Origin of the sequence: Massilia niabensis, from assembly GCF_042655085.1 — a bacterium.
Lineage (GTDB): Bacteria > Pseudomonadota > Gammaproteobacteria > Burkholderiales > Burkholderiaceae_D > Telluria > Telluria niabensis.
On record NZ_JBHSMU010000004.1, the window covers coordinates 449,526 to 505,619 of the forward strand.

Annotated in this window: 50 protein-coding genes (1 of these 50 cut by a window edge); 27 read left to right on the forward strand and 23 right to left on the reverse strand. The window is 65.9% G+C overall.

All coding sequences use genetic code 11. From position 1 onward, the window contains the following. Positions 1-120: the end of a trimeric intracellular cation channel family protein gene (locus ACFPN5_RS04675; RefSeq protein WP_379780599.1), read on the forward strand. Its footprint begins 489 nt before the window's first position; 120 of the gene's 609 nt are visible here — the last part of the coding sequence; the start codon falls outside the window, past its left edge; the stop codon is at positions 118-120. 16 nt (positions 121-136) lie between these two features. Here ACFPN5_RS04675 and ACFPN5_RS04680 read toward each other — a convergent pair whose 3' ends face one another. Together ACFPN5_RS04680 and ACFPN5_RS04685 are read right to left on the reverse strand one after the other, a co-directional pair. After that, positions 137-475 (reverse strand): P-II family nitrogen regulator, encoded by a 339-nt coding sequence (locus ACFPN5_RS04680; protein ID WP_379780601.1) that lies wholly within the window; start codon positions 473-475, stop codon positions 137-139. Between the two features lie 22 nt (positions 476-497). Next, on the reverse strand, positions 498-2,546 hold the full coding sequence (locus tag ACFPN5_RS04685) for an NAD(+) synthase (protein ID WP_379780603.1): 2,049 nt from the start codon (positions 2,544-2,546) through the stop codon (positions 498-500). A 28-nt stretch (positions 2,547-2,574) separates the two neighbouring features. Here ACFPN5_RS04685 and ACFPN5_RS04690 point away from each other — a divergent pair, with 28 nt between their 5' ends. Next, positions 2,575-3,720: a GNAT family N-acetyltransferase gene (locus ACFPN5_RS04690; protein ID WP_379780605.1), complete on the forward strand. Its 1,146-nt coding sequence runs from the start codon at positions 2,575-2,577 to the stop codon at positions 3,718-3,720. Here the strand turns inward: ACFPN5_RS04690 and ACFPN5_RS04695 are convergent. Together ACFPN5_RS04695 and ACFPN5_RS04700 are read right to left on the reverse strand one after the other, a co-directional pair. After that, positions 3,710-4,237, reverse strand: a complete 528-nt coding sequence (locus ACFPN5_RS04695) for a GNAT family N-acetyltransferase (protein ID WP_379780607.1) — start codon at positions 4,235-4,237, stop codon at positions 3,710-3,712. The two genes, ACFPN5_RS04690 and ACFPN5_RS04695, sit on opposite strands and share 11 nt — an antisense overlap. 11 nt (positions 4,238-4,248) lie before the next feature. After that, on the reverse strand, positions 4,249-5,142 hold the full coding sequence (locus ACFPN5_RS04700; RefSeq protein WP_379780609.1) for a LysR family transcriptional regulator: 894 nt from the start codon (positions 5,140-5,142) through the stop codon (positions 4,249-4,251). Positions 5,143-5,412: 270 nt separating this feature from the next. On the opposite strand from ACFPN5_RS04700, the gene ACFPN5_RS04705 reads away from it, so the two are divergent. The 10 genes from ACFPN5_RS04705 (at position 5,413) to ACFPN5_RS04750 (ending at position 16,468) form a co-directional block, all read left to right on the forward strand. Further along, positions 5,413-7,707 (forward strand): TonB-dependent receptor, encoded by a 2,295-nt coding sequence (locus ACFPN5_RS04705; protein WP_379780611.1) that lies wholly within the window; start codon positions 5,413-5,415, stop codon positions 7,705-7,707. Between the two features lie 105 nt (positions 7,708-7,812). Next, positions 7,813-8,685, forward strand: a complete 873-nt coding sequence (locus ACFPN5_RS04710) for an alpha/beta fold hydrolase (RefSeq protein WP_379780613.1) — start codon at positions 7,813-7,815, stop codon at positions 8,683-8,685. Positions 8,686-8,706: 21 nt separating this feature from the next. Next, complete coding sequence (locus ACFPN5_RS04715) at positions 8,707-9,918, forward strand: substrate-binding domain-containing protein (protein ID WP_379780615.1); 1,212 nt, start codon at positions 8,707-8,709, stop codon at positions 9,916-9,918. Between the two features lies 1 nt (position 9,919). After that, positions 9,920-10,714, forward strand: coding sequence for an ABC transporter ATP-binding protein (locus ACFPN5_RS04720; RefSeq protein WP_379780617.1), 795 nt, complete (start codon positions 9,920-9,922; stop codon positions 10,712-10,714). Continuing rightward, positions 10,707-11,480 carry an ABC transporter ATP-binding protein gene (locus ACFPN5_RS04725; protein WP_379780619.1) on the forward strand — a complete coding sequence of 258 codons (774 nt, stop codon included), beginning with the start codon at positions 10,707-10,709 and terminating at the stop codon, positions 11,478-11,480. The genes ACFPN5_RS04720 and ACFPN5_RS04725 overlap by 8 nt, the downstream gene beginning before the upstream one ends. Before the next feature lie 8 nt (positions 11,481-11,488). Next, a complete protein-coding gene (locus ACFPN5_RS04730; RefSeq protein ID WP_379780621.1) occupies positions 11,489-12,553 on the forward strand; it encodes a branched-chain amino acid ABC transporter permease in 1,065 nt (354 codons plus the stop codon). 4 nt (positions 12,554-12,557) lie between these two features. After that, positions 12,558-13,634, forward strand: coding sequence for a branched-chain amino acid ABC transporter permease (locus ACFPN5_RS04735; RefSeq protein ID WP_379780623.1), 1,077 nt, complete (start codon positions 12,558-12,560; stop codon positions 13,632-13,634). A gap of 291 nt (positions 13,635-13,925) precedes the next feature. Beyond that, positions 13,926-14,597 carry a choice-of-anchor J domain-containing protein gene (locus ACFPN5_RS04740; protein WP_379780625.1) on the forward strand — a complete coding sequence of 224 codons (672 nt, stop codon included), beginning with the start codon at positions 13,926-13,928 and terminating at the stop codon, positions 14,595-14,597. A gap of 22 nt (positions 14,598-14,619) precedes the next feature. Then, entirely contained in the window at positions 14,620-15,057 is a 438-nt protein-coding gene (locus ACFPN5_RS04745) for a post-PEP-CTERM-1 domain-containing protein (RefSeq protein WP_379780627.1), read from the forward strand. Next, the gene (locus ACFPN5_RS04750; protein WP_379780629.1) at positions 15,050-16,468 is read left to right on the forward strand and encodes a PA domain-containing protein; all 1,419 of its coding nucleotides are present in this window, start codon (positions 15,050-15,052) and stop codon (positions 16,466-16,468) included. The genes ACFPN5_RS04745 and ACFPN5_RS04750 overlap by 8 nt, the downstream gene beginning before the upstream one ends. A gap of 171 nt (positions 16,469-16,639) precedes the next feature. On the opposite strand, the gene ppa is transcribed toward ACFPN5_RS04750, so the two are convergent. The 5 genes from ppa to hemC all read right to left on the reverse strand — a co-directional run bounded on the left by ppa (position 16,640) and on the right by hemC (position 21,452). Continuing rightward, positions 16,640-17,179, reverse strand: coding sequence for an inorganic diphosphatase (ppa, locus tag ACFPN5_RS04755; RefSeq protein WP_379780631.1), 540 nt, complete (start codon positions 17,177-17,179; stop codon positions 16,640-16,642). A 164-nt stretch (positions 17,180-17,343) separates the two neighbouring features. Further along, positions 17,344-18,540 carry a heme biosynthesis protein HemY gene (locus ACFPN5_RS04760; RefSeq protein WP_379780633.1) on the reverse strand — a complete coding sequence of 399 codons (1,197 nt, stop codon included), beginning with the start codon at positions 18,538-18,540 and terminating at the stop codon, positions 17,344-17,346. Positions 18,541-18,543: 3 nt separating this feature from the next. After that, a complete protein-coding gene (locus tag ACFPN5_RS04765; protein ID WP_379780635.1) occupies positions 18,544-19,710 on the reverse strand; it encodes a uroporphyrinogen-III C-methyltransferase in 1,167 nt (388 codons plus the stop codon). Then, on the reverse strand, positions 19,707-20,474 hold the full coding sequence (locus ACFPN5_RS04770; RefSeq protein WP_379780638.1) for a uroporphyrinogen-III synthase: 768 nt from the start codon (positions 20,472-20,474) through the stop codon (positions 19,707-19,709). The genes ACFPN5_RS04765 and ACFPN5_RS04770 overlap by 4 nt, the downstream gene beginning before the upstream one ends. A 9-nt stretch (positions 20,475-20,483) precedes the next feature. Then, positions 20,484-21,452 carry a hydroxymethylbilane synthase gene (hemC, locus tag ACFPN5_RS04775; RefSeq protein ID WP_379780640.1) on the reverse strand — a complete coding sequence of 323 codons (969 nt, stop codon included), beginning with the start codon at positions 21,450-21,452 and terminating at the stop codon, positions 20,484-20,486. Between the two features lie 168 nt (positions 21,453-21,620). Here hemC and ppc point away from each other — a divergent pair, with 168 nt between their 5' ends. Beyond that, positions 21,621-24,455: a phosphoenolpyruvate carboxylase gene (ppc, locus tag ACFPN5_RS04780; RefSeq protein ID WP_379780642.1), complete on the forward strand. Its 2,835-nt coding sequence runs from the start codon at positions 21,621-21,623 to the stop codon at positions 24,453-24,455. Positions 24,456-24,513: 58 nt separating this feature from the next. Here the strand turns inward: ppc and ACFPN5_RS04785 are convergent, their stop codons facing one another. The 4 genes from ACFPN5_RS04785 to rpoD form a co-directional block, all read right to left on the reverse strand. Continuing rightward, positions 24,514-26,736, reverse strand: coding sequence for a family 10 glycosylhydrolase (locus ACFPN5_RS04785; protein WP_379780644.1), 2,223 nt, complete (start codon positions 26,734-26,736; stop codon positions 24,514-24,516). 219 nt (positions 26,737-26,955) lie between these two features. Further along, positions 26,956-28,569: a methyl-accepting chemotaxis protein gene (locus ACFPN5_RS04790; protein ID WP_379780646.1), complete on the reverse strand. Its 1,614-nt coding sequence runs from the start codon at positions 28,567-28,569 to the stop codon at positions 26,956-26,958. 19 nt (positions 28,570-28,588) lie between these two features. Then, positions 28,589-29,407: a transporter gene (locus ACFPN5_RS04795; RefSeq protein ID WP_379780648.1), complete on the reverse strand. Its 819-nt coding sequence runs from the start codon at positions 29,405-29,407 to the stop codon at positions 28,589-28,591. Between the two features lie 244 nt (positions 29,408-29,651). Next, on the reverse strand, positions 29,652-32,345 hold the full coding sequence (gene rpoD / locus ACFPN5_RS04800; protein ID WP_379780650.1) for an RNA polymerase sigma factor RpoD: 2,694 nt from the start codon (positions 32,343-32,345) through the stop codon (positions 29,652-29,654). 567 nt (positions 32,346-32,912) lie between these two features. Between rpoD and ACFPN5_RS04805 the strand changes: the two genes are divergently transcribed. The 5 genes from ACFPN5_RS04805 (at position 32,913) to ACFPN5_RS04825 (ending at position 38,229) form a co-directional block, all read left to right on the forward strand. Next, complete coding sequence (locus ACFPN5_RS04805) at positions 32,913-33,485, forward strand: ProQ/FINO family protein (protein WP_379780652.1); 573 nt, start codon at positions 32,913-32,915, stop codon at positions 33,483-33,485. Between the two features lie 11 nt (positions 33,486-33,496). Further along, on the forward strand, positions 33,497-34,096 hold the full coding sequence (locus tag ACFPN5_RS04810) for a 3'-5' exonuclease (RefSeq protein WP_379780654.1): 600 nt from the start codon (positions 33,497-33,499) through the stop codon (positions 34,094-34,096). 223 nt (positions 34,097-34,319) lie between these two features. After that, positions 34,320-35,879 carry a hypothetical protein gene (locus ACFPN5_RS04815; protein ID WP_379780656.1) on the forward strand — a complete coding sequence of 520 codons (1,560 nt, stop codon included), beginning with the start codon at positions 34,320-34,322 and terminating at the stop codon, positions 35,877-35,879. A gap of 359 nt (positions 35,880-36,238) precedes the next feature. Next, positions 36,239-36,964, forward strand: coding sequence for a c-type cytochrome (locus tag ACFPN5_RS04820; protein WP_379780657.1), 726 nt, complete (start codon positions 36,239-36,241; stop codon positions 36,962-36,964). Next, a complete protein-coding gene (locus ACFPN5_RS04825) occupies positions 36,961-38,229 on the forward strand; it encodes a c-type cytochrome (RefSeq protein WP_379780659.1) in 1,269 nt (422 codons plus the stop codon). Before ACFPN5_RS04820 ends, ACFPN5_RS04825 begins: the two co-directional genes overlap by 4 nt. Here ACFPN5_RS04825 and ACFPN5_RS04830 read toward each other — a convergent pair whose 3' ends face one another. Both ACFPN5_RS04830 and ACFPN5_RS04835 read right to left on the reverse strand, forming a co-directional pair. Beyond that, a complete protein-coding gene (locus ACFPN5_RS04830) occupies positions 38,230-39,351 on the reverse strand; it encodes a type IV pilus twitching motility protein PilT (RefSeq protein WP_379780661.1) in 1,122 nt (373 codons plus the stop codon). 98 nt (positions 39,352-39,449) lie between these two features. After that, positions 39,450-39,923, reverse strand: a complete 474-nt coding sequence (locus tag ACFPN5_RS04835; protein WP_379780663.1) for a DMT family transporter — start codon at positions 39,921-39,923, stop codon at positions 39,450-39,452. A 200-nt stretch (positions 39,924-40,123) separates the two neighbouring features. On the opposite strand from ACFPN5_RS04835, the gene ACFPN5_RS04840 reads away from it, so the two are divergent. Further along, on the forward strand, positions 40,124-40,915 hold the full coding sequence (locus ACFPN5_RS04840; RefSeq protein ID WP_379780665.1) for a head GIN domain-containing protein: 792 nt from the start codon (positions 40,124-40,126) through the stop codon (positions 40,913-40,915). Positions 40,916-40,937: 22 nt separating this feature from the next. On the opposite strand, the gene ACFPN5_RS04845 is transcribed toward ACFPN5_RS04840, so the two are convergent. From ACFPN5_RS04845 to purU, 3 genes are all read right to left on the reverse strand, one after another. Then, positions 40,938-41,402, reverse strand: a complete 465-nt coding sequence (locus ACFPN5_RS04845) for a copper chaperone PCu(A)C (protein ID WP_379780667.1) — start codon at positions 41,400-41,402, stop codon at positions 40,938-40,940. A gap of 67 nt (positions 41,403-41,469) precedes the next feature. Further along, positions 41,470-42,012 carry a YaeQ family protein gene (locus ACFPN5_RS04850; protein ID WP_379780669.1) on the reverse strand — a complete coding sequence of 181 codons (543 nt, stop codon included), beginning with the start codon at positions 42,010-42,012 and terminating at the stop codon, positions 41,470-41,472. Positions 42,013-42,060: 48 nt separating this feature from the next. Continuing rightward, a complete protein-coding gene (purU, locus tag ACFPN5_RS04855) occupies positions 42,061-42,933 on the reverse strand; it encodes a formyltetrahydrofolate deformylase (protein ID WP_379780671.1) in 873 nt (290 codons plus the stop codon). Positions 42,934-43,063: 130 nt separating this feature from the next. On the opposite strand from purU, the gene ACFPN5_RS04860 reads away from it, so the two are divergent. The 8 genes from ACFPN5_RS04860 to ACFPN5_RS04895 all read left to right on the forward strand — a co-directional run bounded on the left by ACFPN5_RS04860 (position 43,064) and on the right by ACFPN5_RS04895 (position 51,095). After that, on the forward strand, positions 43,064-44,089 hold the full coding sequence (locus ACFPN5_RS04860; protein WP_379780673.1) for an NADP-dependent oxidoreductase: 1,026 nt from the start codon (positions 43,064-43,066) through the stop codon (positions 44,087-44,089). 153 nt (positions 44,090-44,242) lie between these two features. Continuing rightward, complete coding sequence (locus ACFPN5_RS04865; RefSeq protein WP_379780675.1) at positions 44,243-44,641, forward strand: phasin family protein; 399 nt, start codon at positions 44,243-44,245, stop codon at positions 44,639-44,641. 32 nt (positions 44,642-44,673) lie between these two features. Continuing rightward, positions 44,674-45,231 carry a hemerythrin domain-containing protein gene (locus tag ACFPN5_RS04870; protein WP_379780677.1) on the forward strand — a complete coding sequence of 186 codons (558 nt, stop codon included), beginning with the start codon at positions 44,674-44,676 and terminating at the stop codon, positions 45,229-45,231. A 138-nt stretch (positions 45,232-45,369) separates the two neighbouring features. Next, a complete protein-coding gene (locus tag ACFPN5_RS04875) occupies positions 45,370-45,753 on the forward strand; it encodes a KGG domain-containing protein (RefSeq protein WP_379780679.1) in 384 nt (127 codons plus the stop codon). A 159-nt stretch (positions 45,754-45,912) separates the two neighbouring features. Further along, positions 45,913-46,431 (forward strand): YgjP-like metallopeptidase domain-containing protein, encoded by a 519-nt coding sequence (locus ACFPN5_RS04880; RefSeq protein ID WP_379780681.1) that lies wholly within the window; start codon positions 45,913-45,915, stop codon positions 46,429-46,431. A gap of 158 nt (positions 46,432-46,589) precedes the next feature. Continuing rightward, positions 46,590-47,843 carry a porin gene (locus ACFPN5_RS04885; protein ID WP_379780683.1) on the forward strand — a complete coding sequence of 418 codons (1,254 nt, stop codon included), beginning with the start codon at positions 46,590-46,592 and terminating at the stop codon, positions 47,841-47,843. A gap of 8 nt (positions 47,844-47,851) precedes the next feature. Continuing rightward, positions 47,852-48,307, forward strand: a complete 456-nt coding sequence (locus ACFPN5_RS04890) for a phosphate ABC transporter substrate-binding protein (protein ID WP_379780685.1) — start codon at positions 47,852-47,854, stop codon at positions 48,305-48,307. 10 nt (positions 48,308-48,317) lie between these two features. Beyond that, entirely contained in the window at positions 48,318-51,095 is a 2,778-nt protein-coding gene (locus ACFPN5_RS04895; RefSeq protein ID WP_379780687.1) for a bifunctional diguanylate cyclase/phosphodiesterase, read from the forward strand. A 96-nt stretch (positions 51,096-51,191) separates the two neighbouring features. Here the strand turns inward: ACFPN5_RS04895 and pepA are convergent, their stop codons facing one another. The 5 genes from pepA to ACFPN5_RS04920 all read right to left on the reverse strand — a co-directional run bounded on the left by pepA (position 51,192) and on the right by ACFPN5_RS04920 (position 55,908). Beyond that, the gene (gene pepA, locus ACFPN5_RS04900) at positions 51,192-52,043 is read right to left on the reverse strand and encodes a flocculation-associated PEP-CTERM protein PepA (RefSeq protein WP_379780689.1); all 852 of its coding nucleotides are present in this window, start codon (positions 52,041-52,043) and stop codon (positions 51,192-51,194) included. 635 nt (positions 52,044-52,678) lie between these two features. Then, positions 52,679-53,230, reverse strand: a complete 552-nt coding sequence (locus tag ACFPN5_RS04905; RefSeq protein WP_379780691.1) for an LOG family protein — start codon at positions 53,228-53,230, stop codon at positions 52,679-52,681. A gap of 17 nt (positions 53,231-53,247) precedes the next feature. Continuing rightward, the gene (locus tag ACFPN5_RS04910; protein WP_379780693.1) at positions 53,248-53,934 is read right to left on the reverse strand and encodes a TetR/AcrR family transcriptional regulator; all 687 of its coding nucleotides are present in this window, start codon (positions 53,932-53,934) and stop codon (positions 53,248-53,250) included. A gap of 72 nt (positions 53,935-54,006) precedes the next feature. Continuing rightward, complete coding sequence (locus ACFPN5_RS04915; protein WP_379780694.1) at positions 54,007-54,486, reverse strand: phasin family protein; 480 nt, start codon at positions 54,484-54,486, stop codon at positions 54,007-54,009. Positions 54,487-54,552: 66 nt separating this feature from the next. Further along, positions 54,553-55,908: an alpha/beta fold hydrolase gene (locus ACFPN5_RS04920; RefSeq protein WP_379780696.1), complete on the reverse strand. Its 1,356-nt coding sequence runs from the start codon at positions 55,906-55,908 to the stop codon at positions 54,553-54,555. Positions 55,909-56,094: the final 186 nt, after the last annotated feature.

A 56,094-nucleotide genomic window follows, 5' to 3' on the forward strand; every position in this document is an offset into this window, starting at 1 on the left:
TTCCTGCTGATGGGCCTGTACACGAACGTGTCGCACGACTTTGCGCTGTGGAGCAGCGCCTTGTTCATCAGCGTGCTGCGGCTGGTGACCTGGAAATTCGATATTCAAATGGGACGCTGAGCGCCCCACCCAACAATCAAACCGCGTCCGGCCCGGTCTCGCCTGTACGGATACGAATCACCTGCTGCACGTCCTGCACGAAAATCTTGCCGTCGCCGATCTTGCCGGTGCGCGCGGCCTTGATGATCGCGTCGACCACCTGGTCGACGATGGCGTCGTCGACCACCACTTCGATCTTCACCTTCGGCAGGAAGTCGACCACGTATTCGGCGCCGCGATAGAGTTCCGTGTGGCCCTTCTGGCGTCCAAAACCCTTCACTTCCGTGACCGTCAGGCCGGTAATGTTGACGTCGGCGAGTGCTTCACGCACCTCGTCGAGTTTGAACGGTTTGATCACGCAGGTAATCTGCTTCATGTCTGCTCCTTGTTTGAATTCGTTAGTCCGGGATGTTCTTTAAATCGTCGAGCCAGACGGTCGCTTCCGAGTCGCTCGGTGCGCGCCAGTCGCCGCGCGGGGACAGCGAGCCGCCGTTGCCGACCTTCGGTCCGTTCGGCACGCAGCTGCGCTTGAACTGGCTGGTCTTGAAGAAGCGCCACAGGAAGATCTTCAGGTTGCGCTTGATGTCAGCCAGTTCATATTCGTTGCGCGACCCATGCTCGTCCGGCCAGCGGCCCTCGCCTTTCGCGTGCCAGGCCGAATACGAGAGGAAAGCGACCTTCGAGGGCGTCATGCCGTAGCGCAGGATGTAGTAGAGATTGAAGTCCTGCAGCTCGTAGGGGCCGATCACGTTTTCGGTGATCTGGGCCGGCTTGTCGTCGCCTTCCTTGCCGGGGACGAGTTCCGGGCTGATCTCGGTATTCAGGATGTTCAGCAGCACCTCCGCCCCGCCCTTCACGACGGACCCGGTTTCGGCCACCCAGCGCACCAGGTGCGTGATCAGCGTCTTCGGCACGCTGGCGTTGACGTTGTAGTGCGACATGTGGTCGCCCACGCCATAGGTGCACCAGCCCAGCGCCAGCTCGGACAGGTCGCCGGTGCCGATCACGATCGCGCCCAGGTGGTTCGCGAGCCTGAACAGGTGGTTGGTGCGCTCGCCCGCCTGCACGTTCTCGAACGTGACGTCGTACTGCTCCTTGCCTTCCGCGTAGGGGTGGTTCAGGTCGCGCAGCATCTGCAGGCAGCTCGGGCGGATGTCGATTTCCTGGGCCGTGCAGCCGACGACTTCCATCAGTGCGTGCGCCTGCTTCAGGGTTCGTCCGCTGGTGGCGAACCCCGGCATCGTGTAGGCCAGGATGTTCGTGCGCGGCAGGCCGAGGCGGTCCATGGCGGCGGCGCAGACCAGCAAGGCATGCGTCGAATCGAGCCCGCCCGACACGCCAATCACCACCTTCTGGATGCCGCTTGCGGACAGGCGCTGGATCAGCGCCTGGACCTGGATGTTGTAGACCTCGGTGCAGCGTTCGTCGCGCAGTGCGCGGTCGGCCGGCACATAGGGGAAGCGCTCGACTTCCCGGTTCAGGGGCAGCCTGCCTTCGACCGGCAGCGCCAGCGTGCAGCGCTGCACGCGGAACCTGGCCACTTCTTCCGCATGACGGCGCGCCGACTGCGCAAAGGTAGTGGCGCGCATGCGCTCCTGCGACATGCGCTCGAGGTCGACGTCGGCGAAGATGATATGCGACTCGTCGAGAAAACGTGCCGACTCGGCCAGCATGTCGCCCTTCTCGTAGATCAGCGCCTGGCCGTCCCAGGCCATGTCGGTAGTCGATTCGCCGCGCCCGGCCGAGGTGTACAGGTAGGCCGCCATGCAGCGCGCCGACTGCTGGCTCACCAGCTGGTGGCGATAGGTGCTTTTCCCGACCAGCACGTTCGAGGCCGACAGATTCACTAATACTGTCGCGCCGGCCATTGCCGCGAACGAGGACGGCGGCACCGGCACCCAGACGTCTTCGCAGATCTCGACGTGGAAACGCAGCAGCGGCAGGTTCTCGACTTGGAACACCTGGTGCGCACCAAACGGCACGTCCTCGCCGAACAGGCGCACGGCGTCGACCGCGGCGCAATCGGCCGCGCTAAACTGGCGCGATTCGTAGAATTCGCCGTAGTTGGGGAGAAAACTTTTCGGCACCAGGCCGAGCACACGCCCGCCGGCGACCACCGCCGCACAATTGAACAGCTGGTGATTGACCCGCAGGGGCAGGCCCACTACCATCGCCAGGGGCAGGTCGCGTGAGGCCTCGACCACGGCCAGCAGCGCGGCCTCGCAGGCGTCCAGCAGCGCGCGCTGGTGGAACAGGTCTTCGCAGCTGTAGGCGGACAAGCCCAGTTCCGGGAACGCAACCAGTGCCGCGCCTTGGCTCGCCGCCTGGCGCGCCAGGAGCAGGGTCTGCTCGACGTTATAGGCCGGGTCGGCGATACGGCAGCGCGGGATTGCCACGGCCACACGTGCAAAGCCATGAGAGTACAGGTTGAAAAATCGGTCGTTCATCTTGGCCTTTCGCACTTCTTTTCAAGGTATGAAAGCAATTTTGAATTATCGCACGCATATCGTTTCTTCCCTGTCCGAGATCGGCCAGCCCGCCTGGGATGGCCTGCTCGCGCTGCAGGGCGACATGAACCCTTTCCTCTCCTACGCCTTCCTGCACGCGCTGCACGAATCCGGCAGCGCCACGCCCGAGACGGGCTGGCAGCCGCAATACATCGCGCTGTACGACGGCGCGGAACTTGTTGCCGCGCTGCCGCTGTACGTCAAGGACCACTCCTACGGCGAGTACGTGTTCGACTGGGCCTGGGCGGATGCCTACCAGCGCCACGGGCTGGACTACTACCCGAAGCTGCTGGCGGCGGTGCCGTTCACGCCGGTGGCCGGCCCGCGCCTGCTGGCGCGCGATGCGCAGGCGCGTGCGGCCCTGATCGAGGTCCTGGTCGCGACGCAACAGGCCACCAAGGTCTCGTCGACCCACATCCTGTTCCCGCCCGAAGAGCATGCAAGGCAGTTGCGCGAGGCCGGCTTCATGCTGCGCAGTGGCGTGCAGTTCCACTGGCTGAACGCGGGCTATGCGAATTTCGACGAATTCCTGGCGACGCTCGAGCAAAAAAAGCGCAAGAACATCCGCGCCGAGCGGCGCAAGGTGGCGCAGGCCGGCGTGACCTTGCGGCGGGTGCGCGGGGTCGATGCAACGGACGCCGACTGGGTGCTCTTCAACCGCTGCTACCGGCACACCTATGCGGCGCACTATTCGACGCCCTACCTGAACCTGGACTTCTTCCGGCGCATCGGCGCGACCATGCCGGAGAATATCCTGCTCGTGATCGCCGAGCGCGCGGGCCGGGCGATCGCGTCCTCGCTCGTGATCCACACGGCCGACACGCTGTACGGCCGCTACTGGGGCGAACTGGAACACGTGCCCTGCCTGCATTTCGAAGCCGCCTACTACCAGCCGCTCGAGTTCTGCATCGAGCAAGGCATCAAGACCTTCGAGGGCGGCGCCCAGGGCGAACACAAGATGGCGCGCGGCTTCCTGCCGACCCGCACCTTTTCCGCCCACTGGCTGGCGCATCCCTCGTTCGCGGATGCGATCGAACGCTTCCTCGAGCGCGAGGCGGGCGGGATCGATGAGTACATGAGTGAGCTGAACGAGAGGACTCCGTTCAAGGGGTGAAGGCCATTCCAAGCCCGGCGATTGCAGCGTCCACGCGATTCGCCGGCAACACATACCGCCCATACGGCACGCCCCTGATCGGCGGCAGATCGGCGTCGCGGCGAAACCCGATTGCCGTGTACAGCCGCAGCGCCGACGCCATGATCGGGCTGGTATGCAGCCCGACCGCCGGTGCCCCATCGCGCCGCGCGCATGCCAGGCAGGCGGCAACGAGCTGCCGGCCGATGCCCAGGCCGCGCGCCCCGGGGGCAACGACCAGCATCCGGATCACCGACCACTCATCGGGAAAGATCGGGCTGCGCGGCTGGCCGGGGCCAACGTGCACCACCGCGCCCGCAATCTCGCCGCCGTATTCGGCAACGAGCAGATCGCCGCCCGCCGCGAGCTGAGCCATCCGCCCGATCCCGTCGATGAACGACGGCCAATCCTCGTAATGCCCCTCGTACTGGGCAAAAGCGGCGCGGGCCACCGCGTTGACCGCGCCCTCATCATGGGACGTGAAAGAGCGCACCGTCACCCCACCCTCCCCTACACGAACAAGGATGGCTGGCTGTCCGCATAATCGCGCAGCAGGTTCCACACCACCTTCACCCGCCGCAGCCGGTACAGGTCGGTCGGCGCGGCCAGCCAGAAAGAGCGCTCGGCGAAGAAGCCCGGCAGCACGGGCACCAGCCGGCCGTCGTCCGGCACCGCGTACGGCGGCGCCATCATCAGGCCCATGCCGAGCGAGGCCGCTTCGATCTGCGCCGTCATGCCCGAGCAGCACAGGCGCCGGCGCGGGGTGAAGCCGAGTTCGTCCAGGTAGGACAGCTCGCGGCTGGCCAGCCGGTCCTGCACGTAGTCGACAAAATAATGCTGCGCCAGGTCCGACTGCTGGCGGATCGGAGGATGCTTTGCCAGGTAGGAGGGCGAGGCGTACAGGTAGAAGCGGAACGAGGCCAGGCGCGTCACCATGTAGCGCCCGGTCGTGGGCGGATCGAGCATCACGCCGAGGTCCGCCTCCCGGTTGGCGAGGTTCGCAAAACGCGGCAGCGCCAGCAGGTCGATCGTCAGGTCCGGGTTGGCGTCGAGCAGCCCGACCAGCAGCGGCGCCACCACCTTGACCCCGAACACTTCCGGCACGCCGAGGCGCACCACGCCATGCGCCGCCACCTCCGCGCCGCTGAGCTGCTCGGCGGCCGCCAGCGCCGCCCCTTCCATCGCTTCCGCATGCGGCAGCAGCGCCAGCCCCATCTCGGTCAGCTCGTAGCCTTCGCGCGAACGGTCGAACAGGGTCGAGCCGAGTTCCTTTTCCAGCCGGTCGATGCGGCGCGCCACCGTCGTGTGCTCGACGTCGAGACGGCGCGAGGCCCCGGACAGGGTGCCGGCGCGCGCCAGCTCGAGGAAGAAACGGAGGTCGGTCCACTCAGGCAAGGTATTCATCGGCGCACTTGTTTGATATCAAGACGCCATATTGTGCACCAGTGCACATTCCCCCCGCAATCAATTCCCATATGCATGTTTGATCGCGCTTAAATTGTGCACGTGCACCATTTCCCCTATATGCATAACTCCCCATTACAGTGCAGCGCGATGTGCATTAATGCACAAGCGGTTGGCGCGCTGTTATCTTTTCAGCCAGACGGAACCGGCGCACACTGCTCGGCGTGCGAGTCTGATTGCATGAGCCATCCCCAAAATTAGGAGACAAAGATGCGCCTGACGAATAAAAAAATGAAGTTGGTCAACCGTTCCGCCATTGCCACTGCAGCCCTGCTCGCCCTGTCCGGCAGCGCCATGGGTGTCGCCCACGCCCAGGAAGCATCCGGCGCGCCGGCCCCTGCCGGCGAAACCGCAGGCGACGTCCAGAAAGTCGTCGTCACCGCGCGCCGCCGCGAGGAAACCCTGCAGGACGTGCCGGTATCCGTGACCGCCTTCAGCGCCGACCAGCTGTCGAAACAGGGCGTGCCCGACGTCACCGCGCTGGCCCTGGCCCTGCCGAACACAACCCTGAAAGCGTCGCGCGCCACCAACTCCACGCTGACCGCCTTCATCCGCGGCGTCGGCCAGGCCGATCCGCTGGCCGGCTTCGAGTCCGGCGTCGGCATCTACATCGACGATATCTACCTGGCCCGCCCGCAGGCGGCCGTGGCCGACATCTACGACGTCGAGCGCATCGAAGTGCTGCGCGGCCCGCAGGGCACGCTGTACGGCCGCAACACCATCGGCGGCGCCGTCAAGTACGTGACCCGCAAGCTCGCCGCGAAGCCCGATGTGCGCCTGCGCACGACGGTCGGCAACTATGGCCAGGTGGAAGGCGTGGCCACCGCCAGCACCCCGATTTCGGACACCGTCCGCATCGGCGGCACGGTCGCCCGCTTCAAGCGCGACGGCTTCGGCAAGAACCTCTTCACCGGCGCCGAGAACTACGACAAGGACGTCACCGCGCTGCGCCTGTCGGCCGAATTCACCCCGACCCCCGACCTCTTCATCCGCATTGCCGGCGACGGCACCCAGGACGATTCGAGCCCGAAGAACGGCCACCGCCTGATCGTCGGCCGCACCAGCGGCGCGCCGATCCTGTCGAACGAATTCGACACCCGCGCCAACCTGACGAAGGCCCTGGGCCACGACCAGGAAGTGACCGCGCACGGTGTCTCGGCCCTGGTCGAATACCGCCTGAACGACCAGTTCACCGTCAAGTCCATCACTGCCAGCCGCAAGGACAAGTCGTGGGCGCCGATCGACTTCGACTCGCTGCAAGTGGTCGACATGGAAGTGCCGGCCCTGTACAAGAACGAACAGTTCAGCCAGGAATTCAACCTGACCTATACCGGCGACCGCATCGCCGGGGTGGCGGGCGTGTACTACATCGACGCCCAGGCCTATAACAAGTTCGACACCATCCTGGCCGGCGCCGTCCCGACCTCGACCTTCACCAGCGGCGACATCGGCACCAAGGCCTGGGCCGCCTACATCGACGGCAGCTACAACTTCAGCGACTCCCTGTCGCTGTCGCTGGGCGGGCGCTACACGGTCGACAAGCGCACCGCCTCGATCTACCGCCAGATCTTCCTCGGCGCCGGCGGCACGCCTGAAATGGGCAACGCGGCCGCAATCCCGTTCCGTACCGACACCGACCTGCGCAGCGGCCTGGAGCGCGAGGACAAGAAGTTCACCCCGCGCGTCGCCGTCAACTACAAGCTCAATGCCGACCACAACGTCTACGCGTCGTACTCGGAAGGCTTCAAGGGCGGCGGTTTCGATCCGCGCCTGAACATTGTCGGCACCCGCATCCCGCTGGCCGAGGCACGCCGCGGCTACAGCCCCGAAACCATCGAGACGGTCGAACTCGGCCTGAAATCGTCGTTCAACGGCGGGCGCATCACCACCAACACCGCCCTGTTCCACAGCGATTACCAGGACGTGCAGATCCCGGGCTCGATCGCGATCGACACCAACGGCGACGGCCGCGACGACAGCTTCGCCGGCGTCACCACCAACGCCGGCAAGGCCAAGATCCGCGGTTTCGAGTTCGAAACGGTTGCCAACCTGACGCGCGACTTCACCCTGGCCGGCATGTACAGCTACATCGATGCCGAGTACAAGGAATACATCGTCGCCGGCGTCAATGTGGCCAGCCAGCGCGTGTTCCAGAACACGCCGAAGAACTCGGCCAACCTGCGCGCCAACTACGACATCGCGCTGCCTCTCATGGGCCACAACGGCAAGATCTCGCTGATCGGCAGCGTGTCGTACAAGGGCGCCACCAACCAGTTCGAAACCGTGTCGATCCTCGACCAGGAATCGTACAAGCTGTATGACGCGAGCATCGTCTGGACCCGCGCCGACGGCAAGATCCGCGCCGGTATCCATGGCAAGAACCTGGGCGACGAGCGCTACAAGACCGCCGGCTACCTGTTCCCGACCCTGGGCAACGAAGGCACGCTGACGGCCTTCTACGGCAACCCGCGCACGGTATCGGCCACGCTCGAGTACCGCTTCTGATCCTTCGGGAGTAAGGCAGCAGCACGCCATGAACCCGCGCCGCCAGCCGGCGGCGCGGGCACGCCCTTCTCTCGCCCTGACATCAAGAACAACAGGATCCGCAGCGTGTCCAACTTCACACCAATCAGCTTCCAAAGCACCGACGGGCTGGCGCTGTACGCACGCGATTACCCGGCCGCGGCCGGGCCAGCGCGGTTGCCGGTCATCTGCCTGCACGGCCTGACGCGCAACTCGGCCGATTTCGACGAACTCGCGCCCGAGATCGCGGCCCTCGGCCGGCGCGTGCTGGTACCCGACGTGCGCGGCCGCGGCAACTCAGCGCGCGACCCGAATCCGAACAACTACAACCCGGCGGTCTACGCCGGCGATGTCGCCAAACTGATGCACGACCTGGGCATTGCCCGCGCCGTCTTTGTCGGCACCTCGATGGGCGGCCTGATCACGATGACGCTGGCCGTGCGCAACCTCGACCTGATCGCCGGCGCCGTCCTGAACGACGTCGGCCCGGTGCTGTCGATAAAAGGCCTGTCGCGTATCGCCGGCTACGCCGGGCGCTGCAACACCCTGTCGAACTGGGAGGATGCCGCCGGCTACATCAAGGACATCAATGCCTGCGCCTTCCCCGCCAACTCCGACGAGGAATGGGGAAAATGGGCCCAGCGCGCCTTCGCGCCCGACGACTCTGGCAAGCTTGCGCTGCGCTACGACCCGAGTATTGCGCTGCCAATGCAAACAGGTAAACTAAAGCCGACCTCGCTGGCGGCGCGCCTGGCGTTCAAGCGCCTGGCGCACAAGCGACCCGTGCTGCTGGTGCGCGGCGCCCTGTCGGACCTGGTCGAACCCGAGCAGGCGGCATGGATGCGGCGCGCCGCGCCCACGCTGCAGTACACCGAAGTGCCGAACGTCGGCCACGCGCCGATGCTCACCGAACCGGAAGCACTCGACGCGATCCGCGAATTCCTCGCGCGGCTTCCCTAAAACAGCAATACTGGAGACAGCATGAACCATCTGATCAAACCCGCAGTCCGGCCAATCCTTGCTGCCGTCCTGGCCGCCTTTGCCGCAGGCGCCGCGCCCCTGGCGCTGGCCCAGGGCCCGGAGCTGAAGATCGCCCTCATCGCCGGCAAGACCGGCCCGCTGGAGACCTATGCCAAGGAAACCGAGACCGGCTTCATGATGGGCCTGGAATACCTCACCGGCGGCAAAATGGAGATTGGCGGGCGCAAACTGAAGGTCATCGTCAAGGACGACCAGAACAAGCCCGACCTCGGCCGAACCCTGCTGGCGGAAGCCTATGGCGACGACAAGGTCGCCATCGCCGTGGGCACCACCTCGTCGGGCTCGGCGATCGCGATGCTGCCGGTGGCAAAGGAATACAAGAAGGTGCTGATCATCGAGCCGGCCGTGGCCGACGCGATCACCGCCGAAAAGTGGAACAAGTACATATTCCGCACCGCGCGCAGCTCGATGCAGGACGCCATGGCCGCCGCCAGCACCCTCAAGGGCGGCAGCGTCGCCTTCCTGGCGCAGGACTATGCCTTTGGCCGCGACGCCATCAAGGCCGGCAAGGAAGCGCTGACGGCCACCGGCAGCAAGGCGAAGGTCGTGCACGAGGAATACGCCCCGGCCACCTCGACCGACTTCACCGCCCCGACCCAGCGCCTGTTCAACGCCCTGAAGGACAAGCCGCAGCCGCGCGTGCTCGGCATCGTCTGGGCCGGCCCGAACCCGATGAACAAGATCGCCGACATGAAGCCGGAACGCTACGGCATCGCCCTCGCCCCGGGCGGCAACATCCTGCCGGTGATGAAGACCTGGAAGAGCTACGCCGGCACCGAAGGCACGATCTATTACTACTACGCCTTCCCGAAGAACAAGATGAACGACTGGCTCGTTGCCGAGCACACGAAGCGCTTCAAGGCGCCGCCCGACATGTTTACCGCCGGCGGTTTCGCCGCGGCCAGCGCCGTGTTCAACGCGCTCTCGAAAGTCCCGAGCGGGAATAGCGAGCAATTGGTCACAGCGATGGAAGGCATGAGCTTCGATACGCCGAAAGGCCCGATGAGCTTCCGCAAGCAGGACCACCAGGCGATCCAGTCGATGTACCACTTCCGCATCAAGAAGGACCAGAAGAACGAATGGGACCTGCTGGAACTGGTGCGCGAAATCCCGGCCGCCGAGATGCCGCTGCCGATCAGGAACAAGCGCTGACATGGCAGCGACCCAGTTACAGCAGGCGTCACAGCAGCCCTCGCTGTCGACGCGCGGCCTGACGATCCGCTTCGGCGGCCACGTCGCGGTCAACGCGGTGACGGCGGACTTCTATCCCGGCACGCTGACCGTGATCGTTGGCCCCAACGGGGCCGGCAAGACCACTTATTTCAACCTGGTCTCCGGCCAGCTGCCGGCCAGCTCGGGCAGCGTGCTGTTGAACGGCGTCGATGTCACGCGCCACGGCGCGGCGCGCCGTACGCGGCTCGGCATCGGCCGCGCCTTCCAGCTCACGAACCTGTTCCCGAACCTGACGGTGATGGAAAACGTGCGCCTGGCCGTGCAAAGCCGCGCCGGCGTCGGCATGAACATGTTCTCGGTCTGGTTCGGCCACAAGGAACTGATCGAACGCGCCGGGCATTACCTCGAGCGCGTGGCCATGGCCGGCAAGCGCGAGGCCCGGGTCGGCTCGCTGTCGCACGGTGACCAGCGCAAGCTGGAAGTGGCGATCCTGCTGGCGCTCGAGCCGGACATATTGATGTTCGACGAGCCGACCGCCGGCATGAGCGTCGACGAAGTGCCGGTCGTCCTGGACCTGATCCACGCCGTGAAACGCGAAGCGAAGAAGACCGTCCTGCTGGTCGAGCACAAGATGGACGTGGTGCGCCAGCTGGCGGACCGCATCATCGTGCTGCACAACGGCACCCTGGTCGCGGACGGCATGCCTGCCGAAGTAATGCAATCGAAGATCGTACAGGAAGCCTATCTTGGAACACCCGAAACCGAACATGCGTGATGTCGATGTGCGTGGCATACCCGAGGGCGCCGTGCCCGCAGTGAATGCTCCACTTTTGACCCTCTCCGGCGTGCACACCCACATCGGCCAGTACCACATCCTGCACGGCGTCGATCTGGCCGTGCCGCGCGGCGGGCTGTCGGTGCTGCTGGGCCGGAACGGCGCCGGCAAGACCACCACGCTGCGCACGATCATGGGCCTGTGGAAGGCCAGCGCCGGCAGCATCAGCTTCGACGGCCGCGACATCACCAAGCTCGCCACGCCCGACATCGCGCGTCTCGGCATCGCCTATATCCCGGAGAGCATGGCCGTCTTTTCCAGCCTGACGGTGCGCGAGAACCTGCACCTGGCCGCCACTGGCGGACCGATGGACGGGGCGCGCCTCGACTGGATCTTCGGCTTCTTCCCGGCGCTCAAGAAATTCTGGAATTACCCGGCCGGGAACCTGTCCGGCGGCCAGAAGCAGATGGTGGCGATCGCCCGCGCGATCGTCGAACCGCGCAAGCTGCTGCTGGTCGACGAGCCAACCAAGGGCCTGGCGCCCGCCATCGTGCAAAGCCTGATCGCCGCCTTCCGCGAGCTCAAGGACACCGACACCACGATCGTGCTGGTCGAACAGAACTTCAATTTCGTGCGCTCGCTCGGCGACACCGTCAGCGTGATGGACGACGGGCGCGTGGCCCACGCGGGCACCATGTCGGCACTGGCCAACGACGACGAGCTGCAGCAGCGCCTGCTCGGCCTGTCGCTCGACTCTCACCAATAGGAACCGCCATGAGTGCAACCCTTCCCCCAATTGCTGCAGCCCCCAAGGCCGTCGCGACACCGGCCGCCGCGGCACAGGCCGACATTCCGCTGCCGAGCGCGCCGCGCGACCTCGCGCCCCTGCTGCTGGTGCCGGTCCTCACCCTGCTCATGCTGCCGCTGGTCGGCGACTTCCCCACCTGGGTCACCCTGACCGTCGCCGGCCTGGCGATGGGCATGATGATCTTCATCATGGCCAGCGGGCTGACGCTCGTCTTCGGCCTGATGGACGTGCTGAACTTCGGTCATGGCGCCTTTGTCTCGGTCGGCGCCTTTGCCGCCACCCTGGTGCTGCTGCCGATGCGCGGCTGGCTCGAGGCCGATTCGCTGCTGCTCAACCTCGGCGTGCTGGGCCTGGCGGTCACGGTGGCGATGCTGGTGACTGCCTTGCTGGGCTGGGCCTTCGAGCGCGTCATCATCATGCCGGTGTATGGCCAGCACCTGAAGCAAATCCTGATCACGATGGGCGGCATGATCGTCGCCGAGCAGCTGATCAACGTGATCTGGGGCGCCGAAACGATCCCGCTGCCGCTGCCGACTTCCCTGCGCGGCGCCATCTTCCTGGGTGACGCGGCCATCGAAAAATACCGGCTGGTCGCGGTCGTGGTGGGCCTGGTCGTCTTCGCCATCATGTTCCTGACCCTGAACCGCACCAAGATCGGGCTCTTGATCCGCGCCGGCGTCGAGAACGGCGAAATGGTGGAAAGCCTCGGCTACCGCATCCGCCGCCTGTTCGTCGCCGTGTTCGCGGCCGGTTCCGCACTCGCCGGCCTGGGCGGCGTGATGTGGGGGCTGTACAAGGAAACGCTGACGGCGGCGATGGGCGGCGAGATCATGGTCATGATCTTCATCGTCATCATCATTGGCGGCCTTGGTTCCGTCGGCGGCTGCTTCATCGGCGCGCTGCTGATGGCGCTCATTGCCAACTATGCGGGCTTTCTCGCGCCGAAATTCGCGCTGGTCTCGAACATCGTCCTGATGATCGCGATCCTGATGTGGCGCCCGGCCGGGCTGTATTCGAAATCGCGGGGCTGAGAACATGCTGAGCAAACTGTTATCCGGCGACCTGCCGCGCAGCCGCGCACTGGGCGCCCTGCTGTTACTGATCTTCCTGGGCCTGGCCTCTGCGCCCTTCTTCACCTCCGGCGAGCGGGCGCTTGGCGCCGCGGCCACCATCTGCGTCTACATCGTGCTGGTCGCGTCCTACGACCTGCTGCTCGGGTACACCGGCATCGTCTCGTTTGCGCACACGATGTTCTACGGGATCGGCGCCTACGGCATCGGGCTGGGACTGGCCAGCGTCGACGAGCCCACCTGGGGCGTCATGATGACCGGCCTGGGCCTGGCCCTGCTGCTGGCGCTGGCCCTGGCGCTGGTGATCGGCCTGTTCGCGTTGCGCGTGCGCGCCATCTTCTACGCCATGATCACGCTGGCGGTGGCCTCGTCCTTCGCGGTGCTGGCCTCGCAGCTGTCTGACTTCACCGGTGGCGAGGACGGCAAGACCTTCAGCGTGCCCGAAGTGCTCACGCCCGGCCACACCTTCATGGACACCGAGGTGTTCGGGCGCGCCGTCGACGGCAAGCTGCTGACCTATTACGTCGTGTTCTTCGGCTGCCTGGTGCTGTTCCTGTTCCTGCTGCGCCTGGTGAATTCGCCCTTTGGACGGGTGCTGCAGGCGATCCGCGAGAACGAGTTCCGCGCCGAGGCGCTCGGCTACCGCACGGTGGTCTACCGCGTCTGGGCCAACGTCGTGGCGGCGCTGGTGGCGGTGCTGGCCGGCGCACTGATGGCGCTCTGGGTGCGCTACGTGGGGCCCGACAACACGCTCGGGTTCAAGGTGATGACGGACATCCTGCTCATCGTCGTCATCGGCGGCATGGGCACCATGTACGGCGCGGTGATTGGCGCGACCCTGTTCATCCTGGCCCAGAACTACCTGATGGGTTTGATGGAAAAAGCGTCCACGTCGCTCGAAGGCGTGCCGCTGCTGGCCGCCGCCCTGCACCCGGACCGCTGGATGCTGTGGCTGGGCGTGCTGTTCATCCTGTCGATCTATTTCTTTCCGATCGGAATCGTCGGCAAGCTGCGCCTGCGCAGCATCCTGGCCCGGCGCTGATCCTCAACCCGCGGGCGGCGCCTGCCGCCCGTGCGCTTCCTTCTTTCCCGCTTTTCCTTTTTCGGCGCGGCGATCCTTCCGCTGTGGCGCCATGTCCTTCCCGCCTGACCCCGGCTGCGCCTCCCCGGCATTCTCAGCTTAGACAATCTCCTATACCGCTGAGTTGCCACGCACATTGAATCGATATCAATGTTCGTTACCGTTCAGCTCATATGATGAACTCAACCATGGCCTCGTGAAAGCCAGCGCGAGTGGACCGCCATCCATCTGGCTCCGCATGAAAGCACATCCATGAATACTCCCAAGTCATATGTAGCGGCCGGCGCGCTCGCGCTGGCTGTCCTCGCTCCCGGCGCGGCCAACGCCGCCGCCAAGGCGGAAGTCCAGGTACTGGACGAAGACTTCGACAACGTCACCAGCCTGCCCGGCTGGACCTTCACCAATAACAGCGTCCCGGCCGGCAACACCTGGTTCCAGGGCAACGCAGCCGTCTTCGAGTCGCATTCGGGCCCGGCCACCTCCTACGCCGCCGCCAGCTTCCTCGGCGCCGCGGGCGGCCTCGGCGTGGTCGACAACTGGCTGATCACGCCCACCCTCGCGCTCACCGGCATCACCAACCTGTCGTTCTGGACCCGCCACGACGATCTGGCCGGCTTCAACGATGTCCTCGAGGTGCGCTTCGCCCCCGGAAGCGCCGGCGGCACCACCGGCTTCACGACCCTGCTCGGCACCATCGGCGGCGCAGCCGGCTACCCGGCCGACTGGACCCAGTGGACCGGCAGCCTCAATGTCGAGGGCGAGGGCCGCTTCGCCTTTCGCCATGTCGGCTATGCCGACACCCTGAACTACATCGGCCTCGATTCGGTCCGGGTCGTCACCGCAGTCCCTGAACCATCGCTGTACGCAATGCTGGCCCTCGGCCTGGGCGCGCTGGGTTTCATGCGCCACAAGTCGTCGAACTGAAGCCTTACCGGAGAACCCCACCATGTCATATAAAAAACTACTCGCAGTCTTGCCGTGCGCCGCACTCTGGGCCGCCCTGCCGCCGAAGGCAGGCGCCCAGGAGCAGTTGCCGCAGTTGCAACAGCAACACCGGCAGCAAGGCATGGTCGTCGTGCGCGACGCCCAGAGCGGCCAGCTGCGCGCGCCGACCCCGGCAGAAATCCGGGCGCTGGCGCCGCCAGCGGCCGCCGCGCGCATGGCGGCGCCGTCGCAGCCGGCGCTGTTCACCCATCCGGGCGGCAGCCGTCACGTGCGACTGGGCGAGCGGGGTCTCGTGTATTCGGTGGTCACGCGCGGCGCCGACGGCAAGCTCGCGGAACAGTGCGTCCACGGGGAGGCGGCGGCCGAGAAGGCTGTCAGTGCTTCCACCAGCACTTCCACTTCCGCCGCCCCGCACTACGAAGGACACCACCATGACTAAGTCACCGCTGCTCGCCATTGCCGCCCTCGCCTTATCGTGTGCCGTCGCGGCTTCGCAGGCGGCGACCATCATCATCGTCAACCAGAACGCGCCGGGCATCGGCTTCAACGACCCGACCCCGGCCACGCCGGTCGGCGGCAACACCGGTACCACGCTGGGTCAGCAGCGCCTGAACGCCTTCCAGCATGCGGCCGACATCTGGGGCGCCACGCTCACCAGCAGCGTGCCGATCCGCATTGGCGCCTCCTTCGTGCCGCTGTCGTGTACCGAAAACAGCGCGGTGCTCGGTTCGGCCGGCGCCAACGAAATCTGGTCCGACTTCACCAATGCGCCGCGCCCGGCCACCTGGTATCCGTCCGCACTGGCCAGCAAGATCGCCGGTGCCGACGTTGCCACACCGGGCGAGCCGCATATCATTTCGCGCTTCAATTCGCGCCTCGGCCTGTTCCCCGACTGCCTGCCCGGTCCCGGCTTCTACCTCGGCCTGGACAACAACGCCGGCGCCGGCATCGACCTGGTGACCGTGCTGCTGCACGAAATGGCGCACGGCCTGGGCTTCCAGACCTTCACCGACGACGAAACCGGCGCCCAGATCCAGAACATTCCCTCGATCTGGGACCACTTCCTGGTCGACAACCGCAATGAACGGCTCTGGGCCAACATGACCGACGCCGAGCGCGTTGCCTCGGCGATCAGCGGCGACCGCCTGTCGTGGAATGGCCCGACCGTCACCGCGGCCGTGCCGCAGGTGCTCGACCCGCGTTCGCGCCTGACCATCAGCGGCAGCGCCGCCGGCAATGCGGCAGGCAACTACGACGTCGGCGATGCCTCTTTCGGCCCGCCGCTGGGGGCCACTCCGGTCACCGGCCAGCTGATGCCCGTCGTCGAGCAGCCGGACGGCACCGGCCTGGCATGCGCCCCCCTGAACACCACCAATGCGCTGGCCGTGCGCGGCAATATCGCACTGGTGTCGCGCGGCGAGTGCCCGTTCGTCGACAAGGCGCGCAACGTCCAGGCCGCGGGCGCGATCGGCATGGTGGTGGCCGACAACGCGCCGGGCGAACCGACTGGCCTGAGCGGCAGCGATCCGAGCATCACGATCCCGTCGGTACGGGTGACGCAGGCCGCCGGCGTGACCCTGCGCGCCGCCCTGCAGGCACGCTCGCGCAACCGGTCCGGCGTCATCGCCAGCCTCGGCATCGACCCGGCGCGCCTGGCCGGCACCGACGCCCGCCGCCGCGTCCTGATGTACACGCCGACGACGAATGCGCCGGGCTCCTCGGTCTCGCACTACACCACCGAAGTCAAGCCGAACCAGTTGATGGAACCGTCGATCAACTCGGACCTGTCGCACACGGTGACGCCGCCGCGCGACCTGACCTACCCGCTGCTGCAGGACATTGGCTGGTAAGAGCACCTAGCAAAACCTCCATAGCTGCGTTGCAGCTCCTCGCCGTACTGTCGTACTGTCTTCGTCGCCGCGCCTTGCTCTGAAGGTTTTGTTAGGCGCTCTAAAGCGGCGAGCAACAAAAAAGGCCCGGCCACCCCAAGGGTGCCGGGCCTTTCCGTTGCGAGCACGGGATTAGCGCTGCTCTTTGGCCTTGTACGCGGCCACGCCATTGACGATCTCGGCCTTGGCTTCATCCGGACCGGCCCAGCCTTCGATCTTGACCCACTTGCCTTTTTCGAGGTCCTTGTAGTGCTCGAAGAAGTGCTGGATCTGCTGCAGGCGCAGGTCTTGCAAGTCTTCCGGCTTTTGCCAGTGGCTGTAGATCGGCAGGATCTTGTCGACAGGCACGGCCAGGATCTTGGCATCGCCGCCGGCTTCGTCGGTCATCTTCAGCACGCCGATCGCGCGGCAACGGACAACCACGCCCGGGAACAGCGGGAACGGGGTGATTACCAGCACGTCGCATGGGTCGCCGTCGTCCGACAGGGTCTGCGGCACATAACCGTAGTTGCACGGATAGTGCATCGCGGTGCCCATGAAGCGGTCGACGAAGATCGCGCCGGTGTCCTTGTCCACTTCGTACTTGATCGGATCGGCGTTCATCGGGATTTCGATGATGACGTTGAAGTCGTTTGGCACATCGCGGCCGGCTGGGACGTGGTTCAAGCTCATGGATTAGTCCTTGGTTGCTGAAGAATCAATAAAGGGGAGCATTATATCGAATAGGCATACGATTGTGCGCTGCGGAAGCTTGCCGTGCGGATCGTCCAGAAGGCGAATGCCGAGGCCTTGCGTAGGGCGGCGCACGCGTTGCCGTCAGCAGCCCGAGCAGGCCCTCACAACATATTCGCCAACGCACTCTGCCGATAATGCCCCGCCGCTTGATCGTCCTGCCCCAGCGCCTCGTGCAGCTGGGCCAGCTTCAGGTGGACGTCGCGCACCATGGCCGAGTCGAGGGCATCCGACAGCGCCTGCTCCAGATAGCGCTGGGCCTTGCCCCAGAGCTTCTGGCGCAGGCACAGGGAACCGAGCGTGAGCGCCAGTTCCGGGTCGTGCGGCCGATCGCGCAGCCAGGTTTCGCAATGTTCGATCTGCGCCAGCAGCGGCGGCGAACCCGCCGGGCCTGCCGCATCCCGGTAGGCGCGGATCACGCGCTCGTCCCAGCCCGTGCGCAGCGCCTCTTCGGCAATCACGCGCGCCTCGTCCTGCAGGCCGCTGGCATTGAAGGCCGCCGCCGCGCGCGCCGCGATATACGGCTTGGTCCGGTCGGCCGCCGGCACGCCGGCCCAGACGCGCCGGATCGCCTCCACGTCGCGTCCCTCTTCCGACAGCAGCGCCTCGTAGGCCATCTCGCGCAGGCGGCTTGCCAGCGCCGGATGCAGCGCCTTGCGCTTGTCCAGGATACGCACCAGGCGCAGCACTTCCGGCCAGTTGCGCGCCTGCTGGTTGGCCTTCATCGACCATTGCAGCGCGTGGATATGGCGCTGGCCGCTGGCGTTGAGTTCGGCCACGGCCGCCAGCGCCTCTTCCGGCTGGTGGTCATCGACCAGTAATTCGATCACCGTCATCAGGCGCGCGACCTTCATGCCGTTGTCGTGGGCGATGCCCGCGAGCCAGGCGTCGCGCCGCGCTGGCTCGCGCATGCGGTGCGCGGCGCGGGCGCCGATCAGGGCGGCAAGGCCGGCGTTTTCCGGCAATTCGGCCGCGCGCATCGCGGCCTTTTCCGCGTGCCCGAAGCGGCCCTCGAACAAGGCTTTCAGTGCGTCGCGCAAGCCCTTGTTGCCTTCGCGCTCGCGCTTGCGCAGGCGGTAGGCGGCCACCCGGTCGGGCATGCGCAGCGTCGCATTGACCGCGCGCGCCAGGCCGTAGAGCATCAGGAACAGCAGCGCCAGCAGCACCACGAACAGGTTCAGCGACATGTCGATCCGGTGCGGCGGGTAGAACAACACCACGTTGCCCGGATTGAAGCGCGCCGTCACGGCAATGCCGATGGCAGCGGCCATCAGGGCGACTAACCAGAGAAGTAGACGCATGGATTAAGGCTTCTTGTAATTACGGACAGCGGCCAGGCTGTCGGCCAGCGTCGGCATCTCGATCGCCAGGTTGTTGGCCCGCACCTGGCGCAGCACCAGCAGCGCCTGCTGGGTGGTGCGTGCGCGCGTGTCGAAATACTTGTCGAGCGTTGCCTGGGCGGCGGCCAGGTCGCCCGCGAACGTGGTTTCGTCGCGCGACAGCAGCGCCAGCCGCGCGTTGAGCAGGCGCAGCTTGAGGTTTTCGCGCACGAAGTAATTCTGGTCCGGGGACAGCATCAGCGCTTCGGGCGTGTTGACGCTGCGTACGCGGATCAGCTGGCGCACGTCGTCCCACATTTCTGCGCTCCAGTTGCGCCAGGTGGCCAGCACGCGCTCGCCGAGGCCCAGGGGAGCGCCCTGGGCCTCGGCCTGCCCGCGCCCGGTGCGCACTGGCGCCGCCGGCAGCAGGGGCTTTTCGTCCGACAACAACGGTAAGGTGTCAACCTGACCGATGACACTGTCCAAACGCAGGGCAACGCCGGCCAGGTCGACTGCCGGCATGGCCTTGAGCTTTTCCATGTCGGCCGCGATGGCCCGGCGCACCGAGATGAATTGCGGCTTGTCCGAGCGCGACAGCGAGCGGTCGGCATTTTGCAGCGCGAGCAGGGCGCCCTGCACATTGCCTGCCAACTGCAATTGCTGGCTGGCGGTCGAAAGCACCTGCTCCACTTCCGACAGCGCCCACTCGTCGCGGGTCTTGGACAAATCCTGGTACAGCTGCTCGAGCGCCATCTGCTGGCTCTGGTTCTCGAGCTGGCGGCTTTCCAGCACGCCGACCTTGAGCTGGAGCGCCTTCGACTGCTCGGCGACGTCGCGTGCCAGCGACGCCGTTTCGGCATTCACCTCATTGCCCTTCTGCAGGCTGCGCGCCATTTCCTGGCGCAGCGTGTTGATGCGGCTATGGCTCGACCAGGTCTGGGCGGCGAGCAGCACCGCCAGCGCCATCACGGCCAGCGGCAGCGGCCGCGTGAGCTGCTCGCCCAGGCCGGGCCCCGCCCTGCGCTCGGGTGCGCGCGGGCGATACTGTTCGAAATCCGGCGCCTGGGGCGCCGATGGCGGCGACGGTGGGGTCGGTGGCTGCGTCGGTGGCTGGGTCGGGGGCAGCTCTGGATTGTTCGGCAATTCGTTCATTCTTGAGATTGTAACGCGGCAAGCAAACGGTCGTCGCCCGAGCCGGTAAGGGTCACGCGCGCGATCCCGAGCTGGGCCGCCGTGGCGGCAATTCGGGCATGAGGCACGATAACGTGCTGGCCCCGCATTTGGCTGACACAGCCAGGATCGAGCTCATCCAATAAGGCAAACAGGCCGCGCAGCGCCTCCGAACTGGTGATGATCCAGTCGTTTGGCGCGCCCAGCAAAGCGCGCAGTTGCCCAGCCAGTTGCGGGCTCAGTGGCGGCACGCTGCGCCGGTAGGCCGGCACGACGTCCACCTGGGCCCCGGCCGCGCGAAAACCCTCGGCCATCAGTTCGCGCCCGGAGTCGCCGCGCACGATCAGCACCCGCTTGCCGGCAAGCGCCGCCAGGTCGAGTGCCGCCAGCAGGTGTTCCGAGTCGCTGTGGGCCGGGTCGAGCGGCCCCAGGATCGTGGCATTGCCGTCATCGAGTCCATGGCGCCCCAGCGCCGCGCGGCTGCCCTCGCCGAGCACGGCCAGCGGCACCGCTTGCGGCCAGGCCGGCACATGCGCGAAAGCCGCATCGACCGCATTTGGCGACACGAAGGCGACCAGGGCATAGTTTTCCAGGCCGGCCAGTACCGCCTGCAGCGCCGAGGTATCGTCCAGCGGCGCGATCTCCAGCAGCGGCAAGATTACCGGCGTGCCCCCGATGGCCGCCACGGCGCGCGCCAGGCCCTCGGCCTGGGCGCGTGGACGGGTGATGACCACGCCCTTATGCATCGGCGGCGCTCATTGAAGGTCGGCCTCCTGCCTGCAGACAGCGAGGATCGCCTGGGCGTCCTGCTGCTCCAGCAACTTCGATACCTGCTCGCCCAGCAGCTCTGGCTGCGCGGCCGGGCCGTCCAGTTCGGCGAACGCGCTGCGCTTGCCGTCGGGCGTGGCGACCATGGCGCGCAGGTGCATGCTGTCCCCAAGCACGACCGCGTGCGCGGCCAGCGGAATCTGGCAGCTGCCGCCGAAGATTTTCGACACCTTGCGCTCGGCCAGCACGGCCTGTTCGGTGGCGCCGTGGTTCAGCGGCGCCAACAGGGCGTGGAGGTCGACGCCATCGGTGCGCGCGCCGCTGGCGATTTCGATGGCCATCGCGCCCTGCCCGGCCGCCGGCAGGCTCAGTTCCGGCTCGAGCACGCTGCGGATGCGGTTGGGCAGGCCCAGGCGCTTGAGGCCGGCGGCGGCCAGGATGATGGCGGCGTATTCGCCGCGGTCGAGCTTGCCCAGCCGGGTGTCGAGGTTGCCGCGCAGCGGCTGGATGACCAGGTGCGGGTAGCGCGCCGCCACCAGCGCCTGGCGGCGCAGGCTGCTGGTGCCGACCACGGCGCCGGGCGGCAGGTCGGCCAGGGACGCGTAGTCGTTCGAGACAAAGGCGTCGCGCGGGTCTTCGCGCTCGAGCACGGCGGCCAGGGCAAACCCTTCCGGCAAATCCATCGGCACGTCCTTCAGCGAATGCACGGCGAGGTCGGCGCGGCCTTCGGCCATCGCCACCTCGAGTTCCTTCACGAACAGGCCCTTGCCGCCCACTTTGGACAGGGTACGGTCGAGGATCTGGTCGCCACGCGTCGTCATCCCGAGGATGCTGATTTGACACTGTGGATATAATGCGGCGAGACGATCGCGCACGTGCTCCGCCTGCCACATGGCCAGGCGGCTCTCGCGCGATGCGATAATCAATGTCGACGGCACCTGCACCTGCTGCGTCATGTCTTTGCTTTCAAAACGGTTTCACTCAGTTTCATTCACTGTCGCGGCGCCACAGGGCCGACGGCAGACACGGCTCTTGCATAAGATCATAAATTTTAGCATGCGGGCCTGTTGCAGAACGTGGCCGATGGCCACGCCCATATTCGTGTACCCGACAATCGAGAACCCATGGCCGACATCGACAAATCTCCTGCATCTGGCACCCCCGCTGCCGCACCCGCCCCCGACAAGGACGCGCCGCTGAAAGAAGACATCCGCCTGCTCGGCCGCCTGCTCGGCGACGTGCTGCGCGACCAGGAAGGCGACGCCGTATTCGACGTCGTCGAGACCATCCGCCAGACGGCGGTGCGCTTCCGGCGCGACGCCGACCCCGTGGCCGGCGAAGAACTCACCACGCTCCTGCACAAGCTCACGCGCAACCAGACCATTTCGGTGGTGCGCGCGTTCTCCTACTTCTCGCACCTGGCCAACATCGCCGAAGACCAGCACCACAACCGCCGCCGCCGCGCCCACCTGCTGGCCGGCTCGCGCCCGCGCGAAGGCAGCGTCGGCTATGCCCTGAACAAGCTGCGCGCGGCCGGCGTCGACCAGAATACGGTCGAGACCTTCTTCCGCAACGCACTGATCGCACCGGTGCTCACCGCCCACCCGACCGAAGTGCAGAGGAAAAGCATCCTCGACGCCGAGCACGACATCGCGCGCCTGCTGGCCGAGCGCGACCTGCCGCTCACGCCAAAGGAGCAGGTGCGCAACCTGCAGCTGCTCAATGCCCGCATCGCGACGCTCTGGCAGACGCGCATGCTGCGCTACACCAAGCTGACGGTGGCCGACGAGATCGAAAACGCCCTCTCCTACTACCGCATCACCTTCCTGCGCGAGCTGCCCGCGCTCTACGACGACATCGAGGACGAGATCGGCGCCCAGTACCACGCCGCGCCGCCGCAACTGGGCGATAGCGCCTACGTGCAGATGGGCAGCTGGATCGGCGGCGACCGCGACGGCAACCCGAACGTCAACGCCGGCACCATGCGCCACGCCGTGGTGCGCCACGCGACCACGATCCTCGACTGGTACCTCGACGAAACCCATGCGCTCGGCGCCGAGCTGTCCACCTCGACCCTGATGGTCGACGTCACGCCTGCCCTGCAGGCGCTGGCCGACCGCTCGACCGACCAGTCCGACCATCGCGCGGACGAGCCCTACCGGCGCGCTCTGATCGGCATGTATGCGCGCCTGGCCAGCACCGCGCGCGAGCTGGGCGCGACTAATATCCTGCGCAAGGAAGTCGGCCACGCTGCACCCTACCGCGACGCTGCCGAATTCGCCGCCGACCTGCAGATGCTGAGCGAATCGCTCACGCTGAACCACGGCGCCATGCTGATCGTGCCGCGCCTCGCCGGCCTGATGCGCGCCGCGCGCATCTTCGGCTTCCACCTCGCCTCGCTCGACATGCGCCAGACCTCGGACGTGCACGAGCGCGTGCTTGCCGAGCTGTTCGAAAAGGCCCAGGTCGAAGCCGACTATGCGGCGCTTTCCGAAGACGGCAAAGTCAAACTGCTGCTGGCGGAGCTGGCGCAACCGCGCCTGCTGTATTCGCCATTCCAGGCCTATACGGACGAGACCCAGTCGGAACTGGCGATCGTGCGTGCCGCGCGCGAGATCCGCGAGCGTTACGGCGCGCGCGCGATCCGCAACTACATCATCTCGCATACCGAGGCCGTGTCAGACTTGCTGGAAGTGCTGCTCCTGCAAAAGGAGGCGGGCCTGCTGCACCCGGCCAAAGGCGTATCCGACGTGATGGTCATTCCCCTCTTCGAAACCATCCCCGACCTGCAGCGCGCCGCCGGCATCATGGAAGAATGGATGGCCCTGCCGCTGGTCACGCGCGTGATCCACAACCAGGGCCGGCTGCAGGAAGTCATGCTCGGCTACTCGGACTCGAACAAGGATGGAGGCTTCCTCACCTCGAACTGGGAGCTGTACCAGGCCGAGCTGAAACTGGTCGACGTCTTCGAGCGCGCCGGCGTGCGCCTGCGCCTGTTCCACGGCCGCGGCGGCACGGTCGGCCGCGGCGGCGGCCCCAGCTACCAGGCGATCCTGGCGCAGCCGCCGGGCACCGTGAACGGCCAGATCCGCCTGACCGAACAGGGCGAAATCATCGCTTCGAAATTCTCGAACCCTGAGATCGGCCGGCGCAACCTGGAACTGCTGGTCGCCGCCACGCTCGAGGCCAGCCTGACCCCGCATGCCGCCGAAGGTGCGCAGGCCGAGCAGCTGGCAAGCTTCGAGGCGGTGATGGCCGACCTCTCGAACCGCGCCTACGCCGCCTATCGCGACCTGGTGTACGAGACGCCCGGCTTTACGGATTACTTCTTTGCAGCCACGCCGATTGCCGAGATCGCGGAACTGAACCTCGGTTCGCGCCCCGCCTCGCGCAAGAAGACCCGGCGCATCGAAGACCTGCGCGCGATCCCCTGGGGCTTTTCGTGGGGCCAGTGCCGCCTGCTGCTGCCGGGCTGGTACGGCTTCGGCTCGGCAGTGGCCGGCTGGCTGGAAGGCGATACCGATGGACAGAAGTTGGCGCTGCTGCAGCGCATGTTCCAGGAGTGGCCCTTCTTCGCCACGCTGCTGTCGAACATGGACATGGTGCTGGCCAAGACCGACCTCGCCATCGCCTCGCGCTACGCCGGGCTAGTGGCGGACGTGGCGCTGCGCGAACGCATCTTCCGGCGCATCGCCGGCGAGCATGGGGAGACGCTGCGCCAGCTGGAAGCGATCACCGGGGCCACCGAGCGCCTGGTGAGCAATCCGCTGCTGGCCAGGTCGATCCAGAACCGCTTCGCCTACCTCGACCCGCTGAACCACTTGCAGGTCGAGCTGATCCACCGGCACCGGGCCATGTCGCGTCAGGGTGCCGAAGGCGGCGAGATGGACCCGCGCGTGCATCGGGGGATTCATTTGTCGATCAACGGGGTGGCGGCGGGGTTGCGCAACACGGGGTAACGATCCGGCAGCGTTGCGGCATGCGGGCCAAATGGCCGCATGCCGCAACGACCCGCCCTTATCTCTCGCAACTCCCCAGCGTCTCCCCCTTGCGCAGGAAAGCCGGGACCGCGTCCGGCGCCACGCACACGGTGCCGCCGCTATCCTGGTCTTTATCATTCTTCGGCTTCTGGCACACCGCCACCTTGCCGTCGCCGCAACGCGCATCGATCACCGGCACCGTGACGCTCGCCACCGCCGGGCAGCCATTTTCGCTGATCGCCTGCGCGGTAAAGGTGAAGGTCCCTGCCCCGCTGGGCGCGAAGTTCGCGGTCGCGCCCGAGGCCGACAGGCCGGCCGCAGGACTCCACGCGAAGGTCGTGCCCGCTGCGGCGTCGGCGGCGCCCAGGGTCAGGCTCTGCGCGCCATACCCGAGCACGATGGCGTTGTCCGGCGCACCGGTCGGCGTGGCATCGGTGCGGCTGACCGCGATGGTCGGTTGCGGGATGCGGCCCAGCACGTTCACAGTCGCCGTGCCGGTGGCGCTCAGGCCGGCCTTGTCGAGCGCCGTCAGCGTCACCTGCTGCGCGCCGATGTTGCCGCAGCTGAAGCTCGTGCGTGAAGCACTGAGCGATTCGATGCCCCAGTTATCAAGCGTGCCGCCGTCGATGTCGGCAGCCTGGATGCTCGCCGTGCCGTTTGCGAGGGTCACAGAAGCGTCGCGGGTCCGCACAGTCGGCGCCTTGAAGTCGTTGGTCACCACGTTCGACTTCGCGCTCTCATTGCTCAGGCGGTTCAGTGCGGTGACGGCATAGTAGTAATACTTGCCGGCCTGCGCCTTCGTGTCGGCAAATGCCGGCGTCGAGGCTTCCGTTACGCCGACCAGGTTTTCGCCTGCTTCGATGTCGATCTCGCGCGACTCCGAGCGGTAGACGGCGAAGCGGCGCACCTTCTCCATCTCGTCGCGCGCGTCGGGCGCTTGGGCCCACGACAGCACGACCGCGTCGTTGGCAACGGACGCCGCGAGGCTGCCAGGCGCGGCGGGCGCCAGCGTGTCCTTCCACGGCATCGCCGGCACCAGCGCCGGGCGGTGATAGACGTTCTGCTGCAGGTCGGTGCGGTAGCCGAGCGGGTTGGCGTTGAGGAAGGCGTGGCGGAAGTGGATCTGCCCGCCGATGTTGGCGTGCGCGCGGTTCAGGGCGATCTGATTGGCGACCTGTTTTGGATCAAACCAGCCGGTCGTAGTATTCATCTTGTAGTCGGCGATGCCGATGTACATGTGGCGCCCGAACGCGTTCTGGTTCCACCACGGCACCAGCAGCTTGTAGTCGGAGCCGGCCTGGCCGATGTACCAGTAGACCTGCGGCGCCAGGTAGTCGACCCAGCCCTGCTGCAGCCAGGTGCGGGTGTCGGCAAAGTTGCTGAGGTAATGCTGGGAAGCCCCGCTCGCGGTCGGCGAGCCAAGCGCGGGATCGGTGCTGCTGCGGTAGATGCCCGACGGCGACACACCGAACTTGACCCAGGGCTTGGCGGCGCGGATGCGCTCGTTCACCCCCGCGATCAAGAGGTTGATGTTATCGCGCCGCCAGTCGGCGCGGCCGGCGGCAGTCGCCGGAAAGCCGCGCGGGTCCGCCGCATAGGCCGCGTCGTCGTTGATGACGCCGGCCGGATAGAAGTAATCGTCGAAATGGATGCCGTCGACATCGTAGCGGTTGACGATGTCCATGATCACGGTCGTCACGTGCTCGCGCACGGCAGCCAGGCCCGGATTAAGGATGATCACGTTGCCGACGGTGAGCATCCATTCCGGATGGGTGCGCGACACGTGGTTCGCCGCGTACTGGGCGGTATTGCCTGCGCTGGTGGCGGTGGCCACCGCGCGGTAGGGGTTGATCCAGGCGTGGAATTCCATGCCGCGTTTGCGCGACTCGTCGATCGCGAACTGCAGCGGGTCCCAGGCCGGGCTGGGCGCGCTGCCCTGGTTGTTGGTCAGGTAGTAGGACCACGGTTCCAGCTCGCTCGGGTACATGGCATCCGACTGGCTGCGCACCTGCAGGAAGGCGGCGTTCATGCCGGTCGCCTTGTTGTGCTCGAGGATCTTGAGGAGCTCATCGCGTTGCTGCTGGGGCATGTGCGTGCGGTTCGGCCAGTCCAGGCTCAGGTGGGTGCTGATCCAGACGCCGCGCATTTCGCGCTTCAGGATGGGAGACGATGCCGGCGCGGTTTGCGCCTGGGCGGTTGTGGATACGGTGGATACGGCGCACAGCGATGCGACCGCGGCAAGCAGGATGTTCTTTTTCATTGTTATATGCGTGGAGGTCTGCATACCGACGGCCCGTATGCATCGTCTCGTGTTTCCCCTCGTCCCGCTCTTCAGGCGGGTCCGCGGCATTGCCATCTTGGTACGAGATTACGCAACAGAAAACTGTGCTTCCAATGAATTTTGAACGGAAGCACATAACTGCCGGGCATGCCCGGCAGTTATGTGCTTCCCTGCCAGCTCCTTGCCAACTCCATGGCGCTAGCGCAGGGCCAGCACCGGCTCGCGCGGCATGGCCGCATGGCGCATGACCGCGCCGGCCACCGCCGCGCCACCGTCCAGCCTGAACTTGCCGACCAGCCGGATCAGCGTATCGGCCTGCTCCTGCATGGCACCCGCGGCCGCGGCTGCCTGCTCCACCAGCGCGGCGTTCTGCTGGGTCGCGCCATCGATCTCGACGATCGCCTGGTTGACCTGGTCGATACCGGTCTCCTGCTCGCGCGTCGCGGCGCCGATCTCGGCCATGATGTCGGAAACGCGGCGCACTCCATCCACGATGTCCGTCATCGTCACGCCTGCCTCGTTGACCAGCTTCGAGCCCTGCTCGACCTGGGACACCGAGGCGTCGATCAATCCCTTGATCTCCCTGGCGGCGGTGTTCGAGCGCTGGGCCAGGTTACGCACCTCGGCGGCAACGACGGCAAAACCGCGCCCCTGCTCGCCGGCGCGGGCCGCTTCCACCGCCGCGTTCAGGGCCAGGATATTGGTCTGGAAAGCGATGCCTTCGATGACGTCGATGATGTCGACGATGCGGCGCGAGGCGCCCTCGATGTTGCGCATCGTCTCGACCACCTCGGCCACGACGGCGCCGCCCTTGTGCGCGACTTCCGAGGCCGAGGCGGCGTAGCCGTTGGCCTGGCGCGCATTCTGGGCATTCTGCTTGACGGTCGAATTCAGCTCTTCCATCGAGGCCGCTGTTTCCTCCAGCGCGCTGGCCTGGGTTTCGGTACGTTGCGACAGGTCCATATTGCCGGCGGCGATTTCGCGCGCCGCGGTGTTGATCGACTCGGTACTGTCGCGCACTTCGCTGACGATGGCGTGCAGGCTCAGGCGCATGGTTTCGAGCGAGCGCTTCAGGCGGCCGGTCTCGGTCTTGTCGAGCGGGTCCACGGCGATGGTGCTGTCCAGGGCGCCCTGGGCGATGCCGGCGGCAAACGTGATGGCCTGGTCGAGCGGACGAATGATGGAACGCGAGATGAAGTAGCCCACGGCAAAGGTGAACAGCATGGCCGCGAGGGCGACCCCGACGATGCTGCGCCGGGCAGTGACGACGACGGCATCGCCCCCGTCGCGGGTGGCGGTGGAATGCGCTTCGATCAGCTCGCTCAACTCGCCCATGCTCGTTTCGAGCGCGCGAAAGCGCGCCATGAAGGCTGGATGCGCGGCCTGGGCGGCCGCCACGTCGGTACCCGCAAGCGCCACCATATTGGTAGCGCTGTCCAGGTAAGCGGCGGCATCAGGACGCGCACGCCCCATCGCCGCCCTGAGGGCCGGGTCGGTGGTATTGCTTTCCATCGAAGCGAGCAGCTCATTGAACACCTTGACGCGCTCGGCCACCTGCTGCCGCACTGCCTGCACTTCGTCAGCCTTGCCCTGACCGGCGGCCATCAGGGCCGACAGCACGTCGGCGCGCAGTGCGTCGTGCGCCATGTCGGCCTGCAACTGGTCCTTGATGACGGCGCCGTTGGTGGTGACGCCGTCCATCGCCTCGTCGAGCGCCTGCACGGCGAAGTAGCCGATCAAGCCGACCATGCCGACGAAGACGAGAGTGGCAAGACTGGACAGCAGCAGGCGCGATTTGATTGTCAGTTGCATGTTAGGTTCGAGGCAATGGTCAGAGTTTGAACGACAGGCCGACGGTCAGGCTCAGGTCGGGCGTGCGGCTGTTGAGCCCGCGCGCGAGCATCGTGTCAACCTGCAGCGTGTCGGTAATGAGATAGGCGCCGCCGATGTCGAAGGTGGCTTGCGTGCCGCCATGGCTGCTGCGCGCCACGTGCGGAGCCGCGATCTCGACGAAACCGCGCAGCCGGTCGGTCAGCTGTTTGCCCAGCACGGCGCCGAAGATCCCGTAGGTATAGCGGCGGCCCAGATCGTCGGTGTCGCTGCCGGCACCCGGCATCAGCCCGAGCGACATATCGTTCGGCAGTTCCCATTCGCCCACGACGCGCAGCGACGGCCGCCATTTCTCGCCGCGTAGTGCGCGCGACCCGCTCGGCGTATCGACATGAACCAGCACCCCCAGCGAGGGGTTGGCGCCCACGGCATCGGCCAAGTGCCATTTCAGGCCCAGGGCAGCGTCGGCAGACCCCGCTTCGCTGCTGCGCTCGCCGCTGGCCGGCAGGTGCGTACGGGTGGCAACGCGGCCGTCGCTTTCAACCCGCAGCTCGACCGTGTCGCTGATGCCGTAGCGCAGCAATGTCGGCGTGCTCAGCACACGTTCGCGCAGCGTCGTGCTGCGGCTGCGATCGATGGCGACGCTGGTTTCGACCTGCAGGCGCCCCAAGCCGACGACATTGCTCGATTCAACGAAATCCGGGCGGTCGGTGACGATGCCCTCGTCTGCCGCGCAGGCAGGCGCCAGCGCGGCCAGGGCGATTGTGACGGCGCCGGCAAGACGCGAAAGAGACAGGGAGGGAATGGCGATGTGGTGCATGGTTTTTTTCCTTGGATAACGATGGGCGGCGCGGCAGCGGCCGGGATCGCCCGAGAACTGATGAAAACACAAATGATTCCAAAATGCATTATTTCGTAAGAGAAATCCTACAGAATGTGACATTATGTGTAGTGCATGCGACATTCGTTAACAAAGGAATATTCCGGACATAAAAAAAGCCGCCCATCCGGGAAGATGGGCGGCCTTCTTTGTCTGGAACTGCGGCGCATGGCGCCGGCCCGTTTTACTTGTCGTGCAGAAAGGTCTTCAGCTTGTCCGAGCGCGATGGCTGGCGCAGTTTGCTCATGGCCTTCGCTTCGATCTGGCGAATACGCTCGCGCGTCACGTCGAACTGCTTGCCCACTTCTTCGAGCGTGTGGTCGTTCGACATTTCGACGCCGTAGCGCATGCGCAGCACTTTGGCTTCGCGCGGGGTCAGCGAATCGAGCACTTCCTTGATCACGTTGCGCATCGAGGCGTGCAGCGCAGCGTCCAGCGGAGCCAGCGTGGTGTTGTCCTCGATGAAGTCGCCCAGCTGCGAATCGCCGTCCTCGCCCATCGGGGTTTCCATCGAAATCGGCTCTTTCGCGATCTTCATGATCTCGCGAACCTTGTTCTCCGGCATTTCCATTTTGATGGCCAGTGTCGCCAGGTCCGGCTCGCTGCCGGTTTCCTGCATGATCTGGCGCGAGATGCGGTTCATCTTGTTGATCGTCTCGATCATGTGCACCGGCACGCGGATGGTACGGGCCATGTCCGCGATCGAACGCGTGATCGCCTGGCGGATCCACCAGGTCGCGTAGGTCGAGAATTTATAACCGCGACGGTATTCGAACTTGTCGACCGCCTTCAGCAGGCCGATATTGCCTTCCTGGATCAGGTCGAGGAACTGCAAGCCGCGGTTGATGTACTTCTTCGCGATCGAAATCACCAGGCGCAGGTTGGCCACCGTCATTTCGCGCTTCGCGGTACGGGCACGCTTTTCGCCGGCTGCCATCTGCTTGTTGATCTTGCGCAGGTCGGCCAGCGGCAGCGCTACGCGTGCCTGCAGGTCGATCATGCGCTGCTGCAGTTCCCTGATCGCCGGCAGGTTACGGCTCAGCACGGCGCTGTACGGATAGGCGCAGTCGACTTCGCGGTTGCCCCATTCCAGGTCCGTCTCGTTGCCCGGGAAAACCTTGATGAAGTGGGCGCGCGGCATGCCGCAGCGGTTCACGCAGATGTCGAGCACGGCGCGCTCGATCGAACGCACTTCGTCCATTTGATGGCGCAGCGTGTCGCACAGCTTTTCCACCACTTTCGCGGTGAAGCGGATGCCCAGCAGCTCGTTCGTGATAACGTCCTGCGCCTTGGTGTAGGCGCTCGAGCCGTAGCCGCTGGTCTTGAAGGCATGGCCCATGCGGTCGAACTGCTCTTCGATGAGGGCGAACTTTTCCAGCGCGCCCTTCTTCAGCTGCGCCAGCTGTTCGGTCGAGTAGCCGGCCGCGCCGCCTGCGGCATCGCCGTCTTCTTCCTCGACTTCTTCCTCTTCCTCTTCCTCGTCATCCGAGGCGGCCGCGGAAGTGGAGGATACGCTTGTCGACGCCACTGGCGGCGACAAGCTGTCGTTATGGTCGACGAAACCGTCCACCACTTCGTCAATCTTCATCTCGTCGGCGGCGATCTTGTGCGACAGGGTGATGATTTCCGAGATCGTCGTCGGGCAGGCCGAGATTGCCTGGACCATGTCCTTCAGGCCCTGCTCGATGCGCTTGGCGATTTCGATCTCGCCTTCGCGGGTCAGCAGCGACACCGCGCCCATTTCACGCATGTACATGCGCACCGGGTCGGTCGTGCGGCCGAAGTCCGAATCGACGGTCGACAGCGCGGTGGCAGCCGCGGCTTCCACTTCGTCTTCGCTGGTCGGCGTTACGGCGTTGTCCGACAGCAGCATCATTTCCGCTTCCGGCGCGCGCTCGTAGACGGCGATGCCCATGTCGTTGAAGGTCGCGATGATGCCTTCGATCGCTTCCGGATCGATGATGTTTTCCGGCAGGTGGTCGTTGATCTCCGCATGGGTCAGGTAGCCGCGCTCCTTGCCCATGTTGATCAGGTTCTTGAACTGGGTACGGCGCTTTTCCAGCTCCGTTTCCGAGAAACCCTGCTCGCTGCCCAGCGACGGCATGCCCTTGGCCTTGCGCTCGCGCGCTTTCGACACGGCCTTCAGTTCGGCGCGCTCGACGGCGTTCAGCGCCGCGACTTCGTCATTCTCGGGGGTGAATTCGCTTGGCTTGCGGCCACGGCGGCCCGGCACTTTAACTTGCGGCAGAAGGTAGCCGGTGGTGTCGATGGCGGCCAGGGTGGCGGCATCGGTGGTCTGGCTGACCGAGCTGCCGGCGGTCTGGATCACGGTCGCGAGCGGCTCGATGCGGCGCACGGTGCGGGCGCGGACGACTTTCGGCGCCTCTTCAGCCAGTGCAGGGCTGGCGGACGGCGCGGCCGCCGGGGCTGGCGCTGCGGCCGGCGCGGCTGGCGCTTCCTCGGCGGCCGCTTTCAGGGCGGCCAGCTTCGAGCCGCGCTTCTTCACGACCACGGCCGTGGCCGTGGCTGCGGTGCTCGGCGCCAGGTAGTCGGTGAACTCGGCTTCAGGTGCAGGTGCGGGTGCTTGCGCGACCGGCTCGGCTGCTGCCGCTACCGGCTCGGCGGCAACGACTTCTGCCGGCGCCACGTCCTCGGCAGTGGCCGGCTCGGCAGCGGTCGTCTCGGCAGTCGCGGCATTGTCGGCGTGCGCCTTCAGCGAGGCCAGGCGCGAACGGGTTTTAACCACCGTCACCTTGGCCGCCGCTTCCGTTTCGAGGAAGTAGGAGGTCGCGGTTTTCGGCACCGCCAGCTGCGCCGCGGCGCTCTTGGCCGGGGCTTTCTTTGCTGTCAGTGTCAGTGTCTTGGCGGTGTTCTTCATGAAAAAACTCTCCTGTCGAGGCGCTCACGCCTGCGAGGTCAAAATTGCGCATGGCCCGCACGGGCCGGGGAAACAAATCGGGAATGGCCCTACTTAGGGGCAGACAGGCCGGAAATCAAGCACGCCTTCCCCTGCGGCGGCATCCGGCGTGGCCGGGTCTGTCCAGGGCAGGGGTTCGAGAGGCAGTGGTTAAAATCGCGCTGTACATGTCGGAATGAAAAAAAGCCCGTCGGCTGAAACGGGCTTGCATCTGTCTCGAGGACCGAAGAGACGGGACAGACGGCATTATGCCTTAAAGCAAAAATTGGTGATAATTGATATATCCCATATGAGATATAACCAAACCGCATATTGTTGCTTTTCAGTCCACTGACATCTCTTCCATCTGTCTGCGTGCACGCAAGCCGCACGCAGGGCAAGAGGCGGATCATACACGATTTCGCCAACGGCGGCGCGCGCACGGACGGCCTGGTCACCCCTCCACTGAGCCGAAGTCACACGATTGCCAACGCCACTAGTGCGAGCCAGCATGCTATCCTTCGGATTCCTGTTATTACCATGAAGTCAATGAACACCATCAGTCCTGCCGCCGAGCCTGTCGACGCCACCTCCCCTACCCCAGCCGAAAACCCGAATACCGAGGCAGCGAACGTCGCGGACACCGCGCCCGATTCTGCGTCCGACTCTGCGCCGGAGTCCGAAACCGCCGGCGCACCGGCAGCCCAGCCTTCGCAGCAGGCCCCGGCACCTTCGGCACGCGCCCTGCTCAAGCAGCTGCAGCAGCAGTTCCCGGCCTTCCGCGACTGCCTGCCGCTGGCGATCGGCATCGACAAGCAGCTGCTCGCGCGCCTGCCCGGCCTGGACCGCAAGATCATGCGCGCCGCGCTCGGCATTCACACCGGCTCGATGCGCTACCTGCGTTCGATGGAAAAGGCCACCGTGCGTTACGACCTCGACGGTGTCGCCGGCGCCGAAGTGACCGACACCCACCGCAGCCACGCGAAAGAGCAGCTGCAACTGCGCTTCAAGAAGGAAGCCGAGCGCAAGAAGGCCGAGAAAGCCGCCGAAGCCGAAGCCGAAGCCGCGCGCCAGCGCCAGGAAAAGCTCCAGCAGCTCGCCTCGAAGTTCTCGCGCAACTGATTGCGCGTTCGATGAGCGCCAATCCTGACGACGAAGCATTGCCGCCCTACGACGGCATTGCGCTGGCCGACATCGTGCTGGTCAAGTCCGACCTCGAGGCCGCCGACGCACTGGCGGCGCTCTCGCAGGCGGACGTGATCGGCTTCGACACCGAATCGAAGCCGACCTTCGCCAAGGGCGAGGAATCAACCGGGCCGCACCTGGTGCAGCTGGCCACCGACGACACCGCATGGCTGTTCCAGATCGGCGCGTCTCCCGCCATCGACGTGCTGCATGGGGTACTTCGTGAGGTGCTGGAGTCCCCTGCCATCCTGAAGGTCGGCTTTGGCCTGGGCGACGACATCCGGCGCCTGCGCAGCAAACTCGGCATCGAAACGAACAACGTGCTCGACCTGTCCACCGCCCTGCGCCGTGGCGAGCGCAACGCCCTCGGCGCCAAAACGGCGGTGGCGCGCTTCTTCGGCCAGCGCCTGCAAAAGTCGAAACGCATCACCACCACCAACTGGGCGCAGCCGCGCCTGTCCGAAAAGCAGATCCTGTACGCTGCCGATGACGCCCACGTCGCGCTGCGCGTGTATCGCCACTGGCGCGCGACGACGCCAGCGAAGTAAGAGCGCCCGCCGCAGGCTGCGCCGATCCGGCTGCGGCCACCGTTACGCCATCAACAGGGTGCGCTGCTGCCGGCGGCGTATTTGCCTGAGGTATTCCAACCAACAAACGCGCCACCTCCAGCATTGATTGTTGGTATAGAATGTTGCTGTTGGGCATCAGTATCTTCATTAGCACATCCGAGATCGGCCCCCCTCCCGTTATTAATACGAAAGATGCGATTCCATGGCGCGCACCAAACAGGAAACGACTGAAAAGAAACAGTATGGGACGGGCGCCGCTCACGCGGCCACCGCCCACAAGGATAACGTCCTGCTGCGCGCCCGACAGGGCCACGGTTTCGCGGCCGAACGGGCGAACGACATGATCGATACGGTCAAGGGCAAGCGGGCACGGCTGGTCGGCGGTGACAATGCCAAGGCAGGGCCGGACCGTCTGGTCGACGGCGTCCTGATCCAGTCGAAGTACTGCGCCAGTGCCCAGGCCAGCATTAACGCCTGCTTCGACCAGGGCGGCAAGCTGATCTACCAGGACCAGGGCAAGCCGATGAAGATCGAGGTGCCCGGCGACCAGTACACCGAGGCCCTGAAACTGATGGCCCGCAAGCTCCAGGGCACGGGCATGAAGCCGGCCGCGGCGGGACGCCAGGCCAAAAGCATTCTGGTGAAGGGCAACGTCGACTACGAGACTGCTCGGCGCATCGTCGAGCCCGGCAACATCGACAGCCTGAGCTACGATGCGGCCAGGGGGGCGATCACCGCCGGCAAGAGCGGCAGCGTATCGGTCGCGATTGCCTACGCGTACGCGATCTATAACGGCGCCGATGCCGCAGCAGCGACGCGGGTCGCATGCGCGGCCGGCCTGAAGGTGGGTGGCGTGACCTGGCTGTCGTCGATCATCACGGCGCAGGCGACCAAGTCGGGGGCGGAAACCCTGGTACGGGAAGGCAGCAGCTGGATGGTCAGGCAGCTCGGTTCGAAGGCCACGCTGACCATCGCCAACACCCTCAGCGTCGGCGAACGCGCCCTGCGATCCGAAGTGCTGAACGAGGGTTCCCGTCGGCTCACCGGCAAGGCAGCCGAGCAGTTGGTGACGAAGGCCTTGACCGGGAACGTCATCGCCGCCACCGTCACGACCGTCATCCTGTCGGCGACCGACCTGGTGCAGGTCTTTTCCGGCCACATCTCGAAGGCGCAGCTCTTCAAGAACGTCACGAACACGGCGGCCGGCGTCGCCGGCGGAATGAGCGGTGCGCTCGCGGGCGCCGCACAGGGTGCGGCCTACCTCGGCTGGATCCCGGGCGGCGTGGCAGTCGGGGCTTTTGTGGGCGGCGTCATTGGCAGCATCGCCGGCTCGTCCGGCGCCGGGGCAGTGTCGCGCACGGTGACGGACTGGCTGATTGAGGACGATGCCGTGCAAATGATGCGCCAGCTCGAGCAGGTCTTCATCGAGGAAGCCCAGGACTACCTGCTGACCCAGGCCGAGGCCGATGCGGTCATGAACCAGTTGCAGGAAAAGTGGGACCTGCGCGAACAGATGCGCGAGATGTTCGCGTCCGTCAGCGCTGAACAGTATGCGCGCTGGCTGATCCGACCGCTGGCGGAGGGCGCGGTCAAGCGTCGTAAAAAAATCCGGTTGCCGACCGAAAAAGCCTTGCTCAAGGGGGCAGCGCAACTGCTCGAAGAAGACACGCAAGAGGAAGCAAGCACGCCTCCAGCCCCCGCTTCAGGCAGCGCCCTGTCGCCGGCGGTTGCCTGGCCCTTCCCTACGAGCGCTCGCCCTTAAGGGATTCGATACAGGGAGCTGGTGCCCGCAGCTCCCGACCCTCCGTCGCTGACAAAACCCTCATGGCTGCGTTGCAGCGTCTCGCCGCACCGGCGCACCCCAGCATGGTTCGATGTGGGCAAAATAAACTCAACGCCTCATTACTGTCACGTCCTTCAGCGCGCACCGGGGCTGCGGCTGCACCGAACACAAGTGCAATACCCCAGGGTTGCGCTCTCAAGCCTCGATAGCGTTCGCATTCCAACATTCTCTCATCTGCGCTGTATTGCCAACATGACAAGCCAAGGTCCGGTGAGTGTTGCAGGCCAGCGTCCGGGGATAGGTTATGATCCTGACAGTTGATAACCTGGACATTCTGCATGCCCTTGCCCGCACCGCTACGCCCGGCTCTGTCTCTGCTGACCCTGCTCGCCTGCGCGGCAGCATCCGCAGCGGCTCCCGCCAGTGCGCAGCGCGTGCCCGACACCCTCGAGCAACGCCTCGCGCCCTGCATCGCCTGCCATGCGCCGAAGGACGGGGCCGGCACCCGTGTCGGCGGTGTGTATTTCCCGCGCATCGCCGGTAAACCATCCGGCTACCTCTACAACCAGCTTGTCAACTTCCGCGAAGGCCGGCGCGGCTACCCCCTGATGACCTGGATGGTGAACCACCTGCCCGATCCCTACCTGCTCGAGATGGCCGAGTATTTCGCGGCCCAGCATCCGCCCGTCCCGGCTCCTGCCGCCCCCACCGCGCCGGCCGCCGTGCTGGCGCGCGGCGAACAACTCGTGCGCCGCGGCGACCCGGCGTTGAAAGTCCCGGCCTGCATCGCCTGCCATGGCCAGCAACTGGCCGGGGTGGCGCCGGCGATTCCCGGTTTGCTGAACCTGCCGCGCGACTACGTCAACGCCCAGTTCGGCGCCTGGCGCAACAAGGTGCGCCGGGCCCATGCGCCCGACTGCATGGCGACGGTTGCCGAGCGCCTCGGGCCGGGCGACGTTGCCGCCATCTCTGCCTGGCTGGCGGCCCAGCCGACACCGCCCGACGCGCGCCCTGCCGCACGCCTGACCGAGCCCCTGCCGATGCCCTGCGGGAGCGCGCCATGAAGCGCCGCGTCACGTATGTGCTGCTCGCCCTGCTGGCCATGCTGGCGATAGCGGCCGCGCTGGCGTGGCCGCGCGAGGAATTCATCGCCTCCCGCTCGCCCGCCGACTTTGCGCCGAGGGCCGCCAACATCGCGCGCGGCGCCTACCTGGCGCGCGCCGGCGACTGCATGGCCTGCCACACGACGCGCGGCGGCGCGCCGTATGCCGGCGGGCGCGCATTCGATACGCCCTTCGGGCGCCTGCACGCGCCGAACATCACGCCGGAACCGAGCACCGGCATCGGCATGTGGTCCGCCGACGACTTCTGGCGCGCCCTGCACAACGGTAAGTCGCGCGATGGGCGCCTGTTGTATCCCGCTTTCCCCTACACGAACTACACGAAGGTAACGCGCGCCGACTCGGATGCCCTGTTCGCCTACATGAAGAGCCTGCCGCCGGTACGCCAGCCGAACCTGCCGCACAGCCTGGACTTCCCCTACAACCAGCAGCTGACCCTGGCGGGATGGCGCCTGCTCTACTTCAAGCCCGGGGTACAAGCGCCCGACCCCGCGCGCGACGCCCCCTGGAACCGCGGCGCCTACCTGGTCGAAGGCCTGGGGCATTGCAGCGCCTGCCACAGCACCCGGAACCAGTTCGGCGCGACCGACGACACGCTCGGCGGCGGCCTGATCGGGACCCTCGGCTGGTATGCGCCCGCGCTCACCTCGAATGCGGAGGCCGGGCTGGGCAGCTGGAGCGAAGCGCATATCGTTCAGTTGCTGGGAACAGGGGTGGCGCCCGGCGCCAGCGTGACCGGGCCGATGGCCGAAGTGGTGGCGCAGAGCCTGCAACACATGACGAACGAGGATCTGACGGCGATGGCGCGCTACCTGAAATCGCTGCCTGGCACGGCCGCGCCGCAGAAAGACCCGGGGCCGCCGGCGCCGGAGAAAATCATGCAGGCCGGCGCCAGGCTGTACGGCCAACATTGCGCCACCTGCCATGGCGAGCGCGGTGAGGGCAAGGGCCCCTACCCGGCACTGGCCGGCAACCGCGCGTTGACCCTGGGCGAGCCGGTCAATGCGATCCGCGTTGTGCTCAACGGCGGCTTCCCGCCCGGGACGGGAGGCAACCCGCGGCCCTACGGCATGCCTCCGTTCGGCCACGTGCTGGAAGACGCCCAGGTGGCGGACCTCGTCACCTTCCTGCGCGCCAGCTGGGGCAATCGGGCCGCCCCGGTGTCGGCCGCGCAGGTCAATCGCTACCGCAACGTGCCCCTGGACTGATCAGACCAGTTCAGCGAAGCCGACGCGGTCGGTGGTGGCGGCGCGGGCATCCTCGACGCTGATCTTGTGGCCAGACAGCAGGTGCTCGAGCGAGGCGTTCATCGTGTGGCAGCCGGGATCGCGGCCGCTGTTCATTTGTGCGCGCAGGCTGCCCAGGTCGCCCGATTCGATCAAACGCGCCACCGCAGCGCTTGGCGTCAGGCATTCGGTAGCGAGGTAGTAGCGGTTGCCCTCGGAGGATGGCAGCAGCGCCTGGCACAGCACGCCGCGCAGGGCATGGGCCAGCGCCTGCGATTGCGCGTCCGAGTTGCCGAGCAGGCGCAGCATCTTCTGCAGTCCCATTTCGGTCGAGCGCGCGTGCAGCGTGGCCAGCACCAGCGGGCCCGATTCGGCCAGGGCGAGGGCTTCCTGCGCCGTCTGCGCGTCGCGGATTTCGCCGATCACGATCACGTCCGGCCGCTCGCGCAGCGCGTCGAGCGCGCCCAGATAATAGCTTTCGACGTCGCCGTCGATGCCCACTTCGCGCTGGGTGATGATGCATTTGCGCTGCGGGATCAGGGTCTCGACCGGGTCTTCGATGGTGATGATGTGGCCCGAGCGGCGCTTGTTGATTTCGTCGAGCATCGACGCGATCGTGGTCGACTTGCCCTGGCAGGTATCGCCGATGATCAGCACCAGGCCGCTCGTAAGGCGCGCGAACTCCATCGCATCCTGCCCCAGGCCCAGGGTTGCCAGCGCCAGCGGCTCCTTCGGGAAGCGGCGGATCACGCAGCCCAGGCGCTTCTTGCCTTGGAAGGTGAAGCAGTTGGCGCGGATGCGCGCCGTGTGCAGGTCAATCGAGCGGTCAAAGGCGCGGTCGGCGATGCGCTCGGCCCAGTTCGGCTCGATCACCTCGAAGAATTCTTCCAGCTCCTCGCGCGTGATCGGCGAGTCCGTCACCGCGACCAGGCCCCTCGGCTGGCGCAGCATCAGGGGGCTGTTCTGGTGAATGATGACGTCGGAGAACACCAGGCGCGAATTGAGCAGGTGCAAAATCTGCTCGACCAGGGTGCCGAAGACCGGATGGTCTTCGTTTTCGACATACGACAGCGTGGGGATCTGCGAGGACTGGTGGAATTCCATCGGGCGTGGCGGCTCTTATGTTCAAGGTGTCGTTCAGACAATACCGACCATTATAGAACCATGCCCGTCAGAAATTACAGCTGCAATTAAGAAATTATTTAGTTTCTCAAGGTTGCAACAATCCTGTCGCCGAACAGCGTCAATGCGACGCCCGCCACGACCACCAGGGCGCCGGCCATGCGCACCGGCGACACCTTGCGCGTCGCCATCTGCACCAGACCGAAATTGTCGATCGCCATCGACATGATCAGCTGGCCGGCAATCACCAGCACCACCAGGTTGAGGAGGCCGATGCGCGGCGCCAGGAACACGGTGCCGAAGACAAACGCCGCGCCGAGCAGGCCGCCGCTCAGCTTCCACAGCGGCTGCCCGGCCAAAGCGCCGACGGCCTCGCCGACGCCGCCGCGCGCAAACGCCGCAATGCCGAGCACGACCGTGCCGACCGTGAACGAGATCAGGGCTGCCACCACCGAATTGGCATGCAGGGCGCCGGCGAGCTGGCTATTGACGGCCGCCTGCACCGAAATGAAGATTCCGACACAAAAGGCCAGGAGAAACAGGGCCGCATTCATACATCATCCTTACCGGAACTGCCGGAAACAAAAGGGCAAGATTGTAGTGGATGTGGGGCGATGGCGCTTGCACGCGCAGGCAAGGACCATCGGGCCAGGCTGCATTCTGGTCGCGTTTGCCTGCATCCTGTCGCAAAACCGTGTCGCGACAGGGGCGCAGTCGTTACAGTTGGACCATCGATCACCGTGAGGACAACATCATGAACAAAGCGCTTTCCACCCGCATTTCCACCTTCAGCCGCCGCACCCTGCTCGCCGCCTGCATCGCCGCCGGCGCCGTGACGGTGGCCGCCCATTCCGTTGCCGCCCCCTGGTCGTTTGGCGGCGAGCAGGTGCAAGGCAGCGGCCGGATCGTCAAGCAGGAGCGTCAGGTCGGCAATTTCAAGGGCCTGTCGCTGTCGGTGCCGGCGCAAGTCGAACTGCGCATCGGAAATACCGAGGGCGTCACCATCGAAGCCGACGACAACCTGCTGCCGCTGCTGGAAACCGTGGTCGAGGACGGCACGCTGGAGATCCGCCCGGCGCGCCGCAACCTGAATTTCCGTTCGAAGTCGATCCGCATCGTGGTGCAGGCCCGCTCGATCGAGCGCCTGTCGGTCGGCGGCTCGGGCAGCATCGACGCCGATGCGCTGCGCACACCCCGCCTCACGGTCGAAATCGGCGGCTCCGGCTCGGTCAACCTGAAGGGTGTGGAGAGCGACGCGCTGGCGGTCGCGATCGGCGGCAGCGGCGCCCTGAAGGCGGGGCGTGGCACGGTGGGGAAACTGACGGTGTCGATCGGCGGCTCCGGCGACGTCGACCTCGGCCGGGTGCAGTCCACCAGCGCCAAGGTCTCGGTGGCCGGCTCGGGCGAAGCGACCGCCTGGGTGCGCAATGAACTGTCCGTCTCCATCGCCGGCTCGGGCGACGTGAACTATTACGGCGATCCGAAGGTCAGCACGTCGACCGTGGGGTCGGGGGACGTGCGGCGCATCGGGGCGTCGCCGCAGTAAGCGATGTGCGCGAGGCTGTCACTCAATGGCCGTGATGCCCGGCCGTCTTCGGCGCCACATAGGTCAGCGGCCGCACCTGCGCCTCCACCGTCACGCTGCTGCGCTTCTTCGCGCTGTCCTGCACCACCAGCGTGACCGGCACCGTTTCCCCTTCCTTGAGCTGGCGCTTCAGGTCGAAGAACATCACGTGATAGCCGCCCGAGGCCAGGTTGACCGGCTTACCGGCCGGCAGGTCGATACCGTCGACCTGGCGCATGCGCATCGTGTTGTTTTCCATCGCCATTTCATGCAGTTCCGCCCGGCCCGCCACCGGCGTGCTTACGCCCACCAGGCGCGTGCTGGCCGTCGATTGCACGTGCATGAAAGCGCCGGCGCTCTTCTGCTGCGGCACAGTGGCGCGCACCCACGGTTCGGTGACAGTCACTTGCGCCAGCGCGCTGGTGGAAAACAGGCCGGCGGCCAGCAGGGCAAACAGGGTGCGGGTCATGGTGGGCTCGAAAAGAAAAGTTGAACGGTCAGGGAACAGATTATAGCGCCGCGCAGCGAGGTGCCAATCAGGTGCCGGCCTTGAAGGTTTCGCGCTCGACCAGCACGGTATCGACGCTGTCGGTCAGCCAGATCTGCGCATCCTGGATCGTGCACTGCAACTGCATCGAACGCTTGGCCAGCTTTTCCAGCCCGGCACTGGCCTCGGCGGGAATGTTGATCACGGTGAGGTTGCGCGCGCGGTCGACCTTGTTGGCGATGCCCTTCCACCAGATATGGCTGGTCGCGCTGTAGCTGTAGACGATCACGTGCTCGGCGCGGCCGCAGGCCTTCAGGAGGCGCTTGTCGTCCGGCTGGCCGATCTCGATCCAGGTGTGGATGGCGCCGGTCAGGTCCTTCTGCCACAGGTCCGGCTCGTCGGTGTCGAACAGGCCCTTGGTAAAGGCGAGCGAATCGCTCGCGTGCAGCGCAAAGGCCAGCACGCGGATCATCAGGCGCTCGTCGGTTTCGGAAGGATGACGGGCCAGGGTCAGGCCGTGCTCCGCGTAATAGTTGCGGTCCATGTCCGCGATCTGCAGGTCTGCCTTGTAGATGGTAGCTTTGAGGGCCATTGATGCTCTGTTGCCTATTCTGTGGGACCTCGAAGGTCCCTTTGTTATCTATTTGAAGACGACCGTCCGGTCGCCGTTTTGCAAAATGCGGTGTTCCACGAACCATTTGACCGCGCGCGCCAGCACCACGCATTCGACGTCGCGGCCAATCGCCGTCAATTCGTCGATCGTCATCGCATGGTCGACCCGCTCGACGTCCTGCTCGATGATCGGGCCTTCGTCGAGGTCGCCGGTCACGAAATGGGCGGTGGCGCCAATCAGCTTCACGCCGCGCAGGTGGGCCTGCGCATATGGCCGCGCGCCCTTGAAGCTCGGCAGGAAGGAATGGTGGATGTTGATCGCCCTTCCCTGCAAGGCCTGGCACAGGCCGGGCGACAGGATCTGCATGTAGCGCGCCAGCACCACCAGGTCGATCCGGTGCGTGTCCAGCAGCTCGACGATCCTCGCTTCCTGCGCCAGCTTTGCCGCGTCGCTGCTGCCGGTTGCCAGCGGCAAGTGGTGGAACGGGATATTGTAACTTGCCGCGAGCTGGTAGAAGTCCATGTGGTTCGAGACGATCGCAGGAATCTCGACCGGCAGCAGGCCGCTCTTGTAGCGGAACAGCAGGTCGTTCAGGCAGTGGCCGATCTTCGAGACCATGATCAGCACGCGCGGCTTTGCCTGCGCATCGTGCAGCTGGCCGCGCATGCCTGCCGCCTCGCACAGCGCGGCGAAAGCCAGGCGCAGGTCGGCGTCCTGCACGGCGCTGTCTTCCAGCGCGAAGTGCACGCGCATGAAGAACAGGCGCGACTCCGGGTCGCCGAACTGGGCCGAATCGATGATGTTGCAGCCGTGCTCGGCCAGGAAACCGGCAACGCGCAGCACGATACCGCGCTGGTCGATGCAGGACAGTGTCAGGATGTATTCCGGATGTGTCGTCATGGGGGCGTGCGAGTAATAAAAGGAGGGGCTCTGCCATTGTCGCACGCGGTTTGCAAAAACGGCAGGCCGTGAAACGCAGGAATGCGGGTTTGGGTATAGTTGTTGTTTCGATCAATCCTGCGGAGCGACCATGACCCAAGACACCAACGACCAATATTTGCTTGCCGCCCGGCCCGTCGGCCTGCCGAAAGACAGCGACTGGCAGCGTGCCGCCCCGCCCCTGGCCGAGCTGCTGGACGGCGAAGTGCGCGTCAAGCTGCTCTACCTGTCGCTCGACCCGGCCATGCGCGGCTGGATGAACGAAGGCAAATCCTACGTGCGCCCGGTCGCCATCGGCGAAGTCATGCGCGCCGGCGGGGTCGGCATCGTGGTCGAGTCGAAGTCGCCGCGCCTCAAGGTCGGCGACCATGTGATGGGCGTGATGGGCGTGCAGCGCTTCTGGACCGGCCCGGCCGAGGACAAGGGCGCGATGCTCGGCAAGGTGGACCCCGGCATGGCGCCGCTGCCGACCTGGCTCAATGCGCTCGGCATGCCAGGCATGACGGCCTATTTCGGCCTGACCGACGTCGGCCAGCCGAAAGCGGGCGACACGGTCGTGGTGTCGGGTGCGGCAGGCGCGGTCGGCATGACCGTCGGCCAGGTCGCCAAACACCTCGGCTGCCGCGTGGTGGGCATCGCCGGCGGCGCCGACAAATGCCGCTTCGTGGTCGAGGAATTCGGTTTCGATGCCTGCATCGACTACAAGGCCGGTCCCGTGCATGCGGGCCTGAAGGAGCATTGCCCGCAGGGCGTGGACGTGTATTTCGATAACGTCGGCGGCGACATCCTGGACGCCGTCCTTACCCGCATCAACATGAAGGCGCGCATTGTCATTTGCGGCGCCATCTCGCAGTACAACGCGACCGCGCCGGTGAAGGGCCCGGCCAACTACCTGTCGCTGCTGGTCAACCGCGCGCGCATGGAGGGCATGCTGGTGACCGACTACGCCGCGCGCTACCCCGAGGGCGTGGCGACGCTGGCGCGCTGGATGGCCGAGGGCAGCTTCAAGAGCCATGAACACGTGGTCGAGGGCTTCGACGGTTTCCCTGCCGCCTTGCTGATGCTCTTCGAGGGCAAGAACCTTGGAAAATTGGTGCTGAAGGTCGCCGACGCGTAGACATAAATCTGCGCGCACCTTGAGCGGATCGACGGTGCGCGCTATTTCCCCGAACTTGAGCCGGTTGATGGCGTCTATCCCGACGCCCTGTCGGATGCGCACGCAATGTGCGCTGCCGACGTGCTTTCATCCACCGCTCACGTCGAGGAATCCATGCAAGCCTCCCCCCCCAACAGTCCCGCCCTGCACGCGCAGCTTGAAACGCAGGTCAACTTCCTTACCCAACTCTCACGCCACACCTTCGACGCGCTCGGCCAGCTCGGCACGCTGAACATGCAGGCCGCGCGCCAGCTGATCGACGACAGCATGGAACTCGGCCGCGCCCTCGCCGCCTGCAAGGACCCGTTCCAGGTCATCCCGGTCACGATGCGCGTCACCCAGCCGGCCACCGAACACTGGCGCGCCTGGCAAAGCGACGTCATGCGCGTGCTCGCCTCGAGCAGCGCCGCCCTCGCCAACAATGCCAACGACGGCGGCTGGCAGGCCGCGCGCGGGGCCGCCGGCGCCATGGACCGCGCCGACCAATACGGCGCTGCCCACAGCGCGACCTAGCTTACCGGCTCCCCTACCCCAACGGAGGTCCCATGGCACCAACCGCCACACGCCAGGAGGCGCTTGACGACGCGCCCGACGCACTCCAGCTGCTGCAGCGCGATCACGAGCGGGTCCGCCTGCTGTTCGGCGAACTCGACAGCCTGCGCGGCATCGAGGACGAAGACGAACGCAGGGCCGAACTGGTCGACGACATCTGCTACGAGCTGACCGTGCACAGCATGCTCGAGGAAGAGATTTTTTATCCGGCCCTGCGCGAGGTGTTGGACGACGACGACATGCTCGACGAAGCCGAGCTGGACCACGCCGGCACGCGCGAACTGATCACCCAGCTCGAGGTCATGTACCCGGGCGACGAGCATTTCGAGGCGACCGTCGCGGTGCTGGCCGAGGAAGTCGAGCACCACGTCGACAAGGAAGAAAGCGAGATGTTCGAGGCGGCGCGCGCCTCAGGCCTCGACCTCGTGCTGCTCGGGCAGAGGCTGGCCGCGCGCCGCGCCGAACTCGACGACATCAGCGCGCCGCCGGACGCGATCGACGCGACGGAACCGCACGAGGGCCGCCGTACGCCGCCGCGCGCGCCCGACTAGGCACGCCGGAACCCACCCGGCATCCGGCATCGAGCACGGCAAGCTCAGGGAACTATCAAACAGGCGGTGTCTCTAACCGCACGAGCGCAGCAATGATGCACTCATTTCCCTTCACTGCAGGGCAACCAGGAGAGCGACATGGCGACAAGCAAGGAGAGCGGCAAGAGCGCGGGCAGCTCCGGCGGCAGCGCGCAAAAGAGCGGTGGCGGCAGCGGTAGCGGACCGGCCAAACGCGGTTTCGCGGCGATGGACCAGAACCAGCAGCGGGAAATCGCCAGCAAGGGTGGCCAGGCAGCCCACCAGAAAGGCACGGCGCACGAATTCGACTCCGAAGAAGCGCGCCGCGCGGGGCAGAAAGGCGGGGAGGCCGTGAGCCGCAACCGTGCACACATGGCCGACATCGGCCGCAAGGGCGGCGAAAGCCGGCAGTCGGCCAGCCGGGCAGCAGCAGCGGCGGCAGGTGGCGCAGCCAGTGGGAGTGGGACCAAGGGCGGCAGCCGCCAGGGGAGCAAGGAACAATAGGGAAGCATGCGCACCGCAACTGGTGCGCCGGCCGGCGCGGACCGCACGAGTTGGCAGCGGTCCGCGCCGTCTTCCACACGGTTTTCGAGTTCCACCTTCATGCTGCCCGGGGGCCGGCAGCCAGCAAGGACAGCGTCGCTGTGATACATTCCCGCCCCTATGCAAGAGCTCCGCTACCTCACCGCCTATCCCGAAGGCCTGCGCCAGCAGGCCGCCAGCCTGCTGGGCGAAGGACGCCTGGGCGCCGTGCTGCGCGCGCGCTATCCGGGCGCCCACGGGCTGCGCACCGACCGCGCCCTCTACGACTACGTGCAGGAACTGAAGATCGAATACCTGCGCAACGCCGAGCCGGTGGCCAAGGTGGCGTATGACAGCAAGATCCACGTAGTCCAGCACGCGCTTGGCCTGCACACCTCCATCTCGCGCGTCCAGGGCAGCAAGCTCAAGGCCAAGCACGAAATCCGCATCGCCAGCGTGTTTCGCGACACGCCCCTCGAATTCCTGCGCATGATCGCCGTGCACGAACTGGCGCACCTGAAGGAAAAACAGCACGACAAGGCCTTCTACAAGCTGTGCTGCTGGATGGAGCCGCACTACCACCAGTTCGAACTCGACCTGCGCCTCTACCTCACACATATTGAACACGGCGGCGCGCGGCTCTGGCTCGCCGACAACTGACCGAGAGAGACGTTGTCACTTCACAACGCGAAATCTTGGCAAATCGTTTCCATACGTAAATATATTCGACTTTCCCCGGTGCGTTCGCTACAGTCCTCCCCGTAATGCGACCGCATGCGCCCTTGCCGGGCATGCACGCCGACGGACGAAAGCCACGAATGCATCTCACCCATCACGCCGCCAGTTTCCTGCGGGCGGCCACAGGCGCCGCCGTCCTGTCTTCCCTGTGCACCGCCGCCCATGCCGGGCAGGTCACCCCTGGCTGGACGTTCTCGGGCTTCGGCACCGTCGGCGTGGTGCACTCGGATGAGAAAGGGGCGGATTTCTCGGCCTCGGCCATGAAAGCCGATGGCGCTGGCCGCACCGGCGCCTGGAGCCGCCACGTCGACAGCACGCTCGGCGCCCAGCTCGATTTTCGTTTCAATCCGCGCTGGTCCGCCGTGGTCCAGGTGGTCAGCGAACAGCAGCTCGACCATAGCTACCGGCCGCGTGTCGAATGGGCCAACATCAAGTACCAGGCCACGCCGGAACTGGCGCTTCGCCTGGGGCGCATTGCACTGCCGATGTTCATCGCCGCCGACTACCGCAAGGTGGGCTACGCCTATCCATGGGCGCGCATGCCGCTCGAAGTGTATGGTGTGCTGCCGATCAGTAACAGCGACGGCGCGGACATGACCTGGCACTGGGAAGGCGAGGCATTGCGCAGCACCACCCAGGCCTTCTACGGCTACACCGACATGCCGCTGGCCGGCAGCACCCGCCTGCGCGGCAAGGCCATCGCCGGCCTGTCGCACACGGTCGAGCGCGGCGCCTTCAGCGCCCGCGTCTCCCTGCTCACCACCCGCATCACCCTCACGCTCTTTCCCGAACTGTTCCAGGGCCTGAACGCCTTCGGGCCGCAGGGCCGCGACATCGCGAGCCGCGTGGCAACCGACGACAAGCGCGCCAGGACGATGGGCATTGGCCTTTCCTACGATCCGGGACAGTGGTTCGTGACCGGCGAAGCGGGCCGCTCGAAGGTGAAGTCCTACCTCGGCAGCACCAGATCGGTGTACGCCGGCGCAGGCTACCGCCGGGGCGACTTCACGCCGTATGCCGGCTACGCCCGCGTGTGGGGCACGCCGCCCGAGGGCGTCTCCACGCTGCCGCTGGCAGGCCTGCCCCGGCCCCAGGCCGTCGCCGGCGCCACGCTCAACGCGGGCGTCGCCGCCTTGTTGCGCACGGTGCCGTCGCAGTCCACGCTCAGCGCCGGCCTGCGCTGGGATGTGGCGCCAAATATGGCATTCAAGCTGCAGCACGAACGTGTCACCCCGCGCAGCGGTTCCCGCGGCATGCTGATCAATGCGGCTCCGGGCTTTCGCTCGGGCCGCACGGCGCAGGTCAGCAGCGTCCTCCTGGACTTCGTTTTCTGATGGCGGTCATGGACAAACGCATCTGGCGCTCAGTGACCGCCACCTTGACCGGCACCTTTGCCGCCACCATCCTGTTCCTGTCCTGCGCCGTCGCGCAGGCGAGCGAACTGGTCGTCATCGTTTCCGCGCGCAGCCCGGTCGAGACCCTGCGCCCGGACCAGGTGGCGGCCATTTTCCTTGGCCAGTCGGCGCGCTTCCCCGACGGCACCGTGGCCACCGCCATCGACCAGCCGATTGGCTCCGCCCAGCGCGACGGGTTTTACCAGCGCGTGACCGGCAAGACCCCGGCCCTGTTGAAAGTCTGGTGGTCGAAGATGGTCTTTACCGGGCGCGGCCAGCCGCCGCGCGACCTGGCCGGCAACGCCGCCGTGCGCCAGGCGGTGGCAAACGATCCGGGCGCGGTCGGCTACATCGACCGCGAGGCGCTGGACCCGACCGTGCGCCAGGTCCTGCTGGTGCATTGAAAGGATACGCATGAGCTCTCCACCAGCCCCCGGCAGGCAATCGTCCCGGCTCGCGCGCGTGCTCGGGCGCGGCCTCGACACCCACATCTCGCTGCCGCTGTTCGCGCTCGTGCTCGTCATCGGCATCTGGGCGCTGACGCTGCGTTTCGTCGAAGGGCACCATGTCGCTGCCGGCACGGCGGCGCGCGCGGCGGCACGGGAGCGCGTCGACACCTACGAGGCGCAGATGGCGCGCAGCCTGAACGGCATCGACCAGACCCTCAAGGTACTCAAATATGCGGTGGAACTGGAGGGCCCGGCCGGCGCCCTGCCCGCCCTGCGCCGGCAAGACCTGCTGCCCCCTAGCCTGGTGTTCGTCGTCGCCGTCGCCGACAGCCGCGGGCGCATCGTCGCCAGCAATCCCGACGCTGCCGGCATCGACGTCTCGGACGCCGCTTATTTCCTGTATCACCGCGACAACAACCTCGGCCTGCCTTTCGTCGGCGCCACCGTGGCCGACGCGGCCAAGCCGGAACCGCACCTGCACTTCACCCGCCGCATCAACGACGCCGCCGGCCGCTTTGCGGGCATCGCGATCGTCGAGGCCGACCCTTCCTACTTCACCAGCGCCTACGAGATCGCGCGCGACGGCGAGCGCGGCTTGCTGGGCTTGGCCGGGACCGACGGCGTGATGCGCGTCATGCGCATCGGCGAGCAGGTCAGCTGGGGCCAGCGCATCGGGCTGGGCCAGGGGGCGGACAGCACGATCACCATCCACCGGGGACCGGACGGCGTCAAACGCTACACCAGCGTCAAGCGCCTGCACGGCTTCCCGCTGGCCGTCGTTGCCGGCCTGTCGCAACGGGAACAATTCGCGCCCTACGAGGAGACGAGGCGGACCTGGCTGGCCATTGCCAGCGGCGCCACGGCGCTGCTGCTGGTGGTGGTGTCGCTGGTATCGATCTGGTCATGGCAGCTGGCCCGGGTGCGGCGCCGCGCGCGCCGGGCCCAGGAAACCTACGCCGCCGCCTCCGAGGGCAGCCTCGACGCATTCTTCGTGCTGCGCACCGTGCGCGGCGCCGGCGGCCAGGTCGAGGACTTCCTGATCGAGGCCACCAACTCGCGCGCCGAGGCCATCATCGGCCTTCCGCGCGCCGAGATGCATGGCATGCACCTGTGCGAGATGCTGCCGCATTACCGCGACAACGGCATCTTCGAGGACATCGCGCTGGTGGCGACCGACGGCCAGCCGCGCGAAGGCGAATGGCAGGCCTCGGCACGCCGCTCCAGCGGGCGCTGGCTGCATCGCCAGGTGGTGGCGGTCGAAGACGGCGTGGTGGCCATCGTGCGCGACATTACCGAACGCAAGCAGGTGGAAGCACGCATCTTCCACATGGCGCACCACGACGAGCTGACCGGCCTGCCGAACCGCAACCTGATGCACGACCGCATCGAGCAGGCAATCCAGAACGCCGCGCGCCAGGGTCACTCGGTCGGCCTCGCGTACATCGACCTCGACGGCTTCAAGCTCGTCAACGACGGCCTCGGCCACAAGGCCGGCGACGACCTGCTGAAAGTGGTCAGCAAGCGCATGGCCGGCTGCCTGCGCCGCAACGACACGCTGGCGCGCTTCGGCGGCGACGAATTCGTCATCCTGCTGCCCGGGCACAGCGGCGCCCCGGAGGCGCTCGTGCCGCTGCTGGAAAAGATCCGTGTCGCCGTCATTGAACCGGTCCAGGTGGCCGGCCAGATGGTGCAGGTCAGCTGCAGCATGGGGGTGGTGATGTACCCGCGCGACGGCGGCGACGCCAATGCGCTCCTGATGAACGCCGACGCGGCGATGTACCGCGCCAAGGACCTGGGCAGCAACAACTTCCAGTTCTACACGCGCGAGATGAATGCCAGCGTCGAGGAAAAGCTGGTGCTGCTCGACGGCCTGCGCAATGCCGTGCAGGCGACGCTGGACGGCGTCGCGGGCAGCCCGCACGGGGCGCATGGTAACTTCCGCCTGCTGTACCAGCCGAAGATCGACCTGAAGGACGGGGCAATCTTCGGCGTCGAGGCACTGATCCGCTGGCAGCATCCGGAACACGGCATGGTGCCGCCGCAGCGCTTCATCGGCCTGGCCGAGGAAAGCGGCCTGATCGTCGAAATCGGCGACTGGGTAGTGCGCGAAGCCTGCCGCCAGGCCCAGGCCTGGGTCGACGCCGGCCTGCCGCCGGTGACGGTGTCGGTGAACGTCTCGGCGCGCCAGTTCGAGGAAGCACGGCTGGTGGAACGGGTGGCGCGCGCCCTCGACGATAGCGGCTTGCGCCCGGAACTGCTGGAACTCGAAGTGACCGAAAGCCTCATCATGCGCGACCTGCAGAAGTCGGTCGCGAAGATGCGCGAGCTCAAAGACATGGGCGTGTCGCTGTCGATCGACGATTTCGGCACCGGCTACTCGAGCCTCTCGTCACTGAAGACCTTCCCGATCAGCCGCCTGAAGATCGACAAGAGTTTTGTCAGCGAACTGGCCGACAACCCGGACGACCAGGCCATTGCGATGGCGGTGATCTCGCTCGGCCACAAGCTGAACCTGCGCGTGATCGCGGAAGGCGTCGAAACCGAGCAGCAGCGCGCCTTCCTGCGCGAGAACGAGTGCGACGAGATGCAGGGCTACCTGTTCAGCCGGCCGGTGCCGGCCGATGAGATCGAGGCGATGTTCGATCGGCAGATGGCGGGGATGAGCGCACGGCAGCAGCATGGCGGCGCCCTCGCCCTCGCCCTGGCCGCGCCCGCGATGGCCGGCGCGGGCTTGCCGGCTTGAACGGCTCGGGTTTGGCCGAGGCTGCGAAGAGGACGCAGAAAAGAGCGGGCAAATCCCGCTCTTTTCTTTGCCTACGACATTGTGTTCAGGACGCGATCAACGGCGCTGGGCACGCTTGCGGCTGACGACACCGGCGCCCAGCATGGCGATTCCGAACAGGGCCAGCGAACCCGGTTCCGGCACTTCGCCCAACTTGATCTGGCCGTTGTTCGACACGAAGAAGCTGCCCGGGGTGTTGCTGTAGCCATTGCCATTGCAGCCGTTGCCGGTGAAGCCGGCGTATTGGCAGGCCACTTCGTTGACCAGGTTGGAAGTCGGTGAGCCGACGGTGTTGGCGTTGGTAAAGGCAAAGGCCATGATGTCTTCCAGCGACAGGTCGCTGCCATCGGCGCGGAAGAAGTAACCGGCGTCCATGCCCGTTGACTTGGCTACCACGCTGACCTGGCCGTTGTTGACCGGCGAACCGCTGGCATCGACCTTGCCGCCACCACCGGCGAGCACGTTGAAGGTGGCGATTTCGTTACCCAGGTCGGCGCCATAGGTGCCATCCGTACCGCCGTACTGGCCGTTCGTCGGGTTGTGGAACATGCGGATGGTGCCGCCGGTGAAGGTGAAGTCGCCGCCGAAGTTACCGGTGCCGCTGGCCTGGAAGGTGGCAGTGATGTTACCGCCTGCGAAATTCACCGGGAACAGCTGGCCATTGCTGTCCGCCTGGACGATGTTAAAAACGGCGTGTTCGGTGAACGAGAAGCTCGAACCGCCGGTCGGGGTGATCTGGATGAAGGCGTTGCCGTTCACGTCCAGGTATTCGTTGACGGTCTGGCCCTTGGCGAAGCCGGAACCGGACGGATTGAAGACCCAGTCGTTCAGGACGACCTCGGCGTTGGCGGCACCAGCGAAGGAGACTGCGACAGCAGCGGCACAAGCGAGTTTTTTCAGAAACTTCATGGTTCGATATTCCTAATAAGATTAATCGGCAGGGAAACCCCCGATAGCCTATTAGCAAACGCCGTGCCAGACTTTCAAAACAGTGAATATCAAGGGCTTGCGCTTCGATTCGATATTAATGCCAGCCCGGCTGTAAATAAGCCCGACATAATGTACTGTATATAAAGTTTCACCATTATGTCCAACTATTGGTGGAATATGTATCTATGTGTCCTGCATAATTTGACCGAATATCCACGCATCACTCTACAGACGCAGGCTTGCCCCGCTGCGCCTTGTTACTCTCTAGAATTCTTCTTTTTCCCTGAAACCTCAAACATTTCCACAGGGGCTGTAAAGAACGTCGACATACTATTCGGCCGCCAGGAATAAACAGGAAATACTTATTCTTGCGCAGTAATATGTATCCATTTGTCGCGCATTATTACTCCATCTTTCGCTTCTCCGTCGTTATGGCCAATAACATCGAATATTAACTACCATTCAAACTTCCTGTATTTGTATTGTTTTACAGCGACTTTGTAATCGAGTGAAAATGCCGGGACGGTATTCTTGCGAATGACTGCAGGCCGCGTTGCGACGGGTCGAATCTCGCTACCGTTCGCAAGCAGGAGAATATTGTCGATAAGTCGCGCTTAAACCATGCCCGCCGCGTCACGCAGCCGCTTCACCAGCGCCTCCGCATCCGCATCCACATTCATCAAGCCCGCGTGCGCCGGCCGCACGAAACCCTCTTCCTGCTGGTGGCGCACGAAGCCGATCAAGCCATCGTAGAACCCGTCGGTATTGAGCAGCCCGATCGGCTTGGCATGGATGCCCAGCTGCGCCCAGGTGACCATTTCGAACAGCTCTTCCAGCGTCCCCATCCCGCCGGCCATGGCGATGAAGCCGTCGGACAGCTCGGCCATCATCGCTTTGCGCTCGTGCATGTCCTTGACCACGAACAGGCGCGTCAATCCGGCATGGCCGACTTCGCGCTCGACCAGGGCGCGCGGGATCACGCCGGTCGCCTCGCCTCCCAGGCGCAGCACTTCGTCGGCGATGACGCCCATCAGACCGACCTTGCCGCCGCCGTAGACGAGCGCGATGTTATGGTCGACCAGGGCGCGCGCCAGGGTGCGCGCTGCGTCGGCGTAAATGGGCCGGGCGCCATCGGAGGCGCCGCAATAGACAGCAATCGATTTCATGGGGTGGTATTCGAAAGTTAGAGGATATCCCTGCCGTCGTCGGCCAGCTTCTTGAGGTACTCCTCGGAGAGCTTTTCGAACAGCAGGCGGGTGTCGCCGCGCAAATAGGGGCCGAGCATCGACAGCACCTGGTAGCAGCCGCGCGCGAGCGCGTCCGCAATGGCCTGCTGCTCGCTGTACTTGCGCGGGTTGCGCACGTACTCATAAGACAGCCAGTACGTGGCCACGACCACCATGTTGGTCGCCATGGCGCCGATCTGGGAGTCGCCCGCTTCCAGCGAATTTTCGCTGCGCAGGTCTTCGCACAGCTGGCGCGCGACCTTGATCTTGTGGGCGAGGATGGCCTTGAAGTGCAGCTCGAGCTTGCGGTTGCGCGACAGCAGGTCGTTCAGGTCGCGGTAGAAGAAGCGGTAGCGCCAGATCAGCTCGAACATCAGGTGCAGGTACAGCCACACGTCTTCCATGTTCGAGCGCCGCCCGGCCGGGACCGTGAGGATGCGCCCGATCTCGGCTTCGAACTGCACGAAGATCGAATTGACGATGTCGTCCTTGTTGCGGAAGTGGTAGTACAGGTTGCCGGGCGAGATGTTCATCTCCTCGGCAATGACGGTCGTCGTGATGTTCGGCTCGCCGAACTCGTTGAACAGCCTGAGCGAGAGCTCGAGGATGCGTTCACGGGTGCGGCGTGGAGCTTTTTGTAGCATGGAAGGTGGCATGGTTGGGGTCACCCGCAAGCATATCATCGAACCCGGTGCCGACGGCACTGCGGCCGGGGCTTATTGGCCGCCGTCGTCCGGTGTTGGCGCCTTGGCGCCCCTGGCGGCCGGCTTTCGGGCAGCCGCCTTCTTCGCGGCAGGACGGGCGCGCCCACCCGAGAGTTCGGCGACCAGGCGCTCGAGCGCGTCGACGCGGCGGCTCAGGGCTTCCATTTCACCGGGGGCCGGCACGCCGATGGTAGCCAGCGCGCGCGCCACGCGCTCCTCGAACACCTGTTCCAGCTTGCCCCAGGATCCGGACGAACGGCGGCTCGCGCGCTCGGCCTTGCGCGCCACCGTGTCGGTTGCGTCCTCGACCTGGCGCGCGCGCTTTTGCAGCTCGCTGCCGTCGCGCACCAGGCGCGTGAATTCGCGCCCGCCCTCGGCTTGCGCCTTGGCGAAGGCGCCCAGGCCCGCCTGCCAGATCTGCTGGGCCGAGCTGCGCACGGCGCGCGACAGCTCTTCCTCTTCCTGTTCCAGTTCCTTGAGATTTTTGCTCATTGGTTCTTGCTCACTGCGGCTTCATGCGATGCCGCCATTCCAGGTCTTCACGACAAAACACACATTCTACAGCGCCGCACGGGCCTGCTGCAGGCCGAAAGCCTCGTGCAGGGCCGCCAGCAGCACGGCGCCCGACCAGGGCTTGGCGAGGAAACGGTGGGCGGCGCCGCTGGCCAGCGCCGAAGTGATCTCGACCGCGCCCTCGTCCTGGCTGCCCGAGAGCAGGATACGATAGGCGCCCGGGTAGCGCTGGCGCACCTGTTCCAGCAGCGCGGCGCCGCGCAGGCCCGGCATGACATGGTCGCTGACGACCACCGCGACCGGTTCGCGCGCGAGCACCGCCAGCGCTTCTGCGCCGGAGGCTGCCGTGAGCACGCGCCAGCCCTGCCCCTGCACGGCGTCGGCCAGCAGTTCGCGCATGAAGGCGTCGTCGTCCACCAGCAGCAGGCTTGGCGCGGGCGTGTGCGGCATTGACCTGGGCGACAGCGCCGCCAGCTCGCCCATCACCGCGTCAAGCACGCGTGCGTTGCAGCCCAGCGCCACATGGCCGACGCCGCCAAACTCGATGTTGCGCGCCCCCGGCAGGTGGCTCGAGGTCTGCGGCGAGACGATGTTGTCGTGGTGGGTGTAGATGGAGGTGATGAGTGCGCGCGTGGCCGGGTCCTCGCTCCGCCCGAGTTCCTGCAGCCAGTCGCTGGCGACACCGCGGTTGCAGCGCATCTGGACCACGTTCGGGCCGCGGCCGAACTTCGCCATGCCGGTGCCGTGGTGCGGCGAGCCGAGGGTAATGACGCGCGCCACCCGCGCCGTGCCATGGACGCGCATCCATGCCCGTACCACCAGGCCGCCCATGCTGTGGGCAACGAGCGCCACCTGGCCGGCGCCGGTCGCCCTGCACAGCTCCTCGACCGCCTGTTGTACCAGGGGCACATAGCCGTCGATATCGCCCAGCACCGGCTCGAGGTCGACGCTCGCATGGCTGATGCGGGCGCGGTCGAGGCGCGGAATCAGGTACGACCAGTAACCGCTGTTGCAGCCATAGCCGTGCACCAGCAGCACCGGCGCGTGAGGCGGCACATGAGCCGGTACCAAAGAACTTTCATACACCCGCATGCAGGCGGTGGCGCGCGGCATGAACCAGGAGGTATGCAGCATGCTTGACTTGAATTCCTCGGCCAGCAGGCGCACCCGCCCCGCCCATCCGATGCGAAACTCCGGCGGCGTCGGGCTGGCGAAGCAGGCGCTGACGAGGAAGTTGTTCATGTTGATCGCCAGGCGCACCAGCACGACGCTGGCCAGGCCCAGCGCCACCGCCGCCCAGGGTGCGGCGCCGAACCAGCGCCAGGCGGCAAGCGCGATGGCCGTGCCTGCCAGCGCCTGCACCAGCAGGAATTTTCGCAGCATCCTGCGCGCACTCATCATGATGTCTCAGCCAGGGTGCCGGTTTGCCCTGGATTGGCAAGGACAGCGGCGCGCGAGTGCACGGCGCGATACAGTCCGCCGCCCGCGGCCAGCACCCGGGCCGCAAGCGCACCGGCGTTCAGGAAGGATCTGCAACTCGTCTCCATGTGCCATCCGTGTTGTTATTTTCCTAGTGTACGACAAAGG

What these genes read in the sequence shown, in the direction of transcription:
- ACFPN5_RS04680 (WP_379780601.1), bottom strand. Translation starts at nt 475, where the DNA reads ATGAAGCAGATTACCTGCGTGATCAAACCGTTCAAACTCGACGAGGTG.
- ACFPN5_RS04685 (WP_379780603.1), bottom strand. Translation starts at nt 2,546, where the DNA reads ATGAACGACCGATTTTTCAACCTGTACTCTCATGGCTTTGCACGTGTG.
- ACFPN5_RS04690 (WP_379780605.1), top strand. Translation starts at nt 2,575, where the DNA reads ATGAAAGCAATTTTGAATTATCGCACGCATATCGTTTCTTCCCTGTCC.
- ACFPN5_RS04700 (WP_379780609.1), bottom strand. Translation starts at nt 5,142, where the DNA reads ATGAATACCTTGCCTGAGTGGACCGACCTCCGTTTCTTCCTCGAGCTG.
- ACFPN5_RS04705 (WP_379780611.1), top strand. Translation starts at nt 5,413, where the DNA reads ATGCGCCTGACGAATAAAAAAATGAAGTTGGTCAACCGTTCCGCCATT.
- ACFPN5_RS04715 (WP_379780615.1), top strand. Translation starts at nt 8,707, where the DNA reads ATGAACCATCTGATCAAACCCGCAGTCCGGCCAATCCTTGCTGCCGTC.
- ACFPN5_RS04720 (WP_379780617.1), top strand. Translation starts at nt 9,920, where the DNA reads ATGGCAGCGACCCAGTTACAGCAGGCGTCACAGCAGCCCTCGCTGTCG.
- ACFPN5_RS04725 (WP_379780619.1), top strand. Translation starts at nt 10,707, where the DNA reads ATGCGTGATGTCGATGTGCGTGGCATACCCGAGGGCGCCGTGCCCGCA.
- ACFPN5_RS04730 (WP_379780621.1), top strand. Translation starts at nt 11,489, where the DNA reads ATGAGTGCAACCCTTCCCCCAATTGCTGCAGCCCCCAAGGCCGTCGCG.
- ACFPN5_RS04735 (WP_379780623.1), top strand. Translation starts at nt 12,558, where the DNA reads ATGCTGAGCAAACTGTTATCCGGCGACCTGCCGCGCAGCCGCGCACTG.
- ACFPN5_RS04740 (WP_379780625.1), top strand. Translation starts at nt 13,926, where the DNA reads ATGAATACTCCCAAGTCATATGTAGCGGCCGGCGCGCTCGCGCTGGCT.
- ACFPN5_RS04745 (WP_379780627.1), top strand. Translation starts at nt 14,620, where the DNA reads ATGTCATATAAAAAACTACTCGCAGTCTTGCCGTGCGCCGCACTCTGG.
- ACFPN5_RS04750 (WP_379780629.1), top strand. Translation starts at nt 15,050, where the DNA reads ATGACTAAGTCACCGCTGCTCGCCATTGCCGCCCTCGCCTTATCGTGT.
- ppa (WP_379780631.1), bottom strand. Translation starts at nt 17,179, where the DNA reads ATGAGCTTGAACCACGTCCCAGCCGGCCGCGATGTGCCAAACGACTTC.
- ACFPN5_RS04760 (WP_379780633.1), bottom strand. Translation starts at nt 18,540, where the DNA reads ATGCGTCTACTTCTCTGGTTAGTCGCCCTGATGGCCGCTGCCATCGGC.
- ACFPN5_RS04765 (WP_379780635.1), bottom strand. Translation starts at nt 19,710, where the DNA reads ATGAACGAATTGCCGAACAATCCAGAGCTGCCCCCGACCCAGCCACCG.
- ACFPN5_RS04770 (WP_379780638.1), bottom strand. Translation starts at nt 20,474, where the DNA reads ATGCATAAGGGCGTGGTCATCACCCGTCCACGCGCCCAGGCCGAGGGC.
- hemC (WP_379780640.1), bottom strand. Translation starts at nt 21,452, where the DNA reads ATGACGCAGCAGGTGCAGGTGCCGTCGACATTGATTATCGCATCGCGC.
- ppc (WP_379780642.1), top strand. Translation starts at nt 21,621, where the DNA reads ATGGCCGACATCGACAAATCTCCTGCATCTGGCACCCCCGCTGCCGCA.
- ACFPN5_RS04785 (WP_379780644.1), bottom strand. Translation starts at nt 26,736, where the DNA reads ATGAAAAAGAACATCCTGCTTGCCGCGGTCGCATCGCTGTGCGCCGTA.
- ACFPN5_RS04790 (WP_379780646.1), bottom strand. Translation starts at nt 28,569, where the DNA reads ATGCAACTGACAATCAAATCGCGCCTGCTGCTGTCCAGTCTTGCCACT.
- ACFPN5_RS04795 (WP_379780648.1), bottom strand. Translation starts at nt 29,407, where the DNA reads ATGCACCACATCGCCATTCCCTCCCTGTCTCTTTCGCGTCTTGCCGGC.
- rpoD (WP_379780650.1), bottom strand. Translation starts at nt 32,345, where the DNA reads ATGAAGAACACCGCCAAGACACTGACACTGACAGCAAAGAAAGCCCCG.
- ACFPN5_RS04805 (WP_379780652.1), top strand. Translation starts at nt 32,913, where the DNA reads ATGAACACCATCAGTCCTGCCGCCGAGCCTGTCGACGCCACCTCCCCT.
- ACFPN5_RS04810 (WP_379780654.1), top strand. Translation starts at nt 33,497, where the DNA reads ATGAGCGCCAATCCTGACGACGAAGCATTGCCGCCCTACGACGGCATT.
- ACFPN5_RS04815 (WP_379780656.1), top strand. Translation starts at nt 34,320, where the DNA reads ATGGCGCGCACCAAACAGGAAACGACTGAAAAGAAACAGTATGGGACG.
- ACFPN5_RS04820 (WP_379780657.1), top strand. Translation starts at nt 36,239, where the DNA reads ATGCCCTTGCCCGCACCGCTACGCCCGGCTCTGTCTCTGCTGACCCTG.
- ACFPN5_RS04825 (WP_379780659.1), top strand. Translation starts at nt 36,961, where the DNA reads ATGAAGCGCCGCGTCACGTATGTGCTGCTCGCCCTGCTGGCCATGCTG.
- ACFPN5_RS04830 (WP_379780661.1), bottom strand. Translation starts at nt 39,351, where the DNA reads ATGGAATTCCACCAGTCCTCGCAGATCCCCACGCTGTCGTATGTCGAA.
- ACFPN5_RS04835 (WP_379780663.1), bottom strand. Translation starts at nt 39,923, where the DNA reads ATGAATGCGGCCCTGTTTCTCCTGGCCTTTTGTGTCGGAATCTTCATT.
- ACFPN5_RS04840 (WP_379780665.1), top strand. Translation starts at nt 40,124, where the DNA reads ATGAACAAAGCGCTTTCCACCCGCATTTCCACCTTCAGCCGCCGCACC.
- ACFPN5_RS04845 (WP_379780667.1), bottom strand. Translation starts at nt 41,402, where the DNA reads ATGACCCGCACCCTGTTTGCCCTGCTGGCCGCCGGCCTGTTTTCCACC.
- ACFPN5_RS04850 (WP_379780669.1), bottom strand. Translation starts at nt 42,012, where the DNA reads ATGGCCCTCAAAGCTACCATCTACAAGGCAGACCTGCAGATCGCGGAC.
- purU (WP_379780671.1), bottom strand. Translation starts at nt 42,933, where the DNA reads ATGACGACACATCCGGAATACATCCTGACACTGTCCTGCATCGACCAG.
- ACFPN5_RS04860 (WP_379780673.1), top strand. Translation starts at nt 43,064, where the DNA reads ATGACCCAAGACACCAACGACCAATATTTGCTTGCCGCCCGGCCCGTC.
- ACFPN5_RS04865 (WP_379780675.1), top strand. Translation starts at nt 44,243, where the DNA reads ATGCAAGCCTCCCCCCCCAACAGTCCCGCCCTGCACGCGCAGCTTGAA.
- ACFPN5_RS04870 (WP_379780677.1), top strand. Translation starts at nt 44,674, where the DNA reads ATGGCACCAACCGCCACACGCCAGGAGGCGCTTGACGACGCGCCCGAC.
- ACFPN5_RS04875 (WP_379780679.1), top strand. Translation starts at nt 45,370, where the DNA reads ATGGCGACAAGCAAGGAGAGCGGCAAGAGCGCGGGCAGCTCCGGCGGC.
- ACFPN5_RS04880 (WP_379780681.1), top strand. Translation starts at nt 45,913, where the DNA reads ATGCAAGAGCTCCGCTACCTCACCGCCTATCCCGAAGGCCTGCGCCAG.
- ACFPN5_RS04885 (WP_379780683.1), top strand. Translation starts at nt 46,590, where the DNA reads ATGCATCTCACCCATCACGCCGCCAGTTTCCTGCGGGCGGCCACAGGC.
- ACFPN5_RS04890 (WP_379780685.1), top strand. Translation starts at nt 47,852, where the DNA reads ATGGACAAACGCATCTGGCGCTCAGTGACCGCCACCTTGACCGGCACC.
- ACFPN5_RS04895 (WP_379780687.1), top strand. Translation starts at nt 48,318, where the DNA reads ATGAGCTCTCCACCAGCCCCCGGCAGGCAATCGTCCCGGCTCGCGCGC.
- pepA (WP_379780689.1), bottom strand. Translation starts at nt 52,043, where the DNA reads ATGAAGTTTCTGAAAAAACTCGCTTGTGCCGCTGCTGTCGCAGTCTCC.
- ACFPN5_RS04905 (WP_379780691.1), bottom strand. Translation starts at nt 53,230, where the DNA reads ATGAAATCGATTGCTGTCTATTGCGGCGCCTCCGATGGCGCCCGGCCC.
- ACFPN5_RS04910 (WP_379780693.1), bottom strand. Translation starts at nt 53,934, where the DNA reads ATGCTACAAAAAGCTCCACGCCGCACCCGTGAACGCATCCTCGAGCTC.
- ACFPN5_RS04915 (WP_379780694.1), bottom strand. Translation starts at nt 54,486, where the DNA reads ATGAGCAAAAATCTCAAGGAACTGGAACAGGAAGAGGAAGAGCTGTCG.
- ACFPN5_RS04920 (WP_379780696.1), bottom strand. Translation starts at nt 55,908, where the DNA reads ATGATGAGTGCGCGCAGGATGCTGCGAAAATTCCTGCTGGTGCAGGCG.